The organism is Bradyrhizobium sp. SZCCHNRI3052, assembly GCF_032484895.1.
Lineage (GTDB): Bacteria > Pseudomonadota > Alphaproteobacteria > Rhizobiales > Xanthobacteraceae > Bradyrhizobium.
In genome coordinates this window covers 629,419-685,562 of the sequence record NZ_JAUETW010000003.1, presented here as the reverse complement: position 1 = coordinate 685,562, position 56,144 = coordinate 629,419, and the positions used below count along the sequence as shown (strand labels likewise).

The 56,144-nt window shown below is 65.7% G+C and carries 54 protein-coding genes and 2 tRNA genes (1 of these 56 running past the window's edge); 25 read left to right on the top strand and 31 right to left on the bottom strand.

Going from position 1 to position 56,144, the window contains the following annotated elements; translation table 11 throughout:
* From QW887_RS13605 to QW887_RS13595, 3 genes are all read right to left on the bottom strand, one after another.
* Nucleotides 1–1,939, bottom strand: partial view of a type I secretion system permease/ATPase gene (locus tag QW887_RS13605; RefSeq protein ID WP_316194611.1) — the 5' portion only. Its footprint begins 245 nt before the window's first position; only the first 1,939 of its 2,184 coding nucleotides appear in the window; its start codon is at nt 1,937–1,939; its stop codon lies beyond the left edge, outside the window.
* A gap of 252 nt (nt 1,940–2,191) precedes the next feature.
* Nucleotides 2,192–3,721: a TolC family outer membrane protein gene (locus tag QW887_RS13600; protein ID WP_315729346.1), complete on the bottom strand. Its 1,530-nt coding sequence runs from the start codon at nt 3,719–3,721 to the stop codon at nt 2,192–2,194.
* A 616-nt stretch (nt 3,722–4,337) separates the two neighbouring features.
* Nucleotides 4,338–4,423 (bottom strand) — tRNA-Tyr (locus QW887_RS13595).
* Nucleotides 4,424–4,639: 216 nt separating this feature from the next.
* Here QW887_RS13595 and rlmB point away from each other — a divergent pair.
* Complete coding sequence (gene rlmB / locus QW887_RS13590; RefSeq protein ID WP_315714637.1) at nt 4,640–5,470, top strand: 23S rRNA (guanosine(2251)-2'-O)-methyltransferase RlmB; 831 nt, start codon at nt 4,640–4,642, stop codon at nt 5,468–5,470.
* 57 nt (nt 5,471–5,527) lie between these two features.
* Here rlmB and QW887_RS13585 read toward each other — a convergent pair whose 3' ends face one another.
* Together QW887_RS13585 and QW887_RS13580 are read right to left on the bottom strand one after the other, a co-directional pair.
* Nucleotides 5,528–5,992, bottom strand: coding sequence for a hypothetical protein (locus QW887_RS13585; protein WP_315714638.1), 465 nt, complete (start codon nt 5,990–5,992; stop codon nt 5,528–5,530).
* Between the two features lie 56 nt (nt 5,993–6,048).
* Nucleotides 6,049–6,510 carry a hypothetical protein gene (locus QW887_RS13580; RefSeq protein ID WP_315714639.1) on the bottom strand — a complete coding sequence of 154 codons (462 nt, stop codon included), beginning with the start codon at nt 6,508–6,510 and terminating at the stop codon, nt 6,049–6,051.
* A 363-nt stretch (nt 6,511–6,873) separates the two neighbouring features.
* Between QW887_RS13580 and QW887_RS13575 the strand changes: the two genes are divergently transcribed.
* Both QW887_RS13575 and QW887_RS13570 read left to right on the top strand, forming a co-directional pair.
* Nucleotides 6,874–7,359 carry a hypothetical protein gene (locus QW887_RS13575; RefSeq protein WP_315714640.1) on the top strand — a complete coding sequence of 162 codons (486 nt, stop codon included), beginning with the start codon at nt 6,874–6,876 and terminating at the stop codon, nt 7,357–7,359.
* A gap of 193 nt (nt 7,360–7,552) precedes the next feature.
* Nucleotides 7,553–7,627, top strand: a tRNA-Thr gene (locus tag QW887_RS13570).
* Nucleotides 7,628–7,680: 53 nt separating this feature from the next.
* Here QW887_RS13570 and QW887_RS13565 read toward each other — a convergent pair.
* The 3 genes from QW887_RS13565 to QW887_RS13555 all read right to left on the bottom strand — a co-directional run bounded on the left by QW887_RS13565 (nt 7,681) and on the right by QW887_RS13555 (nt 10,138).
* Nucleotides 7,681–8,277 (bottom strand): DUF2147 domain-containing protein, encoded by a 597-nt coding sequence (locus QW887_RS13565; RefSeq protein WP_315714641.1) that lies wholly within the window; start codon nt 8,275–8,277, stop codon nt 7,681–7,683.
* Nucleotides 8,278–8,449: 172 nt separating this feature from the next.
* A complete protein-coding gene (locus QW887_RS13560; RefSeq protein WP_315714642.1) occupies nt 8,450–9,091 on the bottom strand; it encodes a DUF3313 domain-containing protein in 642 nt (213 codons plus the stop codon).
* 249 nt (nt 9,092–9,340) lie between these two features.
* Nucleotides 9,341–10,138 (bottom strand): TetR/AcrR family transcriptional regulator, encoded by a 798-nt coding sequence (locus QW887_RS13555; RefSeq protein ID WP_315714643.1) that lies wholly within the window; start codon nt 10,136–10,138, stop codon nt 9,341–9,343.
* A 109-nt stretch (nt 10,139–10,247) separates the two neighbouring features.
* Here QW887_RS13555 and QW887_RS13550 point away from each other — a divergent pair, with 109 nt between their 5' ends.
* Nucleotides 10,248–10,760, top strand: coding sequence for a hypothetical protein (locus QW887_RS13550; RefSeq protein ID WP_315714644.1), 513 nt, complete (start codon nt 10,248–10,250; stop codon nt 10,758–10,760).
* 64 nt (nt 10,761–10,824) lie between these two features.
* On the opposite strand, the gene QW887_RS13545 is transcribed toward QW887_RS13550, so the two are convergent.
* Nucleotides 10,825–10,932, bottom strand: a complete 108-nt coding sequence (locus QW887_RS13545; protein WP_041750859.1) for a hypothetical protein — start codon at nt 10,930–10,932, stop codon at nt 10,825–10,827.
* 180 nt (nt 10,933–11,112) lie between these two features.
* Here QW887_RS13545 and QW887_RS13540 point away from each other — a divergent pair, with 180 nt between their 5' ends.
* Complete coding sequence (locus tag QW887_RS13540) at nt 11,113–11,358, top strand: hypothetical protein (RefSeq protein WP_315714645.1); 246 nt, start codon at nt 11,113–11,115, stop codon at nt 11,356–11,358.
* 240 nt (nt 11,359–11,598) lie between these two features.
* On the opposite strand, the gene QW887_RS13535 is transcribed toward QW887_RS13540, so the two are convergent.
* The 4 genes from QW887_RS13535 to QW887_RS13520 all read right to left on the bottom strand — a co-directional run bounded on the left by QW887_RS13535 (nt 11,599) and on the right by QW887_RS13520 (nt 14,021).
* Nucleotides 11,599–11,838: a DUF6719 family protein gene (locus QW887_RS13535; protein WP_315714646.1), complete on the bottom strand. Its 240-nt coding sequence runs from the start codon at nt 11,836–11,838 to the stop codon at nt 11,599–11,601.
* A 220-nt stretch (nt 11,839–12,058) separates the two neighbouring features.
* On the bottom strand, nt 12,059–12,772 hold the full coding sequence (locus QW887_RS13530) for a porin family protein (protein ID WP_315714647.1): 714 nt from the start codon (nt 12,770–12,772) through the stop codon (nt 12,059–12,061).
* Between the two features lie 299 nt (nt 12,773–13,071).
* On the bottom strand, nt 13,072–13,518 hold the full coding sequence (locus QW887_RS13525; RefSeq protein ID WP_315776666.1) for a hypothetical protein: 447 nt from the start codon (nt 13,516–13,518) through the stop codon (nt 13,072–13,074).
* A 161-nt stretch (nt 13,519–13,679) separates the two neighbouring features.
* A complete protein-coding gene (locus tag QW887_RS13520) occupies nt 13,680–14,021 on the bottom strand; it encodes a hypothetical protein (RefSeq protein ID WP_315714648.1) in 342 nt (113 codons plus the stop codon).
* 290 nt (nt 14,022–14,311) lie between these two features.
* Between QW887_RS13520 and QW887_RS13515 the strand changes: the two genes are divergently transcribed.
* Nucleotides 14,312–14,857, top strand: coding sequence for a tetratricopeptide repeat protein (locus QW887_RS13515; protein ID WP_315714649.1), 546 nt, complete (start codon nt 14,312–14,314; stop codon nt 14,855–14,857).
* A gap of 145 nt (nt 14,858–15,002) precedes the next feature.
* Nucleotides 15,003–16,391, top strand: a complete 1,389-nt coding sequence (locus QW887_RS13510; RefSeq protein WP_315714650.1) for a serine hydrolase domain-containing protein — start codon at nt 15,003–15,005, stop codon at nt 16,389–16,391.
* A gap of 17 nt (nt 16,392–16,408) precedes the next feature.
* Here QW887_RS13510 and QW887_RS13505 read toward each other — a convergent pair whose 3' ends face one another.
* Nucleotides 16,409–18,001: a S10 family serine carboxypeptidase-like protein gene (locus QW887_RS13505; protein ID WP_315714651.1), complete on the bottom strand. Its 1,593-nt coding sequence runs from the start codon at nt 17,999–18,001 to the stop codon at nt 16,409–16,411.
* A gap of 233 nt (nt 18,002–18,234) precedes the next feature.
* On the opposite strand from QW887_RS13505, the gene QW887_RS13500 reads away from it, so the two are divergent.
* The 5 genes from QW887_RS13500 to QW887_RS13480 all read left to right on the top strand — a co-directional run bounded on the left by QW887_RS13500 (nt 18,235) and on the right by QW887_RS13480 (nt 23,403).
* Nucleotides 18,235–18,918 (top strand): hypothetical protein, encoded by a 684-nt coding sequence (locus tag QW887_RS13500; protein ID WP_315714652.1) that lies wholly within the window; start codon nt 18,235–18,237, stop codon nt 18,916–18,918.
* Nucleotides 18,919–18,929: 11 nt separating this feature from the next.
* Nucleotides 18,930–21,083: an adenylate/guanylate cyclase domain-containing protein gene (locus tag QW887_RS13495; protein ID WP_316164498.1), complete on the top strand. Its 2,154-nt coding sequence runs from the start codon at nt 18,930–18,932 to the stop codon at nt 21,081–21,083.
* Between the two features lie 161 nt (nt 21,084–21,244).
* A complete protein-coding gene (locus QW887_RS13490) occupies nt 21,245–22,024 on the top strand; it encodes an NAD kinase (RefSeq protein WP_315714654.1) in 780 nt (259 codons plus the stop codon).
* A 124-nt stretch (nt 22,025–22,148) separates the two neighbouring features.
* A complete protein-coding gene (locus QW887_RS13485) occupies nt 22,149–22,694 on the top strand; it encodes a response regulator (RefSeq protein WP_172107934.1) in 546 nt (181 codons plus the stop codon).
* Nucleotides 22,695–22,818: 124 nt separating this feature from the next.
* Entirely contained in the window at nt 22,819–23,403 is a 585-nt protein-coding gene (locus QW887_RS13480) for an Hpt domain-containing protein (RefSeq protein ID WP_315714655.1), read from the top strand.
* 270 nt (nt 23,404–23,673) lie between these two features.
* On the opposite strand, the gene QW887_RS13475 is transcribed toward QW887_RS13480, so the two are convergent.
* The 4 genes from QW887_RS13475 to folE form a co-directional block, all read right to left on the bottom strand.
* Entirely contained in the window at nt 23,674–24,849 is a 1,176-nt protein-coding gene (locus tag QW887_RS13475; protein WP_316164497.1) for a DUF2336 domain-containing protein, read from the bottom strand.
* Nucleotides 24,850–25,137: 288 nt separating this feature from the next.
* Entirely contained in the window at nt 25,138–26,163 is a 1,026-nt protein-coding gene (locus tag QW887_RS13470) for a lytic transglycosylase domain-containing protein (RefSeq protein WP_316194610.1), read from the bottom strand.
* A gap of 149 nt (nt 26,164–26,312) precedes the next feature.
* On the bottom strand, nt 26,313–26,741 hold the full coding sequence (hisI, locus tag QW887_RS13465; RefSeq protein ID WP_316194609.1) for a phosphoribosyl-AMP cyclohydrolase: 429 nt from the start codon (nt 26,739–26,741) through the stop codon (nt 26,313–26,315).
* 29 nt (nt 26,742–26,770) lie between these two features.
* Nucleotides 26,771–27,478 (bottom strand): GTP cyclohydrolase I FolE, encoded by a 708-nt coding sequence (gene folE, locus QW887_RS13460; RefSeq protein WP_315714660.1) that lies wholly within the window; start codon nt 27,476–27,478, stop codon nt 26,771–26,773.
* A gap of 227 nt (nt 27,479–27,705) precedes the next feature.
* Between folE and QW887_RS13455 the strand changes: the two genes are divergently transcribed.
* Nucleotides 27,706–28,167, top strand: a complete 462-nt coding sequence (locus QW887_RS13455) for an iron-sulfur cluster assembly scaffold protein (protein ID WP_315826211.1) — start codon at nt 27,706–27,708, stop codon at nt 28,165–28,167.
* Between the two features lie 110 nt (nt 28,168–28,277).
* Here the strand turns inward: QW887_RS13455 and QW887_RS13450 are convergent, their stop codons facing one another.
* Entirely contained in the window at nt 28,278–29,168 is an 891-nt protein-coding gene (locus QW887_RS13450) for a hypothetical protein (RefSeq protein ID WP_316194608.1), read from the bottom strand.
* A 261-nt stretch (nt 29,169–29,429) separates the two neighbouring features.
* Between QW887_RS13450 and yidD the strand changes: the two genes are divergently transcribed.
* A complete protein-coding gene (gene yidD, locus QW887_RS13445; RefSeq protein WP_315749469.1) occupies nt 29,430–29,780 on the top strand; it encodes a membrane protein insertion efficiency factor YidD in 351 nt (116 codons plus the stop codon).
* 161 nt (nt 29,781–29,941) lie between these two features.
* Entirely contained in the window at nt 29,942–30,154 is a 213-nt protein-coding gene (locus tag QW887_RS13440; RefSeq protein WP_315714664.1) for a hypothetical protein, read from the top strand.
* Nucleotides 30,155–30,163: 9 nt separating this feature from the next.
* On the opposite strand, the gene QW887_RS13435 is transcribed toward QW887_RS13440, so the two are convergent.
* Both QW887_RS13435 and QW887_RS13430 read right to left on the bottom strand, forming a co-directional pair.
* Entirely contained in the window at nt 30,164–31,402 is a 1,239-nt protein-coding gene (locus QW887_RS13435) for a hypothetical protein (protein ID WP_409998610.1), read from the bottom strand.
* Nucleotide 31,403: 1 nt separating this feature from the next.
* A complete protein-coding gene (locus tag QW887_RS13430; protein WP_315826213.1) occupies nt 31,404–32,777 on the bottom strand; it encodes an APC family permease in 1,374 nt (457 codons plus the stop codon).
* A 340-nt stretch (nt 32,778–33,117) separates the two neighbouring features.
* Between QW887_RS13430 and QW887_RS13425 the strand changes: the two genes are divergently transcribed.
* Complete coding sequence (locus QW887_RS13425; RefSeq protein WP_410051847.1) at nt 33,118–34,329, top strand: alpha/beta hydrolase; 1,212 nt, start codon at nt 33,118–33,120, stop codon at nt 34,327–34,329.
* Nucleotides 34,330–34,350: 21 nt separating this feature from the next.
* Here QW887_RS13425 and QW887_RS13420 read toward each other — a convergent pair whose 3' ends face one another.
* The 3 genes from QW887_RS13420 to QW887_RS13410 form a co-directional block, all read right to left on the bottom strand.
* A complete protein-coding gene (locus QW887_RS13420; protein WP_315714667.1) occupies nt 34,351–34,701 on the bottom strand; it encodes a hypothetical protein in 351 nt (116 codons plus the stop codon).
* A gap of 147 nt (nt 34,702–34,848) precedes the next feature.
* Nucleotides 34,849–36,024 (bottom strand): MFS transporter, encoded by a 1,176-nt coding sequence (locus QW887_RS13415; RefSeq protein WP_316164495.1) that lies wholly within the window; start codon nt 36,022–36,024, stop codon nt 34,849–34,851.
* A 102-nt stretch (nt 36,025–36,126) separates the two neighbouring features.
* Nucleotides 36,127–37,425 carry a hypothetical protein gene (locus QW887_RS13410; protein ID WP_315714974.1) on the bottom strand — a complete coding sequence of 433 codons (1,299 nt, stop codon included), beginning with the start codon at nt 37,423–37,425 and terminating at the stop codon, nt 36,127–36,129.
* A 315-nt stretch (nt 37,426–37,740) separates the two neighbouring features.
* On the opposite strand from QW887_RS13410, the gene thrS reads away from it, so the two are divergent.
* Nucleotides 37,741–39,807 carry a threonine--tRNA ligase gene (thrS, locus tag QW887_RS13405; RefSeq protein WP_315714669.1) on the top strand — a complete coding sequence of 689 codons (2,067 nt, stop codon included), beginning with the start codon at nt 37,741–37,743 and terminating at the stop codon, nt 39,805–39,807.
* A gap of 127 nt (nt 39,808–39,934) precedes the next feature.
* Here thrS and QW887_RS13400 read toward each other — a convergent pair whose 3' ends face one another.
* The gene (locus QW887_RS13400; protein WP_409999218.1) at nt 39,935–40,837 is read right to left on the bottom strand and encodes a hypothetical protein; all 903 of its coding nucleotides are present in this window, start codon (nt 40,835–40,837) and stop codon (nt 39,935–39,937) included.
* Nucleotides 40,838–41,123: 286 nt separating this feature from the next.
* On the opposite strand from QW887_RS13400, the gene QW887_RS13395 reads away from it, so the two are divergent.
* On the top strand, nt 41,124–41,687 hold the full coding sequence (locus QW887_RS13395; RefSeq protein WP_315714671.1) for a nitroreductase: 564 nt from the start codon (nt 41,124–41,126) through the stop codon (nt 41,685–41,687).
* 239 nt (nt 41,688–41,926) lie between these two features.
* Here the strand turns inward: QW887_RS13395 and QW887_RS13390 are convergent, their stop codons facing one another.
* From QW887_RS13390 to QW887_RS13380, 3 genes are all read right to left on the bottom strand, one after another.
* On the bottom strand, nt 41,927–44,401 hold the full coding sequence (locus tag QW887_RS13390) for a putative bifunctional diguanylate cyclase/phosphodiesterase (RefSeq protein WP_316194622.1): 2,475 nt from the start codon (nt 44,399–44,401) through the stop codon (nt 41,927–41,929).
* Nucleotides 44,402–45,321: 920 nt separating this feature from the next.
* A complete protein-coding gene (locus tag QW887_RS13385) occupies nt 45,322–45,492 on the bottom strand; it encodes an RNA polymerase sigma factor region1.1 domain-containing protein (RefSeq protein ID WP_315811532.1) in 171 nt (56 codons plus the stop codon).
* A gap of 81 nt (nt 45,493–45,573) precedes the next feature.
* Entirely contained in the window at nt 45,574–46,650 is a 1,077-nt protein-coding gene (locus QW887_RS13380) for a hypothetical protein (RefSeq protein WP_315714673.1), read from the bottom strand.
* 240 nt (nt 46,651–46,890) lie between these two features.
* Between QW887_RS13380 and QW887_RS13375 the strand changes: the two genes are divergently transcribed.
* Entirely contained in the window at nt 46,891–47,910 is a 1,020-nt protein-coding gene (locus QW887_RS13375) for a patatin-like phospholipase family protein (protein WP_315714674.1), read from the top strand.
* Here QW887_RS13375 and QW887_RS13370 read toward each other — a convergent pair.
* A complete protein-coding gene (locus QW887_RS13370; RefSeq protein ID WP_315714675.1) occupies nt 47,897–48,325 on the bottom strand; it encodes a CBS domain-containing protein in 429 nt (142 codons plus the stop codon). The genes QW887_RS13375 and QW887_RS13370 overlap by 14 nt on opposite strands.
* A gap of 275 nt (nt 48,326–48,600) precedes the next feature.
* The gene (locus QW887_RS13365) at nt 48,601–49,398 is read right to left on the bottom strand and encodes a rhomboid family intramembrane serine protease (protein WP_316194621.1); all 798 of its coding nucleotides are present in this window, start codon (nt 49,396–49,398) and stop codon (nt 48,601–48,603) included.
* A 522-nt stretch (nt 49,399–49,920) separates the two neighbouring features.
* Between QW887_RS13365 and QW887_RS13360 the strand changes: the two genes are divergently transcribed.
* Nucleotides 49,921–50,478, top strand: coding sequence for a PAS domain-containing protein (locus QW887_RS13360; RefSeq protein WP_315826219.1), 558 nt, complete (start codon nt 49,921–49,923; stop codon nt 50,476–50,478).
* A 205-nt stretch (nt 50,479–50,683) separates the two neighbouring features.
* Here QW887_RS13360 and QW887_RS13355 read toward each other — a convergent pair whose 3' ends face one another.
* Entirely contained in the window at nt 50,684–51,670 is a 987-nt protein-coding gene (locus QW887_RS13355; protein WP_316194607.1) for an MBL fold metallo-hydrolase, read from the bottom strand.
* 183 nt (nt 51,671–51,853) lie between these two features.
* Here QW887_RS13355 and QW887_RS13350 point away from each other — a divergent pair, with 183 nt between their 5' ends.
* From QW887_RS13350 to QW887_RS13330, 5 genes are all read left to right on the top strand, one after another.
* A complete protein-coding gene (locus QW887_RS13350) occupies nt 51,854–52,468 on the top strand; it encodes a PilZ domain-containing protein (RefSeq protein ID WP_315714678.1) in 615 nt (204 codons plus the stop codon).
* A 332-nt stretch (nt 52,469–52,800) separates the two neighbouring features.
* Nucleotides 52,801–53,427, top strand: a complete 627-nt coding sequence (locus QW887_RS13345) for a transglutaminase-like cysteine peptidase (RefSeq protein WP_315714679.1) — start codon at nt 52,801–52,803, stop codon at nt 53,425–53,427.
* Nucleotides 53,428–53,652: 225 nt separating this feature from the next.
* Nucleotides 53,653–54,069: a hypothetical protein gene (locus QW887_RS13340; protein ID WP_315714680.1), complete on the top strand. Its 417-nt coding sequence runs from the start codon at nt 53,653–53,655 to the stop codon at nt 54,067–54,069.
* A 254-nt stretch (nt 54,070–54,323) separates the two neighbouring features.
* On the top strand, nt 54,324–54,839 hold the full coding sequence (locus QW887_RS13335; RefSeq protein ID WP_315714681.1) for a hypothetical protein: 516 nt from the start codon (nt 54,324–54,326) through the stop codon (nt 54,837–54,839).
* A gap of 395 nt (nt 54,840–55,234) precedes the next feature.
* Entirely contained in the window at nt 55,235–56,047 is an 813-nt protein-coding gene (locus QW887_RS13330; protein WP_409977902.1) for a dienelactone hydrolase family protein, read from the top strand.
* Nucleotides 56,048–56,144 lie beyond the last annotated feature (97 nt).

Here is a 56,144-nt window from a genome sequence, read left to right as displayed (position 1 = left end):
CGAAATGTGCGGTCGGCTCGTCGAGGAAAAGCACGCGCGGCTTGCGGATCAGGACGCGCGCGAGCCCGATCGCCTGCTTCTGCCCGCCCGACAGGCTGCGGCCGCCTTCGGCGATCATCATCTCGTAGCCCTGCGGATGACCGGCGATGAAGGTCTCGACGCCGGCGAGCCGCGCGGCCTCCAGCACCTCCTCATCGGTCGCCGCCGGACGGCCGAGCGTGATGTTGTCGCGCAGCTTGCCGTAGAACAGGTCGGTATCCTGCAGCACGAAGCCGATGCCGGCGCGCAGATCGGCCGGGTCGTATTGCTGGATGTCGATCCCATCGATCAGGATGCTGCCTTCGGTCGGCGGATAGAACGCAGTGGCGAGGCGGCCGACCGTGGTCTTGCCCGAGCCGACGCGACCGATGATGCCGATCTTCTCGCCGGGCTTGATGTCGAAGGAGACGTTGTCGAGCGCCTTGGTCTGGCTTCCCGGATAGGAGAAGCTGACGTTCTTGAACTGGATGCGGCCCTGGTTGATCTCGCGCGCGACGTAGATCTTCTCCGGCGGACGCTCACGGTCCAGCGACATCAGCCGGTCGATCGAGCGCAGCGCCGATGTCGTCTGGGTGAAGCGCGTCATCAGGCCGGCGATGCCTGCGATCGGACCGAGCACGCGACCCGACAGCATGTTGGCCGCCACCAGCGCGCCGACCGAGAGCTTGCCGTCGAGGATCAGGAACACGCCGACGACGACCAGCAGCAGGCTGCAGAACTGGCTCGCGACGCTCGCCGCTGTCATCGCCATCGAGGCCCAGAACTGGACGTCCTCGCTGGAGCGCGCCTGCGCCGCCACCGAACGCTCCCACACCGTCTGCACCCGGCTCTCGCCGGCCACCGCGCGGACCGTCTCCATCCCGTTGAGCGATTCCACGAGAATGCCGTGACGCGCGGCGGATTGCGCCTGCATCTGCCGCATCGCGCGTTCGAGCGGCCGCTGGATCAGCAGCCCGACGGCGATCATCACCGGCAGCATCAGCAGCGGAATCCAGGCGATGGGACCGGCGATGATGAACAGCACGATGATGAACACGACCGCGAACAGCATGTCGGTCGCCGACACCACGGTGCCGGAGGTAAAGAACTCGCGCACCGAATCGAAGTCGCGGAGCTGATTGGCGAGGATGCCGACCGATGGCGGCCGCTTGTCCATCTTCAGCGACATCACGTGCTCGAAGATGTTCGCGGCGAGCACCACGTCGATCTTCTTTCCGGTCATGTCGATGATGCGGCTGCGCACCACCTTGAGCAGGAAGTCGAATCCGATGGCCAACATGAGGCCAACGCCGAGTGCGACCAGCGAGGGGATCGCGCCGTTCGGGATCACGCGGTCGTAGACGCTCATCGTGAACAGGGGCGCGGCCAGCGCCAGGATGTTGACGATGAACGCGGCGATCGCGACATGGCCGTAATTGGCGCCGAAGCGGCTGACCACCGACCAGAACCAGTGCGTCTTCGGCACTTCACCGGCTGCCGCCACGCGCGGATCGGCAATTGTGGCGGGCCGCACCAGATAGGCGAAGCCGACATACCGCGCCGCGACCGCCTCGAAGCGCTCGATCGCCGGCTGTTCGCGGCGCGAAGGATCGACGATGGTGAGACGGCCGGCGGCCTCGTCGATCGTCAGCAGGATGCGCGTGGTGCCGTCGTGAAACATCAGCACGCAGGGCAGCACCAGCGCGGGAATATCGCTCAGCGGCCGTTCGACCAGTTGCGCCTCGAGCCCGGCCCGCTGCGCGGCGCGCTCGTAGAGCGCGATGCTGAGCACGCCGCTGTCGAGCGGCAATCCGGACAGCAGCGCGCTGCGGCTCAGGGCGCGGCCGTGATGAGCAGCGAGGTAAAGCAGACTGTCACTGAGAGGATCAGCTGCTGGTGCGGCTGCGCTCATCTGGGGCATCACGTGCGCCGTCTCTTCGAGCTCGAACCTTGTCGGACGAATGTTCAACGACGCCTCGGAAATCCATCTGGCCCACCGAGCAACGCGGACCGGCACCCATTGCTTCTTGCTAATAATTTGCCTTAGCCTAATTCTTTGGCCCGCACTTGGCTTTTCTGAGATTTTTATAGGTGTTTCGCGACAAACTCAGCGCAAAGTAAATGCGTATGGTGAAAAGCCGGCGCGACATGCACCGGCTCTTGTTAGTCTCACCTATTTCGGCGCGTGCCCGTTGGGGCTCTGAGCGTATCCGCCGTATTTTCCGGACGCGACGAACAGCGTCGTATCCTCGGGATCGCTCGAGGCCCACCGATCGCCAAAGGTAATCGGCGCGGGATGCTTCGGCGTACCGTCATGCAGGCCGAACATCGGCACCGGACCGGCGGAGCTCAGCGGCTGCGGTCCGGGCGCCGGCGCACTCAGCCGAATGGGCGCCAGGCTGTAGCCGATGAAGCCACTCGGCGTGTCCACCGGCTCGGTCTCCGGCGGATGCCCGGTCTTCAGGTAGTTCAGCATCTGGCCCATCGCGGCGAGCAGCTGATAGTCGGCAAACACCACCACACCGCGCGCCGACACCAGCGACACGTTGGCGTTGAAGTACTGGTTCTGGGAGTTCAAGAGATCGATCAGCGTGCGCTGGCCGAGCTCATACTCCTTGTTGTAGGCGACGAACGTGCGGCGGGCCGCTTCGACATCGCGGACAAGAGCTGAGACGCGATCGGCGGTGATGATCCGGGCCGCCCAGGCCTTGTCGATCGACTCCAGCGCATCGCGCTGCAGACGAGCATGCTTCTGCTGCTCCTGGATCATCCGCTGCGCGGCTTCTTCGCGGCGCCAGCTGTTCTGGCCGCCGTTGAAGATATCCCAGGATGCAACGACCTTGCCGCTGACCTCGTCGTAACGATTGTTGTAGGTGATCGATTCCTTGCCGGTCGTCGCGCGGCCTTCGAGCGAAAGCGTCGGCAGGAAGGTGCCGGTGGTGGCATCGAATCCCCGCTTGGCGGCCGTCACATCCGCCGCGGCAGCGCGCAGGGTCGGATTGAACTTGTAGGCGATGTCGAGCGATTCCGCCTTGTCCCGCGGCATGTCGGACAGCCGGCCGGGGAAACGCAGGTTATAAGGCTCGACGCCGACGACCTTGCGGTACTTCGCGCGCGCCACTTCGAGGCTGAGACGGAATTCCTCGAGCACGGCCTGCGCTGCCGCAACCCGTTCCTCGGCCTGCTGCGTGTCGCCCTCGCCGGCCCGGCCGCCCTGGAAACGGGCCAGCACGTTCTTGCGCAGTTCGAGATGAACCTTGAGGTTCTTCTCGGCCAGAGCGACCAGCCTGGAGTAGCGCACCACGTCGACATAGGCTTCGGCGGCATCGAGACCAATCAGTTCGGTTCGCTCCAGCACGCGGTACGCGGCGGCATCGACCCGCGCGGCCTGTCGCCACACTTCATTGATCGAGGAAAAGCCATCGAACAGCAATTGACGGACCACCACGCCGGCCTCGCGGCCGCGCAGGTAGCGGCCATTGTTGCTCGGCGCCGGCGAGACATACTGCTTGAGCATCTCCGGTCCGGCGCTCGCATCGAGCCGGACCTGCGGCAGCAGCGTCCCCTGGGACTGGCGAAGCTCGGCTTCGGTGGCCCGCCGATTGGCGGCGGCCTCTCCGACACCGGGATTGGTCTTCACCGCCTGGTTGATGGCGTCCTGGATGGTGAACGGCTCAGCGCCCAATGCCGGGCTAAAGCTCATTCCCACAACACATATGAAAATGGGTGTATATACGATCTTCAACATAGGGAACCGATAACAAACCCGAGATCGGCTCGCAATGTGACTCGCCACATTTGCGGCGAAAAGCCGCCCGGTTGTGGCAGAATAGCTACGCTCCGCCATATTCCTCAGGGCAAAGATTTCAAAATCTGAAGCGAAATCAACGTCGTGGGGATGACGTGAGGCTGAGGCGGTGATTTAAAGTCAGCTATTTATTTCATAAAGAAAAATCTCGCGTCAGAGAATGTCGAGTTTTTCGTGTTTATCTTCAATATGGACCGCTTCCGCGGCATTAACTGAGATGTCGCAGCCGGGGCCCTCAACCCGAGACGGCGGAACGGCAACAGGCGATCAGTCGCCCGCCATTGCCACGTCGGCCCCGCAGATGTCGGAAGCCTGGGTTCTGGCGCGTCGTCACGACAGCCGTGAGCGATCGCCGCCCAGGGATCGCGAACAACGAAGGATCCAATGAAGATCACGACCGGCCGGCAGACCCAGATGCGACCCATATATTTCGACGCATAGTCTGCAGGGAAGCAATGGCCAATGGGGTCCATTGTCCTCGAAAAATCTCGTGGAGCTGAGAGGCAGTGAATGGTGGGGGAGGCAGGACTCGAACCTGCGAAGCCATGAGGCGGCTGATTTACAGTCAGCTCCCTTTGCCACTCGGGACACTCCCCCGTATCGATGGCAATTCGGGCCGGCCGCGGAACAGCAGCGTCGGGACCATCAGCGCCATGGAGACGGTAAGACCGCGGGGCCCGAAGGAGCGGGCGCGCGCGGCCGGGGCCCTTATGATCGAACCCGGCCCTCGAAGTCAACCAAGGGACGACGAATTTTCCCGTCTCAGCGGTGCCAAATTGCCAGAATCCGCAGGCCGTGACAGAAGCTCGGGCCATGAGCGAACGCGATCGAAAGCCCCCTTTTCGCCGTCCGGGCGGTAAATTCTCCGGCAAACCGCGCGGATTCGAGCGCCCCCAGCCGTGGCGGGAGCGCGACCAGGACTCGGATGCCCCCGTCATTCTCTATGGCTGGCACACCGTGACCCTGGCGCTCGCCAATCCGAAGCGGCGGATTCGCAAGCTTTACCTGACCGAGAACGCCGCCAGGCGGCTTGCCGACGAGCGGATCGAGACGCGGGTGACGCCCGAGATCGTGCGCCCCAGCCAGATCGACCAGCGGCTCGGTCCGGACGCCGTGCACCAGGGCCTGTTGGCGGAGGCCGAGCCCCTGCCCTCGCCGGACATCGACACGCTCGCGGCCGAGGGACTGATCCTGGTGCTCGACCAGATCACCGACCCGCACAATGTCGGCGCAATCTTGCGCTCGGCAGCGGCGTTCGGCGTAAAGGCAATCGTGACCACCGCCCGCCACAGTCCGGAGGCCACCGGTGTACTGGCCAAGTCCGCATCGGGCGCCCTGGAGCTGGTGCCGATCATCACGGTGCAGAACCTCGCACGCGCGCTGACGCGGCTGAACGAGCGCGGCTTTCAGACGGTGGGGCTGGACAGCGCGGGCGAGGAGGACATCGCGGCGGTCGCCTTGCGCGAGCCGCTCGCACTGGTGCTGGGCGCCGAGGGCAAGGGCCTGCGGCAATTGACGCGCGAGACCTGCAGCGTCGTGGCGCGGCTCGACATGCCCGGCGCGATCAAGAGCCTCAACGTCTCCAATGCCGCCGTGCTCGCGCTCTATATCGGCGCGAGCCGGCTCGGCTTGATGTCAAAATGACGAAACGCCCGCGCGCATGAGGCGCACGGGCGTTGGCGCGAACGAACGTCCGTCTGATCAGTAATAGCGGCGCAGCACGCGCTGCCCGTGATAATAAGGCGAAGCGCCCCAGCGATAGGCGTGGCGGCGGTGATGATAGCTGTAGACCGGAAGCGCCTGCTCCTCATAGGCAGGATACGGCGCGAAGGCGCCAGGACCGCTGTAGGTCGGGCCCTGGTTGACATAGTAATACTGCCGGGTCGGCTCGGGCAGCCGCTCATAGCTCGCGCCGCAGGCGCCGCAGCCATGGCCGTAGGTGTAGGTGTAGCCGGGCTGATAGAAATATTGCGGCCGATACGTCACCGTGGGCTGGTACGTCACGGTCGGCTGATAGGTGACGGTCGGCTGATAGGTGACCTGCGGCGCGCACGGCGCGGCGTAGCCGCACGGGCCGCAGGCGGTGGCGCCGCAGGCCGCGGCCGGCGCGCTGCCGGCGACGGCGAGGCCGGCAATGGCGACAAGTCCTGAAACTACTCCACGCATAACTCTCTCCTGTTGATCTGTTCTTGCTTGGTCTGGCGTCGATGGTGAGTTGCTGGCTAGCGGCGGTAGGCCGGCGGCCGATTGGGATAGCCGCGAGGATCACCATCGGGCGGAGCCAGGATGACGGCAGGCGGATACATCGGCACCGCCGGCTCCGGCGGCTGCATCTGGGATTGGGCGCCCCACGAGCGGGAATAGCTCTCGGCCGGCTTCGGCAGCTTGCGATCGGCCGGCGGCTCGATCTCCATCCGGCCATAGCCGGGCCTTGCTCCGAGGGTTGGATAGTAATGGCCAACATATGGCTCGGGCTCGACCGGCCGGCCGCCATAGATCGTCGGCTGCATGTAGTTGCCCCTGCCAAGACCGTACTGGCCTTCGACGACGGCGTAGGACGCATCGATGCCGTTGATGACGACGGGCACGCCGGGCCGCTGCGGAATGACGATCTCGAAGCCTTCGCTGGCGAGCGCGGCGGAAGACGCTCCAATCAGAATCACAAGAGCCGTTGTAGTACGCATGAATTCACGCCCCGGTTGCCATCCTACCAATACCGCAACGCGCGCCCCGATGGGTTAAACGCGCACATCAATCTGCTGGTAAGACTAACGCGGGAGCCACCATTCCGGGTTAAAGCCCGGGTGGGGTTCGAGTGCGAGGGTTAATGGCTGATCATCAGCCGATGAGCGACAATATTGCCAGCATCAACCCCGCTGCCCTGTCCGCAAGACTAACAGCCTTCGGGTCGGAGCAAGCCGGACCGCAACCGCGGCTCCGGCCTCCGAAGGCACTGGGCCTCATGCCGTTCCAAAACATTCCCGTCGCGGCGGGAACGACGGGGCCGGCTTGCGCTTAGCAGGTGGGGCGCAACGATGGAGTATTCCATGACACGATTTGCTATTCTCGGGGCTGCGGTACTCGCAACGGCGCTCGCCGGCCCGGCCATGGCGCGCGACGTGCACCACCGGCATATGAACCACCAGCAGGAAGGAATGATGCAGCACCGGCACATGGCCCGCCAGGACGGGGCCATGATGCAGCAGCGCACCGATACCGGATGGAACAACAACGGCTGGGATCGCCGCAACAGCGGCTTCTGGCCGGCTGACGTCGCCGCTGGAGCGGTCGGCACCGCTGCCGGCATCGCAGGCGCAGCCATCGGAACCGCCGGCGCCATCGCGACCGCGCCGTTCCGCACCGCGGATGCCTATGCGTACAGTCCCGGCCCCTCTTACGGCCAACCGAGCTATGATCGCGGCCCGAACGGCTATTATGGCGACTGGAACAGTTACGCGACCCGCAACGGCCTGGTCTGCCGCCCCGGCACCATGTTCAAGGGCAGCGACGGGCTGATGCACATCTGCCAGTAAAGATCGAGCCGGAGCGGCTTCGACGATCGGCTCCGACAGGGGCGGCCCAACGGCCGCCCTTTTTGCTGGGCTGATGGCAGAAGCGGCGCTCACGCGGGGAGTAGCCGGACTGCATCAACTCTGGTAGGAACACCGCGCTTCGCGAGACCTCGTCGCAAACTGACGACGAGATCTCCGCCACCAATGTGCATTCGCCGGCTTAGCTCAGCGGTAGAGCAGCGGTTTTGTAAACCGAAGGTCGGGGGTTCAATCCCCTCAGCCGGCACCAGCTTCCGTGAAGTTGGGATTTGCTGCGGCAATGGCTGTCACCGGCTTTAGGCGTCAATTCGCCCTCGTCCTGACCGCGGGTTTGGCGATGCCGGTCGCCGACGGCGGCCTGGGCGCAGTCCACTCTGGATCCGGCAACGGCCCGCCGCCCTCGCCGGTCGCTCCGATGAGTTGGCCGGGCACCTGATCCGTGACCAGCACCCAGCCTTGCGTCGCGCAGAACAGCCCGAGCAGACAGCCCTTGACCGCCAGCATCTTCGGGCCCTCGCGCCAGATCGAGACGGCATAGGTCTTGCCGTCCTCGGCGTTGTAGACCTCGCCGCTGTGGCGGCCTTCGGCGTTCAGCTTCAGGCCGAGCAGCATCTGGTGGCCCAGCAGCAGACGGCCGCGCCTGGCCGGATCGGGATTCAGCCGGTCGCGGAACGGCTGCCCCTTGGCATCCGCCGTCGCCTTCATCCACACGATGTAGCCGCAGACGCGGTCGGCCATCGCGCCACAGCGCTCGACGCGGACGCGGGCGCGGCCGTCCTCGGTCAACCATGTGCCGAACGGATCGCCGACGGGAGCGGCGTGACCGCGGCCCTCCGCCATCGACAGCAGCAGGCCGACGACGATGCGTAAGCCGACGCGCAGAACGAATCTCAATGTCATGTCCAGGGACCTCACTGTCTCCATGGCCTCGAGCCACGCGCTCGTACGGCCGGGTTGACGTCACCGCTGACTGCCCGAGATCTGGCCGTGCCCTCGATGCCAAAGCGCGCACACGAAGGCGCCCCGATGCGGGGCCATCTGCCCGCGCGACGCGATCGTTCGCACGGCCCGCTCACTGGAGCTGCGCGACCAGGGCCTCGGCGCCCTTGTCGATTCCGGCCTCGGCGGCCGCGAGCGCACCAACGCTGGCCTTGATGTCGTAGGGCGAGGGATATTGCTTGCTGACGAAGGCGCTCAGCAGTCGCCCGCTCGCGGCATCGAAGATCTCGGCCGCGTAGAATACCGAGCCGGTCAGCAGTCCCTCACCGTCGCGTGCACTCTGCACGCCGTTGTAGAGGGCTCCCGCGAGATCAAAGCGCGAGGCGGTGCCGAGCACCGGCGTGTTGGCGACGGCGCCGGTCAGGGTGAGCCGCACGCGCAGCGTATTCGGCCCCCGCTGATGGACGATCTGGAAGCGCGCCGAGAGACTTTCCAGGAAACGCCGCTGCATGTAGGCGGCGAGCGCAGCCTTGTCCCGGTCGGACATGTCGCCGAACTGATGATCCGCGCCGCGATAGATCACGACCGGATCGAGCGTCACCTTGTCGTAGCTGCGCCAGTCGGTGGCAGTCCCGTAGCGGTAAGGCACCCGGCCCGATGGATCGGATGTGTTGGGCGCCAGATAGTGCGCCGACGCCACCCCGGAATAGGCCACCGGCGTCACCGTGTTGCATCCGGCACAGAGGCTCGCGGCGATCGCCGCGAAGCCAGACATCGGAAATCGACTCCTCATCCCCTCCTCCACGATTGCGGCGCCGTTGCCAGCGCGTCCACATGGCCACCTCAATAAACCGACCAGACGGTTTGTAAATACGAAATCGAATGAAATGAATTGTTCACACGTCGATGCGGTCGGCACGGGACCTCCAGGAGGCATCGGCGGACGGAAGTCGGACGGCAAGCCAGCCCGACTTCGCTCAGATCGAACCGTCCAATGATGGAGATGGCGCCGAGCTCGAGCGTGTCATCGCTCCCCGGTCGTCCCGACCTGCCGGAATGTGGTCCATTGTTGGTCGTCGAGCAGGCGGGCAAACAGACGGTCCAGATCCGGCTGCTCCAGCGGCGAGACGCGCAGCATCGTCATCAAGGCAAGCCCACGTGCCGCCGCCCATCGCAGGACCGCGAGATCAGCGTCATCGGCCTCGCCGCGGATCTCGGCTACTCTCTCGGCATCCTTGGCACGGGCATCGGCCAGCAATCCCGGCTCCTGGGCGAGCGCCCCGAGCATGGCCTGAGCCACCGAATATTGCTGGGCGATCAGCTCCCGCGAGATCGCAATCTGCGTCGCGAGTTCGGGCTGATCAGCCGCTTTGCCGGCTCCAGCCCTGTACCTGCTGGCGAATTCGTCGAAATGCAGGAATTGCTGTTCCAGCAGAGCCTTGAGCACCGCTTCCTTGTTGGGAAACTGGTGCATCAGGCCGCCCTTGCTCAGCCCGCTCTCGCGGGCGATGGCGTCGAGCGTCAGCCGCCCCGGACCATCGCGGGCGATGATGGTGAGGGCGGCGGTGAGCGCGGCCTTGCGCGACCGCTCGGAGCGTGAAGGGTTGTCCATCGAAGTCTGCGAAGTGCCCGGACGGTGCACGAAGGTTGCGAGCAGATGATGCCCCGAAGACCGGGGCGGCTCGGCCATAGGGGCGAGCCGCGCTCCTCTGTCAAGAAGAGCTCCGGAAAAACGCCGCTTAGGAACCATCTGTGCGGGATTGGATTTCCGGTATCGCCTTTCGCGGGTGGGGGACGAAACGAGTTCAGACTGTGGCAACATTGTTGTCACATCTCACCTAGAACTCCTGCTTATCCCCAGAAGTCACTGGTCTTCAACTTGATTTCGTCAGCCGCTTTTGTTGCAATTGAGGCATCGGGGGACAAGCGTCATGACGTGGAAGGAAGAGCGTGATGCGCTGATCGCGCAGACCATGGCCTTTGTGCAGTCTGTGACCGGCAAGCCGGCCGACTTCGCCCAGTTCGAGCTGCCTACCGTTCCGGTCGGCACCCCCATCACACCGCAGCAGGCCGGGGCCGGTCGCCCGACGCACGCCGCTGTCGAGCACGTGATCGCCAACACCGTTGAAACCGAGGCACGTCGCGGCGGCAACGTGCAAGTCGCAATCCCCAATGCCGTGGGGGAGCCTGCAAGGCCGAGAGCGCCCGACGCCATTGCATCCGAGGCTTCGTTCGCCGCCCCGAGCCCGGTCCCTGCGGAGCGTTTCACCAGCATCGCCTCGCAGCTCGATCTCCAGCGCGACATGCAGGCGGAGATTCGCGCCCGCGTCGCGCGCTTCCGGGCCCATCAGGAGCGCTTCAATCGGGAGCGTCAGGAATATTTCAGCGCGACACTCGCGCGCCTGAAAGCATCGGCCGGACGGAGCGCCCTCCCTGAGGACTAAAGGCGACCGCGCTGAGGATCTATGGCCGAGGGTACACAAACATATCCGCAATCGCCGCGCCGGCTCACAGCCAGGCGCACAGCAGCGCCACATTGGCGACGAAGGCGAGCAGCAGCCCAAAGGCGAGCGTCAGCTGGATCCGCCCGCAGAAGATGTGGAGATCGGTTCCCATGGGCTTAACCATCTGGCGATTCTAGCCCCGGAGTCCCACGGATTCTTTTTTCAAAAATTTAGGACTCGTTTACGACTCGGCCGCCCGAAAAGGCCCCTTTCCTGCCCCAGGCGCGCCAGTGTCTCGCTGCACGTGCCGTTCATTCTCGGTTCATCCTTCGCTTCTCTGGAGCTGTTTGGAATGCCCTACGCGCTGTTTTGCAACGACGCCAAGTTGAGCAAGGCCTATCCGACCGAGGGGGATGTCTGGCGGCTGGCGCGGCAGAGCGGGCTGGTGGTGGACGTGATGATCAATGCGCGATCGACCGCGCATCTGCAGCTCGACAATGATTACGAGATCCGGCCCTGCGCCGCCGAGCCCGAGGAAGATCCCTGGCAGAACCGTGCCGAAGCCGAGCAGGAGTTCAACATCCCGTTCGCATCCTGAGCGGCTGCGGCGGAAGCGCGCCGCGGGTGATACTTCTCGGGTGATACTTATAGTCTCTGTGCGCTGCTGTCCCCGAGCCTCGCCGTGCCTGGACGGAAGCCGCCGGCAGAAGACATTCACGTCTTCATGCCAGTCCGGTCCCGCGGACGACTTGCCTTCATCAAGGATTTTTCGACAGACAGACCCGCGATCAGCGGGCAGCCGGAGCTGCCCGCTGGAAGGTCGCCATGAAGCCCGTTCTCAGGGCGTCGCCGTCGCCAGCGATGCCGTTTCGGCCGGAAGGGCGACACAGGCACGCTTGCGGCTGACACCGCGGATCGCACCGGTCACCTTCAGCACCTTGCCCGACGGGCAGGACGCGGTTTGCACCAGCGCCACCTCGTAGGGGGCCAGCATCAACGGTTCGGTCTTCAGAACGGTCTGGGCGGAGCACGGCAAAACAGCCGCCGACAACAACAGCACGGACACCAAGATACGCATGTGGGATGATCCATCAAACCGGCGCACCGATAATATCAACTGATGGCGAAAGTTTCACGAAGGTTTGAAAATTTTTTCGCACTGCGTGAGCGATCGCGAAACCATCGCCAGCCAACCACCGGAGAGCAACACGCCCGCACCAGACGGCGCGGGCGTGTTGGAATTGAGGCGTGATCCGCTTCCAGCCGAACGCCGCCGGCCGCGGGCTCGGCGATCTCGCTTAGTACTTGCTGGCGGCTGGTCCGCCCCAGCCGAAGCGGTAATTCACGCCGACCTTGACCGTATGCTCGTCGCTGTTGAAGCGGCTGCCCACAACCGGAGCCGGCCCACCCGTGAAGGTCGTATTGCCGAAATTGTAGTACTGGTATTCAGCCTTGGCCGACCAGTTCGGCGCGAACATGTATTCGAGGCCGGCGCCGACGGTGTAGCCGTCCTTGGTATTGCCGGACGTGCTGAAGCCCGTCGGCACGCCGGCGACGCTCACCCCGAGATTGTTGCCGTCCCGCCAGGCATAACCGCCCTTGGCATAGAGCAACGCCGGTCCCCAGGTGTAGCCGAGACGGCCGGTGACCGAGCCGAGCTGGTTGGCGCCGGTCGAGGTCACGACCGCAGCCCCCGGGAAGCCGAAATTGGTCGTATTGCGATCCATCCAGCTGTACTGGGCTTCGATGCCGAGCACCCAGTTCGGGGCGAACTGGTAGTCGAAGCCGCCCTGCACGCCGCCCAGGAAGCGGCCGTTGTTGCCTTCCAGGCTGTTATTGCCCGCGAAGGCGCCGCCGAGGTGACCACCGAGATAGAAGCCGGTCCAGTTGTAGATCGCCTGAGGCGGCGTGTAGACCGGCGCCTTGGTGTAGGTGCGCGGAGGCATATCGGCGGCGAAAGCCGGGGCAGCCAATGTGGTCAAAGCCACTGCACTGAACAAAAACCGCTTCATGGGACGTCCCCGTTATTCGTTTGCGACATCTATCGAACATCATGGCCGCATTTGGGTTGCCCGGTGGCGGTGACGCAGCTGTGATTGCCGCTGCGGTGTCACCAGAGGGCAACAAAGGCCTTTTGTTCCATAGGCTTCCCGAATATTTCGTGAAGCTGACGCCTCGCCCGATATTTGGTCGCCGCGAGGCGACAAAGCGTTCGGTCCATCCCCGATTTGTGATCGGGCAAGCGGCTTGGCAAGGCGCTGCGACGACGTGGCAATCCTTCGAAAACGCCGGGACCTGAAAACGCCGCGGTCTAGCGCGTGAGGCCCGCCAGCTCCGGGAATGGCGCGTAAGTCGACCCGGCACAGAGCTCGCCGGCATCCTCGACCAGACGGTCGAACCGGCCGTCGACGAACACCGCCGCGCGCTCCTGCGCCGGACGGTAGCTGCCGTCGGACTCGCGCGCCGCATAACGGAGGCAGCTCACATAGCGCAGCCGGCCACCGACCGTCCGTTGCACCGGCTCCGCCATGACGCCGTCGCGCACCCCGACCGGATTGTTCAGGTAGGTCCTGAGATAGGACAGGATCTCGCTGCGGTGGTTGGCCGGAAACGGCTGGCTGCCGACGCCGCGATCGCCGGTGTAGGAGATGCCGCGATTGTCCTCGCTCATGAACGCGGCGGGACCTCCGCTGGCGCACCCCGCCAACAGCAGCGCCAGCGCGGTTGCCGGCCACCAGCTCGTTCTCCCCATCCCCAGGCGCCCAACTCTTGAAAGCCAATCCCGCGGCCGTTCTAGCTCAAAGCCAGAGGCCGGGAAATCCGTCCCGGCTCACGCCTTCGTCAAGCCGCTGCCGCCGGAGCGCTCTGGCGCGCTCCGGCGGTCAACGACCAGATCGGCTCTGCGCGGCCTTGGCTAGATCAGCCGCGGCGGGTCGCCGGCGTCACGCGCTTGAAGCTCACCTTGTTGTGATGGCCGAGATGCGCCACGTGGCGATGCTTGTGGCGGACAAGCGAGGCATGCGGCTTGGTCTTCGTCTTGCCGACGGTGGGCTTCATCTCGTTCGCCTTGTCGCCGGCCTGCGTCGCGCCCGGCTTGGTGGCGTTGGTCTTGGCCGCATCGGTCTTGCTCACATCGGTCTTCGCGGTGCCAGTGGTCTGGCTGGACTTCGCGGACGTATCGGTTTTTGCAGCACCAGCAGCGAATGCGGGCGCAGTCAGGATCGACGCGGCGAGCAGCGCAACAGACATTGACTTCAGCATGGTCGTCTCCGTGATGTGAAGATCTGGAGGCACCATCCAGTCTGGATGGGCTCGTGATCATGGAGACGACGATAGGGAACCGGCACTGAACCCACCCTGAAGTAAAGCGCTGTTTTCGGTTCATGGACATGAAGGGATAGTCATCGAGGTGACTGGTCTGTCATCATGTCGTCCGTATAATGCACCGATCGCGGCGCAAAATCCGCGCAAATGGCCGGGAATATTTCGCAGCTGCGGGAGTTCTTCCCCGTACGCAGTCACCTGTTGGATCGACAACTCGGGAGATACGAATGAAAAAGTCTGCGCTCAGGATTGCCACGCTGGCTCTGTTCTCGATGGCCGTGGCCTCCGGGCCGCTGCTTCTGTCGAAGGCCTATGCCGCGGGCAGCGATACCCCGTCGTCGCCGCCGGCGTCGGATTCGGGCAAGAAGAAGAAGGACAAGAGCTCGAGCATCGAAGATCCGAAGTTCCTGGCGGCCTATCGCACGGCCTATACCTCGATCTATGATCGCGGCGACTACGCCACCGCGATCCAGCAGCTCAAGGCGCTGAACCGCGAGGACGTCGCCGACGTTGCCAATCTGATCGGCTACTCCTATCGCAAGCTCGGCAACTACCAGGCCTCCAAGCAGTACTACGAGCAGGCCCTGGCGGATGATCCGAACCACGTGCGCACCTGGCAGTACTACGGCCTGTGGCAGCTCGAACAGGGCAACCGCGAGCAGGCCAAGTACCACCTCGACAAGGTCGCGCAGCTCGCCGGCACCAACAGCCCCGAATATCGCTCGCTGGCCGACGCGCTCGAGAAGCAGCCGGGCACCGGCCTCGTCTACTGACGACGCGATCGGACCAGCTCCGATCTCGAAAGTGGCGCAACCCGAAAGGGTTGCGCCATTTTCGTTTGTCCGCTGTCGTTGATCCGTTATGGATGAAACCTCGTGCAGACCATTTTCATCAGATTTTTGAATGGGAGATTGCCTCGTGGAGTCCTGGCTTGGCGCAGCACTCGATTACATCAGGGATTGGCTGGCCTTTCAGGTCGCGGTCTCCGAGCAACCCGGTTGCATTATTGCGATCGCCCATCGCGGTGAGATCGTCCTGGAGGCGGCCTTCGGGCACGCCAATCTCGACAGCGGCGAGAAGCTGACGCCGCGGCACCGCTTCCGCATCGCTTCGCACACCAAGGCGTTCACCGCCGCCGCCATCATGCGCCTGCGCGAGCACAAGCGGTTGAAGCTCGACGACACCGTCGGACAATACGTCAAGGATCTGCATCCGGATGTCGCCGCGGCCACACTGAACCAGCTGCTGTCGCACACGGCAGGCCTGATCCGTGACGGCAAGGATTCCGGCCAGTTCACGGATGGCCGGTCCTATCTCGACAAGGACGAACTGCTGGCCGAGCTGAAGCAGCCGCCGGCGATCGATCCCAACAGCCGGTTCAAATATTCCAACCATGGCTACGGCCTGCTCGGCATGGTCATCGAGGCGATCACCGGCGAGCCCTACCCGGCCTGGCTGCAGCGCGAGATCATGACGCCGCTGGCTTTGCGAGAAAGCGCGCCCGACATGACGCTGCTCGGCAAGAGTGTCCCATTCGCGCGCGGCCATTCACGCGTCGTCCCCGTGGGCCGCCGGGTCGTGATTCCCGGCGACAATCCGACCAACGCGATCATGCCGGCAGCGGGCATCGTCGCGACCGCGGCCGACACCGCCCGCTTCTTCGCCCAGCTTGCCCCGAACGCGAAGAAGAGCCTGCTGTCGGTCGCTAGCCGGCGCGAGATGGTGCGCCGGCAATGGCGCGTGCCCCAGGACGTCGAAGAGGCCTATTACGGCCTGGCGCTCATGAGCGGGACAACGGCCGGCTTCGACTGGTTCGGCCATGGCGGCGGCTTCCAGGGCTACATCTCGCGGACGTCGGTCATTCCCGCCCGCGACATCACGATCACCGTGCTGACCAATGCCGTCGACGGCTGGGCACCCGGCTGGGCCAATGGCGTCAAGTTCATCCTGCAGGCCTTCGCCACCCACGGCGCGCCGTCGCGCAAGACGCGCGACTGGACCGGCCGCTGGTGGACGCTGTGGGGCGCCGTCGATCTCGTCCCGTTTGGTGACAAGGTCATGGTCGCCAATCCGGTATTCATCAACCCGTTCCTCGATGCCGCCCGCATCGAGGTGACCGGACGCGACACCGGGCGCATCGTGCACGCGGCCGGCTATGCCAGCCATGGTGAGGCGGTGCGGCGCGTGCGCACCAAGTCCGGCGTCAGCGAGATCTGGCTCGCCGGCGCACGGGTGCGGCCGGAGCGCGTGGTGAAGGCCGAGATGGAGCGGAAATATCCCAAGGGCCGGCGCAAGAAAGACTCATAGCCCGGGTGTCGCTGCACTCATCGGGCCTCCTCCCTGCCCTCCTTCATCAACGCCTCGGCCTCGCCGCGGAAGGCTTTGCGCGCATCGTCGCGGGAATAGAACATGTGGCCGCCCGGATAGACCACGAGCTTGACCCGCGGCGGCCGCGCGAAGGCCGGCAATTGGTCGAGCAGGATCTTCGAGCCGTAATATGGCGTGGCGAGATCGAACAGGCCGTGGCCGACCAGGAGTTTGAGCTTGGGATCGAGCGCGAGAATCTGCCGGAGTTCGCCGGTGGACTCCGGCGGGTTGGTGCCCTTTCCGAAATCCCATGACCGGTTCACCGCCCCGCTCAACAGCTCATAGGAGCCGTCGGGGTGCCAGTTCAGCTTGCGTGTCGTCAGCTCGACCGCGGCGCTGGTCAACGGCGCGGTGAGCACGTCCCCGGATGGATCGGAGCTGCGCGAGCGGCTCGAATCCGGATAGGGATCGATGCCCAGCACCGAGCCGTCATAGCGCCCGGTGATGCGGCCGTTCTTGCGGTCGAACTCACGGCGAAACTCCGAGACGTCGAAGCGGCCGGCCAGCCTGCGGCTGACCACCTGGTCGATGCCGGTCAGGGTCGCGACCCTGTCGGCGAGCCGATTGGTGGCTTCCGTATCGGCCTCGCCTTTGACGAGATCGAGCAGGAAGTCGCCGCTGGCGTAACGCTCGACATCGGCAAGATCGGCGCGGGTCACCGGCCCCTTCATCTGCTTCGCGACGGCCGCATAGCTCGGCAGGCTCGCGACATATTGCATCAGGCTCGAGCCGGAATAGTCGCGAAAGTCCATCAGCGGCGACAGCAGGATCAGGCCGCTGATGCCGATGCCCTGGTCATGCTGCAGGTTGTTGACGATCTTCGGACCGCGAATGCCGCCATAGCTCTCGGCCGTGATGAATTTGGGCGATGCGAGACGGTCGTGCTTCTCCAGCCAGCGACGCACCACGAGCGACAGCGAACGCACGTCGCCGTCGACCGAGAAGAACCGTTTGCGCACCTCGTCGCCGGTTGCGACGAAACGGCTGTAGCCGGTCCCGACGGGATCAATGAACACCAGATCGGTAAAGTCGAGCCAGGTGTCTGCATTCGGCATCAGCTCCAGCTTCGACGACGGCGTCACGCTGGCCGCGTCGATTCCGATCCGCCACGGACCGGCATTGCCGAGCTGCAGATAGGCGGACGAGGCACCCGGCCCGCCGTTGAAGAAGAAGGTCACCGGGCGGCTGGCGCGGTCGGCGCCATCGAGCTGATACGAAGTGTAGGCGATGTCGGCCTGCGGCTCGCTCTTGTCGTCGAACAGGCGGATCGAACCGGCAGTCGCCGTGAACGACAGCGTGCGGCCGGGCAGTTCGAGCTTCTGTGTCGTGGTGGAGTCCGGCGGCAACTTGTGCTGCTCGGCGGTCGATGCTGAGCCGGGCGGGCTGGCGGCGCGATTTCCGGCCGAGCCGGTGCGATGCGAGCCCGGCGCTGCGGCGTCGTGCGCCGCCGGTGGCGCATCCTCGGCGTGCAGGGCCGGGCTGGCGAGCAGTGCCGTCACGGTCAAAGCCATCAGTCTCGGCCACGCGACGGACGATCTCATCCCTGCCATCAGCTCACTCCCCTAGGCGCTTGGCGCAACACGCCACCTCTGCAAGGGCATGAACCGCGGCTTGGGAGCAAGCTCAAGCAACTCTTCCGTGATCCAAGTCACATCCGCACCAGTGCCTGTTCCCCTCAGGTGTGTTATGGGCTCGAACCTCTCCATCGCCTCCGACGTCCCATCACTGGGACACCCAGGTTTGGGGCAAGAGGCCGCCGCCGATTGCGATCACGGAGTTCATCATGAAGTTGCCGACGCTCATCATCGCAGCCCTCTCCGGGCTCGCCGGACCGGCCGTGATCGGATCGCCGGCAGCCTGGGCCGGTCCGCCAGCGGCGCTGGTCGAGGACGTCCAGGGTGATGTGGCCGGCGCCGAGCTGATGGACTATGTCGCGCCCGGCCAGGTGATCAAGCTCGGCCCGGATGGCGCCGTGGTGATGAGCTACCTCAAATCGTGCCGGCGCGAGACGGTCAACGGCGCCGGCAGTGTCACCGTCGGCCCCGGCGAAAGCACGGTCGACGGCGCGACGCTCAAGAGCGACATCGTCAATTGCGACGCCAGCCATGCACAGGCCACCTCGCGCGAGACCAGCGAGGTCGCGGCGACGATCGTGCGCAGCGTCGGACCGGACAGCGCGCCGGTGGCGCAGGCGATCATCTACAGCGCGTCGCCCATCTTCGAGGCCAAAGGGCGCGGCACGCTGACCGTCGAACGCCTCGACCAGCCCGGCGAGCGCCAGCAGGTCGAGCTCTCGGGCCGGCAATACAAGGGACGATTCTACGATTTCGCCGGCACCAGTCACCCGCTCACGCCCGGCGGCACCTATGTCGCGAGCTTCAGCAACTTGCGCATCGTGTTCAAGGTCGATGCACAGGCCAAGGCAGGCCCCGGCCCTGCGGTCGGGCGATTGATCCGGTTCAACTGAGCCGAAAGCTCTTGTCGGTGGCGATCGGACGCCGGACGCGCGACGCGCTTGCCGTCATCGCCATCGCGCTGGCGTGCGCGGGCCTGTTCGTGTCGCCCCTCTTCGAGCGCGGCCGCGGCCTGTCGCTGGATGCACTGACATGGCTGCGCTTCGAGACCTTCGGCAACCGTCACGATGCAGCAGCGAGTCCGGCGGTGGTGATCGCGGTCGACGAGGAGAGCTACCAGGCGCCCCCCTTCAAGGGCGCGCCGCTGTTGACCTGGACCGGCGAGATCGGGCGCGTGCTGACGGCCGTCCTCGACGGCGGCGCCAAGGTGGTCGGCTTCGACATCGTGTTCCAGACTTCGATCGAGCAGTCGGAGATTCCGCTCGGCGACAGCACTCTCGGCGAGAAGACGCGCGGCTTCGATCGCGACTTCCTGCGTGCGCTCGCGGCCGCGGCCGCCGGCGGCAAGGTGGTGCTGGGCGAGATCTTTGCCGAGCCGCCGATCCTGCCCGCGCCCGGACAGCGCATCGCGGTGCGCCAGCAGCAGAACCTTCGTCCGCTCAACACCTATACCGACAGCGACGATGTCGTCCGCCGCCATCCGCTGACGCTGTCGGTCGACGGCAAGGCCGTTCCGAGCATGGCGTTGGAATTGGCGGGGCGCGCAACCGGCACCGCGCCGGTCATTGCCGCCGATGGCGTCACACTCGGTGCGTACATGGTGCCCGGCAGCGTGCCGAGCACCATGACCCTGAATTTCGCCGGCGGCGCCCAGGACATTCCGACCTATTCGTTTGCCGACTTGCGCGCCTGCGCGCTCAAGGGCGACAAGGACTATTTTCACCGCGAGTTCGCCGGCAAGGTCGTCCTGCTCGGCACCGTCGGGATCGAGGATCGGCGGCTCACCTCGAAGCGCTTCGCAACCCGCGCCGAGGGCGGGCGGCGGCCGCGCTGCGTTCTGGACGAGCGCAGGATTGCCGAGACGTTCGCCCGCAGCACCATTGCCGGCGTCTACATCCACGCCACGGCGGTGAACAATCTGGTGCGGCAGGATGCGGTCACCGAACTCGGACGCCCAGCGATCTTCGCCATCGCCGCAACCATCGCCCTGCTGGCTGCGCTGCTCGCCCGATTGCTGCGCCCCGCCTCTGCAGCGGCAATCCTGGCAGGGCTCGCGCTGCTCTACACCGCGCTTGCCACCGCCCTCTTCGACCATGCCTACGGGCTGCCCTTGACGGAGCCGCTCGCAGCCGGCGCGCTCGCGCTGGCTGCGACCACCGGCTATCGTTTCATGGTCACCGACAAGGACCGCAGGCTGCTGCAGAAGAGCTTTGCCTATTACCTCGCACCGCACGAGATCGACCGCATGCTCGCCTCGCGCCGGCTGCCGCAGCTCGGCGGCGAGACCCGCGAGGTCACCGTGTTCTTCTCCGACATCGAGGGCTTCTCGCGCCTCGCCGAGCAGATGGCGCCGGAGCAGCTCATGGCGCTCACCAACGAATATCTCTCGGCCATGACCGACGTCATCGAAAGCCACGACGGCTATGTCGACAAATACATCGGCGACTCCGTGGTCGCCGTGTTCGGCGCTCCGCTCGACGATCCCGACCATGCGCGCAGCGCGGCGCGTGCAGCGCTCGACTGCAAGGTGAGGCTCGCCGAGCTCAACCATTCGTCGACGGCGTTCCAGGGCATCAAGGTGGCACAGCGCATCGGCATCAACAGCGGCGCCGCGCTGGTCGGCAATTTCGGCTCGCAACGCCGCTTCAACTACTCCGTCATGAGCGACGCCGTGAACGTGGCCTCGCGGCTGGAGGGCGCCAACAAATTCTACGGCACCACGATCATCGCCTCCGAGAGCACGGTGGCGCTGGCCGGCACCGAGTTTGCCTGGCGCGAGCTCGACACCATCCGGGTCAAGGGCCGCGAGCAGTCACTGAAGATCTACGAGCTGCATGGCCGCGCAGCCGAGCTCACGCCGGAGGAACAGGCCCTCCTCACCAGCTATGCCACAGGCCTTGCGCACTGGCGCGCCGGCGAGCTGCCGCAAGCAGTCGACTGCTTCGCGCAAAGCGCACTGAGCGATCCGCCAAGCCACTTCTTCGCCGAACGCGTGAAAGCAAGCTTGGCGACCGGATCCCTGGCCTGGGACCCAGTGCGCAGCCTGCAGGAAAAATGACGCCACGATGACTTCCGTGCGTGCGCGCACGTCCGGGCCATATCAGCCTCATCCCGGCCCCATTGCCCCAGGATACCGGCCGCGATGGACAAGCACGGGCAAGGTCGGCTAGACGACACGGCGCCTGTCACCGGCCAACCGACCAGCGAGCCCTGCGACGCATGACCACGTCCAAGCGATATGAGCGGATCGCCTTCGTCGCGAGTCCGAGTGCCGAAGCCCAGGCCGCACTGACGCAGCTCTCCGCGCTGTACGGCAACTCCGATCCCGACCTGGCGGACGTCGTGGTCGCGCTCGGCGGCGATGGCCTGATGCTGCAGACGCTGCACGACCACATGCGGTCGGGAAAGCCGATCTACGGCATGCATCGCGGCACGGTCGGCTTCCTGATGAACGAATTCAGCACGATCGATCTGCACGGACGGCTCGAAGCGGCGCAGGAATCGGTGATCCATCCGCTGCTGATGCGGGCGACCGATGCCGCGGGCGTCGTTCACATCCACCACGCCATCAACGAGGTCTACCTGTTCCGCCAGACGGCACAGACGGCGCGGCTGCGCATCCTGATCGATGAGCGCGAGCGCATGCCGGAGCTGATCGCCGACGGCGTGCTCGTCGCCACGCCCGCAGGCTCCACCGCCTATAACCTCTCGGTGCAGGGCCCGATCCTGCCGATCAACGCCGCACTGCTGGCGCTGACGCCGATCAGCGCGTTCCGGCCGCGTCGCTGGCGCGGCGCCCTGCTGCCGAACACGGCCTATGTGATCATCGAGGTGCTCGAAGGCGACAAGCGGCCGGTCGCGGCGGTGGCCGACCATGACGAGGTCCGCAACGTCCAGCGGGTCGAGGTGCTCTCCGACAAGACGATCTCGATGCGGATGCTGTTCGACGCCGGCCACAGCCTGGAAGAGCGGATCCTGAGCGAGCAGTTCGGCTACTGACATCGGGCGGTTTTCCGCGCCTTTTTGCTCCGTGGCCGCGCTGCGCAACGCTTTGTTAACCCGCGGCTCCGTATGGTTAATGTGGGTATACCGCCATCACCGGTGATCCCTTCGGGCCGGCCAAATGTACCGCATCGACTTCAACAAGCTGCGCTTTCTCGTCTGCGACGACAACCCGCACATGCGCCGCATCCTGCGCACGCTGCTGCATTCGTTCGGCGCCCGTGAGGTCAACGAGGCCGAGGACGGCGCGACCGCGCTCGAGATGTACACTCATTTCTCGCCAGATATCGTCATCACCGACTGGGCAATGCCGATCTTTGACGGCCTCGAGCTCGCGCAGATGATCCGGCAGCCGGAAGCCAAGGGCAATCCCTACGCGCCGATCATCATGCTGACGGGACATTCGGAGAAGCGCCGCGTCACCGTCGCGCGCGACGCCGGCGTCACGGAATTCCTCGCCAAGCCGATCTCGGCCAAGGGCCTGTATCAGCGCATCCTCAACGTGGTCGCCAATCCGCGGCCCTTCATCAAGACCAAGACCTATTTCGGCCCGGACCGGCGCCGCAACACCAACACGGCCTATATCGGGCCGGAACGCCGGATCGGCGGCGAGGCGGAGATCTTCCAGCAGCCGTCACTTCTGGATAAGGCGCGCTCCGCAGTTTAGGGGCGCGGCAGTGAGCCCGCGTTAACGCAATCCGGGGATCGGCGCCCAGAGCGCCAAGGTCCTCGGCTATGAATCGGGGAAGTGGGTCGATTTGCGTTGATCGGCATCATCAGGGGATATCGAGATGGCGAAAGACAAGGCCCCGGCGGTCCAGGTCAAGACCTACGCCTCGCATCACGTCATCACCCAGCCCAATCCGCTGAAGAAGGTGCTGCGCCGCGCCGAGGAGAAGGATCTCGACGATCCGATCGCACGCGCGGAAGCCGCGCTGGCCGGGCTGTCCGGCGAGTTCAAATCGTGGATGGACACCGAGGCCGATCGTCTGACCGAGGCCTATGCAGCAGTGCTCAAGACCGGCTTCGACGACGACGCCTGCGAGGAGATGTTTCGCGCCGCCCACGACATCAAGGGCGACGCCGCGACCTTCGGCTATCCCGCCGCTGCCGAGGTTGCCGATAGCCTGTGCCGGATCATCGAGCACGCGCCCGACCTCGAAAAGGTCCCCGCCGAGCTGTTCGAGCATCACGTCAACGCCATCCAGGCGATCGTGCATGATCATACGAAGTATGACAGCGCGACGGTCGCAGGCGAATTGAGCCGCCGGCTGCGCCGCGTGGCGGACGACTATCTGATCCAGGTCAACCGCAACCGGCCTGAGCATCTCGAAGCGATCCTGGCGCCGAGCCTCGTGCCGAGCGATCAGCCATAGGCCGGCAGGCCGCTCACTATCCATGCATTCCATCGCAGGATCGTTGGCCACCATCCATCCTGGCGTCATTTCGGGGCATCGCGCAGCGATGAGCCCGGAATCCATCGCCATAGAATGGAATGTGAGGCGCGCGAGCGGTGACAGCTTGCCTCGGCACGTTGCCCTGTGGTTACGGATTCCGGGCTCGCGCTTCGCGCGCCCCGGAATGACGGGCGGAGAGAGGTCGGCCTTAATCTGCTGAGGAATCCGCGGACGAACAGGCGAGCTGCGCTAGGCCGCGATCAGTCCGAACTCCAGCCCGGCGACGAAATCCTCCGCCATCACCTCGTCGCAGAACTCGCGGGCCTCGTCGCGCGCGGATTCGGTGGCGAAGCGGCGCAGCAGGATCAAGAGCGGCGCGGCCGCGTCGCGGTCGGTGGCGCAATGGGTGAGCACGCGCTCCACCATCTTGCGACGCAGGATCGCTGCTCCGCTCAGGGTGTCGGCAAAGCCGTTCTCGCGGCAGACCTCGAGCGCGATGCTGAACGCGTCGAAGGTGGTGTCGGGAATGCCGGCCTTGCGCAGCAGCCCCTGCAGGCTGGCGCGACCGCGATCGTTGAGCAGCGCCGACACCCGCGCCCGCGGCATGTCGGCGAGCTCCGATAGCGCGATCTCGAACAATTCGACGTTGCCGGAGAGAAGCGCGCGCAGGATCAGGCCCGCGGTGAGTTGCGAGGTTGCGCGCAGATGCTGGACCAGCCCGCGCAGCTCCTCGCCGCGCGAGCGCGCCGCGATGGTGATGGTCGAGCGGTCGCGCGCCTCATTGGTGATGCGCCCTGCCCTGTCGGCGCTGAGCCAGTTCCTGGCGACGACGAACTGCGCCAGCGTCTCGGACAGCTTGTCGACCAGCGCCGCGCGCGTCGCGGCCGGCAGGTCGTCCAGCACCAGCATCGCTTCGCGGATGGCGGCGAGGTGGCCGTGGCGCTCGACGATGCGGTCCCAGGAGAACGGCGCGAGCTCGGCATAGGCATTCTCGATCAGCTCGAGCGCGGCGGCGGCGCTGCCGACCTCGGCGATCGCGGCGCACACCGGCGCGGGCAGGCCGACGCGGCGCGCGATCGCGCATTGCGTGTCGGAGTTGCCGGTCGCGACGATGTCGACGAGGTCGGCATCGATCAAGAGCGGCGAATGTTCGAGGACGATGGCGGCCACGGAAGCCTGGTCCGTGGCGAGCGCCTGGACGATGGCGGCCGGCGCCTCCTCCGAGCGGGCGAACACCTCCGCCATCGCCTGCCGCACCAGCGGCGACGGATCGTCCAGCAGCATGAGGAGCGCGCCCTCCGCGGCGCCGCGATCCTCATCGCAAAGATCCGACAACAGCCACGCCCGCGCGAGCGCCCTGGTGGCCTCTGCCCGCTCACCGGCGGGTGCGGTTCTGACCCAACTGAGAAACTGCCGAACGATCATGGTCTTTCCGGCTTACGCAACTTGCAGACAAAGGCCACGAGGGCCTCAACAGCACCGAAAATAAACCACGACGCTTAACAAAGCGTTCACCATAAGTGGCTGGTTTTGTTGATGTTTTGTTAAGGCGGCAAGTTGTTTACATACTATGGTACCACTCAACGCCGCATTTGGCCGTAATCCGACGGGGGAAATGCGGCCGCCGCCAGCGGCGCGAGCCGCGGCGGGACTTCAAAATAGTTCTTTTTGATCAATGGTTCAGCGACGAGCGCGACCGCCTTCGCCGGTGCATCAGCCCGAGAAGGTGCCGTGCGGATCGCTGAACAGGTCGAGCCTGCGCTGACTATTGCCGCTGGCATCGATACTGCCGCTCTCCGACGGGGTCGCGCTGGCAACCGATGAATGGCCCCACAACTCGCGCACGGTCGGCGAGACCGCCTGGCTCGACTGGCCGTCAACCTGGAATAGCGAACGAAACATCGGATCTGCCGGCCGGTTGACCGCCGACGCATCGGCCGTCGTCGAGGAGCCGGACCGGGATGAACCGCGCGCATCCGGAAACATCGACAGGAAGGTTGCGGTGTCGGTGGTCGGCAGCGCGCCGCCGCCGGCCGCATTGGCCGCGACATTCGTCCCACCATAGAGTGCAAGCGCGCCCCTGGTGGCCGAGGAATTGGCGGCGCCGGCATAGCGCGTGTTCAGGACCGCATAGACCTGGGACACGCTGCGGGCTTGTCCGTCGCGATCGTAGAAGATCGGCCGGTTGGCCGCGGCGGCGCTGGGAAACATCCGCGCAGCCGATGCATTCGGAGTTTCCTGGGTGCTGGTGATCAGCTTCGCGGCGCCGCCAACGCCCATGAAGTGCGCCATGTAGAGCTCGGCGTCGGTCGGCCGGCGGCCGATCTTGACGGTGAGCTGGAAGCTGTTCGATTGCGTAAGCGCCGCCGCCATTGCGGACGACGCCTGCGGGTCGTCACGCAGCTTCATGATCGCCTGCCGCATGGCGGGATCGCTGACCGTGTAGTCGCCCGACGGTGTCCGGGTGATTGCGTCGGCATATTGGCCATAGCCGAGATCGGCGCCGGCTTCCTTCACCGTGCCGAGCCAGGTCTGGTCGATGAACTGGTAGAGGCCGCGCGCTGATGACGTCGAGGCGCCGGCGGTCGGATTGAAGTCGGACTCCATCTTGGCGGTCGACAGCAGATATTCGAAGCTGGTGCCGACGCTGTCAGCGGCCTGCTTGATCGCGCCGGCGACCTTCGCCCGGACGCCATCGAGGAAACCGGTGGACGATGAGTTGGATGCGTCGACCGACATGGGAAGACCCGCTGTTTGCAGATTCGCTGGCAGACGAACGCGCCGGAAACGTCCGGCAAAATGCGGCGGGCATGGTTAATGGCGAGTTAATTCGCCGGGCCCGGCCGGGCCAATGAACGACCGGACAGACCCGGAGGCAGGTCGCTGGCCTACTTGCGATAGACCTCGGCGGGATCGAACAGCCTGTCGGCATCGACGAAGACGAGCCGCGAGCCGCTGCCGTCATCCGATCGCTCGACCTTGCGATAGAAGCAGGAATGGCGGCCGGTGTGGCACGCCGCGCCAGCCTGCTCGACGCGCAGCCAGACCGCGTCCTGGTCGCAATCGGTGCGCATCTCGACCACGCGCTGGGTCTGGCCCGAGCTCTCACCCTTGCGCCACAACGCATTGCGCGAGCGACTGAAATACCAAGCTTCGCCGGTCGCCACCGTCTTGCGCAGGGCCTCCTCGTTCATGTGGGCGACCATCAGCACGTCGCCGCTCACGGCATCGGTCGTCACACAGGTGACGAGGCCGGCCGCGTCGAACTTGGGCAGGAAGGCCAAGCCCTCCTCGCGCTCAACTGAGGATGAAGACACGAAACTCTCTGCTCAACGGGTTGGCAGGCTTACCGTTGCGGCGACCGCACCATGGACAGGAAGCGCGACTGCTCGGCCGGATTGTCCCTGAACATGCCGGTGAAGCGGCTGGTGAAGGTGATGGCGCCGTGCTTGGCGACGCCCCGCACCGACATGCAGGTGTGCTCGGCCTCGATCATGACGGCGACGCCGCGCGGCTTCAGCACCTCGTCGATCGCAGCCGCGATCTGGGCGGTGAGATGCTCCTGGGTCTGCAGGCGGCGGGCGAAGATGTCGGTCAGGCGCGCCAGCTTGGACAGGCCGACCACCCGCTCGACCGGCGTATAGGCGATATGCGCGCGGCCGTAGAAGGGCATCATGTGATGCTCGCATTGCGACGTGAACTCGATGTCGCGAATCAGCACGAAGTCGTCATAGCCGGCGGTCTCGCCGAAGGTGCGGTCGAGCACCTCGGCCGGGCACTGGTGATAGCCCTGGTACAATTCATCATAGGCCTCGACGACCCGGCGCGGCGTGTCGACCAGCCCCTCGCGGGTCGGATCCTCGCCGATGTAATTCAGGAGCGTGTAAACCGCGGCCTCGGCTTCCGCGCGCGACGGCCGTGGCCGATCCGGCCGCACGGCGGCGGCGAGAAAATCGGCAGGATCGAGCTCTGCAGCGCGGGGGTCAGTCAGCTTGGCGTCTAACGGCTTGCCCTCGGGCTTGTTCGCGCGCAACGTCTTGATCAAAGTGTCCATCTCAACTCCGTTCGACCGGTCGGCGGTCCGACCGGAGTGTCACCGGCACAGCATCACCTTGAGGGCGTCACCTGCAGAGGTGCCACACGCAGGCTGAGCGCCTCTCGCGCCGGACGCCTGTGGATGTGGCTGGAATTCCTGCCAATCGTTTCCATATACTCGCAATATAGGGCGATGAAACCCGGCCGCCAAGGCCGCCACGCCGGTAATTCCGGGACGTCAGGCACATGCTGAACGACATCTACAACAAGCGCATCATCGAGCTGGCTGGCAACATTCCGCGGCTCGGACGGCTGGACCACCCGGACGCCACCGCCACCGCCCATTCCAAGCTGTGCGGCTCGACCGTCAAGGTCGACCTCAAGATGGACGGGCCCGTGGTGACCGACTTCGCCCACGACGTGAAGGCCTGCGCCCTCGGCCAGGCCTCCTCCTCGATCATGGCCCGCCACGTCATCGGTTCCAGCGCCGCGGAGCTGCGCGAGCTGCGGGAGACGGTGAGAAGGATGCTGAAGGAGAACGGTGCGCCGCCGGAAGGCAAATGGGCCGACATCGCCCTGCTCGAGCCGGTGCGCGACTACAAGGCCCGCCACGCCTCCACGATGCTGACCTTCGATGCCGTGGTGGATGCGATCGGCCAGATCGAGGCCAAAGCCAACGGCGAGCAGCCGGCCGCGGCCCAGGGCTGAGGCGGCATCATTCCCCCGCACGTCAAAATCGCATAGCCAGCTCGCGCGAGGGTGACGGCACCTGTCGCCCCTTTCGGACGCTGGCGCCGGTTCGCCAGCGACGTCGCTGCCTATTGCGGCGGCGTCGCCGCCACCGTCGCCGCCGGAAGCGCTTCGGCGGTGCGGGAGAGTTGCTTGTCGAGCGCGGCCGGGAAGCGGTCCTGCTGCTTGTCTCTGGCCTGCGGCTTCGGCGCGAGCTCGGCGACGGGCACCGCCCCCTTTGGCGGCAGCACCTCGGCGACCAGATCCGTGGTCACGATATTGGTGAGCCGCAGCTCGGCGCGCGACAGCTCATGCAGGTCCTCCCAGGGCGGCACGTTCAGCGCCAGCGACAGCAGATCGCCCGCTCCGCCCATGTCGAAGGTGTATTTGGCGAGACGCCCGATGTCGCGCTCGACGATCATCAGGTCCTGCGCCGAATAGCTCGCCGCCTTGGCGTCGTCGGCGCGGTCTCCCATCCAGATCTGATGAACGCGGACATGGGCGGTGTCCGGAACATAACGCGTGGTTCCAGCCAACAGCAGGAACACGCACATCGACTCGCAATAGGCCTCGGGCACCACGCGCGGCCGGTCACCCGCGCGGCTCGGACGCTGGGTCATGCCGACCGTCGTGCGCATCTTCAGCCCACGGAACCGGCGACCCAGGGTGATGGCGTCGTTGACCGAACCGCCGCTGGAGTCGAGCACCAGGGTGGTGCCCGTCAGGTCGCGATCCCTCGCGAAATCCTCGAAATCCTTCGGCGTGTCGCCGGTAACGATCCCGACCGCGCTGACCCAGCCGCAATTCGGCTCGCAGGCGACCCAACCGAACCGCATCGGGAGTTTGCGCTCTTCGAGCGCGCCGCCGGCGCGCGCCGTGTTGGACATAACGGTGATCGCCCCACCGACCACCAAACCAAGCGCTGCCACACCGAGTAGCATCCAGCGCAATTCATGCGACCGCAGCAATCTCACGCGCAATCCGTCCCCCTCGTATAGCTCGGTACGCAGTTCCTCGGTTTTCTTGCGGAAAGACCTGACAAGCTGGCCTCAAATCCGTTATTAGTCTGTCACATCCTTGTCGGGAAACGTATCCGGGCAATCACCGACCGTCCAGCTGCGGCGTGCTGCGGCGCCGCTGAAAACTGGCCATTGTTGCATCACATCACCACAAATGAACGAGAGCAGGGTTCCCAGCGAAGAACCGGTCAGAAGCTCGCACATCCATCTGGCATTTCGCTCATGAAGCACTCATGCTCCGACATCGGCTGCCATTCTGCGCACATCGGGTCGCTGCTGGGGCGACTCCCGCGCCGCGCGGCTCACGCGCTGATCTGGCTTTATCGCCACACATTGTCGCCGCTGGTCGGCTACAATTGCCGGCACCTGCCGACGTGCTCGGTCTATGCTGATGAAGCCATCGAGCGCTTCGGGCTCTGGGCAGGCGGCTGGATGACGCTCGCCCGGCTGCTGCGCTGCCAGCCCTTTGGCACCTCCGGCATCGACAACGTCCCAACGACGGCTCCTGCGCGCGCCCGCTGGTACCTGCCTTGGCGCTATGCGCGATGGCGCGGCGTCAACGGGCCGAACTGAGGTGCAGCGCAACAAGCACCGAATCGATCGATCGACCTCGCAGATGGCGCTGGCGAAATCCCACGCCAGGACTATGCTTCTGCAATGCGACGGCGCTGTCAGCAGGAACCGCGCCGCTTGGACTGGCATTGATGTGACGCTTCCTTCGGGAGGAAACAACGATGCGCTGGACAATCAGCCCCAGAAGCCACCGAGCGCGCAAGAGTGTCGGTCCCGATCATGCCGGCCATCATGACGCACGCCAGGTGGACCTGCTCTGCATCATCGCTTTGTTGATCGTCATTGTCGGTGCCTGGCGCTATCTCACGGACAGCACCGCCCTGCCCCCGCCGACGACGTCCTACATCGTGCCCAGCCAGAGCGTGCACTGGTGAGATTCGCCCCTACCATCTCGGCCAGAAGATGAAATCGTCGCGCCGCGGCGGCGGATAGAGAGGAACCGGCTCCGGCGCCCGCGGCACGCGCCGGGCGCGCGGCGGCGGCTGGTAATCCGTCTCTGGAAGGACGCTCGCTTCGGCCGAGACTGTCGCGTCGGCCGGAGGCGATCTCACCGCGAGCAGGACATTCGATTCACGCGTGCGCCAGCGATAGCCGATCCCGAACTCCAGCGGCTGCGCGCGCTCGAACAGCTTCGCATAGCTCCTCTGATACATGTCCGGAAACTTGTCGATCGGCCCGGCGTAGCGTCCGAACGGCAGGAAACGCCAAGCCCGCGCTTCGTAGCTTGCGAGCGGGATGCCGGAATCGTCCTGGATGATGGTGGCGCTGTTCTTCAGCAGCCAGCTACGGACCCGCCCGAAGCCGTTCTCATGCAACAGATAGGACGCGCTCTTCAGGAGACTGTCGCCCGGCCCCAGCGGCTCGCAGAACTTGAGCAACCCGCTCGCCTTCACGCCGGAATCGGAGAGATCGCTGGAGAAGTAGTAGAGCGTCTTGGCGACCCCGTCGGCGCCGGCAAACAGGATGCGCGCGCCCTTGGTCGCATTGCGCGTCGGCGCCTCGTCGTTGCCGTGCAATCCGCCGTTCTCGTCCAACCAGATCAGACTGGCCTCGCGGATCGTCTTGCCGGTGCGCGCCAGGAAGACGTAGAGGATCGGCAAGGTCCCTTCGAGCTCGCCTTCGCGCAAGTCGACCTTCATGTCCTTGGTGATGAAGAAGGAGAAGCTCAGGACCGATTGCAACGAGCGTTCGACATAGGACAGCGCCGGGCCGATGCTGCCTCGGGGCAATCTGGTCAGGTCCGGGATCGGGCCCGTCGGCTCGAGTGCCGCCAGGACATAGGTCGTTGCCTTCGGATGAAAGGCATCGGCATAGAGAAAATCCGGCCCCGAGAAGAAATAGAACATCGACGGCCGCGGCGCGGCCAGATTGGCATCCGCCCAGGCCCTGATCTTCGACAATTGTCGCTGCTCGAGCTGATTGAAGGCGTTGTCGAAGAACGCCGCGTGCCGCCGCCACGCCGGATCCTGCACGAAGGGCAGGAGCGGCGAGCCCGCTGCTGGCGGCATGCCCGCCAGCACCCGCGCCGTATCGTCCGGCGTGGTGGTCTGAGCCCGAGCCTCGAAGCTCATGGCAAGGATCAGACATGCGACGGCGAACCAGACTCTCGAGACCAACAGCATTTCAATCCGAACCCGATGCGAGCGTTGCGGCGATACGGCGCGATCGCGCGTGAGCGAACCAATAGATCACCAATCCCGACGCCATTGCGCCTGCGCCGAGCCCTGCCTGCAAGGGCCGCGTTGTGATGAGATAGTACATCATGAAGAAGGTCACGCTGAGGAAAATCAACGGCGTGACCGGATAGCCCCAGGCGCGGTAGGGTCGCGTGAGTTCGGGCTGCGCGATGCGCAGCTTGATCAGTCCGAGCACAGCGAGAAGCGAGCAGGACAACAGCGAGAACTGGACGACGTCCAGCACCGCCTCGAAGCTTTCCGTGAACAGCATCAGGGTGGCGACCGTGAGCTGGAACAGCACGGCATAGGCCGGCGCCCCATTACGCGAGCGCCGCGCAAACACCGACAGCGCCGGAATGTCCTCGCCCATCGTCATCAGCACGCGCGGGCCGATCCACATCATCGCGGCAATGGAAGGAACCAGTCCGACGCAGATCATCGCGGCCACGAAGCGCCCGCCGGTCTCGCCGAAGATATGACTGCCCGCGATGCTCGCGACCTGGAGCTGGCCTGCGAGAGCGTCCATCGGTGCAGCCCGCAGGAAAACAGCGTTGAGCGCGATGTAGAGTACCAGAACGATCACCGTGCCCAGCAGCAGCGCGCGCGGCAAGGTCCGCTCCGGCGCATGCAGTTCGCCGATGATGTAGGTCGCCGCGTTCCAGCCGGAAAACGCGTACATCACGAACACCAGTCCGGTTGCGAACGCCGCACTCGTCACGTGGCCGATATCGGCCGCGGTCGGCAGGAAAGTGACCGACTGCGGGGCGGCAATGGTGTAGCCTGCGATGAGAAAGGCGGTGATGAGCGCGAGCTTCAGCATGGTCGACAACAGCTGGAAGCGGCTCGACTGCCTGATGCCGCCGAGCTGCACCGCTGTCACGAGCCAGACTGCACCCGTGGCGAGCAGCATCGGCGGAGCACTGGTGATGACGGCGCGACCATATTCGCCGAACGCCATGGCCGCGAGCGCCACCGGCGCCGCGAAGCCCACCGTCGCCGAGACCCACCCGGCCATGAAGCCGATCGCCGGATGGAACGCCCGTGTGAGGAAATTGTATTCGCCGCTCGAGCGCGGAAACATCGTGCCGAGTTCGGCATAGGACAGCGCCCCGCAGATCGACACCAGTCCCCCGACCGCCCACAGCGCCAGAATGGAGAAGCCGGACGGGATGTCCCGGACCTGGAAGCCGAGGCTGGTGAAGACGCCGACTCCGATCATGTCGGCGATGACGATCGCGGTCGCGACCGGCAAGGACACGGATGGAACCCGGTCGCCGTCTGTCCGGCCCCGGCCGGGATCGTCCGCCTCGGATGCAGCCATCTCGTCGAGGGACGCCCGGCGCCCCTTCCTCTGCCTCAGCCCAGGTTCCCGCCGAAGCATTCAAACATCGTTAACGGGCGTTAAATATGACCTTCTTCAAGGGTATTTTTGAACCGATTTCGGCCGGGCTGGGCTGCGGCATTGCATCGGGCCTCCGGCCGTCCCACAATCGCGACACGTTCGCGTGGTGTGTCCCGGTACGCCCGGGGTCGACCGGACACGGTCCTTAACGCGACCTCAATTTCGGCGGCGCAGGTTGAACGAAATCCGCTGGTTGAAGAGCCGTGTTGCGGCTCGAACGCGTCTTTGGGGACGGATGATCGGGGAAGACGAGAAAGTGGTGACGTCTGTGCGCAGGGGCTCGTGCCTCTGGTGGCGCGCGGCATCGGCGCTGGCAATCTGCCTTTCCTTCACGCATTGCGGCAAGGCGCCTAATCCCGAGGCGTTGGCCGCCAACGCATCGACGGCCCAGGGGCTGACCTTCGACGATCGTTTTCCGGTACCTGAATTCAGCGACCGCTTCCCGTCCGCGCAGGAGAGCTTCCGGCTTCACACGCCCTCCGACTTCGCTCCGAAGCCGGCGCCCTCACAGATCGCATCGCTGGAGCCGCAACGGTCGGAACGGCGGCAGCGTGAGGATCTGACGACCCTCGTCAGCATGCAGTCGTCGGCCTTTCCCTATTTCGGTAACAATCCGGCATCCGACGCGCCATTCCTGAACGTCAGCAACGGTGAGCGCCGCGGCCACCGCAGCTTGTCCGGCCGCGTCTACTGGCAGGACCAGACCTACAACGACAGCCGTGTGCTGGTGCACGTCCCCGAACAATTCGATGTGCGCAAGCCGGGCGTGATCGTCGTGTTCTTCCACGGCAACGGCGCCACGCTGGAGCGCGACGTGCGCGACCGCCAGTTGGTGCCGCAGCAGATCACCGCGGCGGGCGTCAACGCGGTACTGCTCGCGCCGCAGATGGCCGTCGACGCCGCCGATTCGAGCGCCGGCAAGTTCTGGCAGCCCGGCGGCTTCAAGCGCTTCATGGACGAGGCCGCGGCCAGCCTCGCCCGCCTGACCGGCAATCCGGCCACCGCGAAGACGTTCGCCGGCATGCCCATCGTGATCGTCGGCTACAGCGGTGGCTTTCTCCCCACGGCCTGGAGCCTTGAGGTCGGCGGCATCGGCGATCGCGTGCGCGGCGTCGTGCTGCTCGATGCGGTCTACGGCCAGCTCGACAAGTTCGCCAACTGGGTCGAGCGCAACCGCTCCGGCTTTTTCATCAGCTCCTACACGCGCTATACGGCGCGGCATGATCAGGAACTGATGACGATGCTGCGCAATCGCGGCATCGAGGTCTCCGAGGACATGGAACGGCCGCTGCGCCCGGGCAGCGTCGTCTTCGTCGAGACCGACGAGGGCATCACCCATCGCGACTACGTCACGCAGGCATGGACCCGCAACCCGATCAAGGATGTGCTGGTCAAGATGGCGGCCGCCCAGCCGCCGATCCGGATCGCGGCCGGAGCCCAGGACATGTCGAACCGCGTGTCGAGCCGCTGAGACAGAGGCCGCCGCAATGCCTCAGGACTTCGGAAGCTTCTCGACGAAGCCGTTGAAGCAGGCGAGCCGCTCATCCTCTTCCTTGGTGAACTTGCAGTCGCCGACCACCTTGGCCTTCATCGCCTTCGGCTTGGCTGCCGGCGGAATGACGGCGTCGTAGCAGTTCAGGCGCTCCTTGGTTCCGTCGTCGATCTCCAGGCAGGCCTGGAGCTTGGCGGCCGCCGATTGCGGCTTGGCCGGCGCGGCGGCGGCGGTCTTCGTCCCCTTCGGCTTGACCTGCACCAGCGGACGGTCACCGACCATCGGCGCGCTCTGGGCCAGCGCAGGGGTGCACAGCAGCACTGCGGCCAGGCTCAACATCATCTTCTTCATGCCATATCTCTCTCATCCGACCCGTGGGCACGCGAGGACGTCCGTCGATGCTACTCGCCGGCCGTGGCAGAATCCACGCCCCAGCAACCCCCACGACATCGGCCTTTAATCCGGTCGGGCCGGCTTTGCCAAGCGCCAACCCGCTGCTCAGGCCGGAACCGCGGTCCGCGCGCGCTGGCGGCTGGCCAGAATTGCCAGCAACGCCAGAGTTAGGAACATCAGTGCGACGTAGCCGGTGGCTCCGAGCAGGTCGCGTGCAAACAGGCTGCCGCCGATCGCGGAGCCGATGGCCTGGCCGATATAGAGCACGGAGGTGTTGAGCGACACCGAGGCCGAGGCAAGCGGCGGCGCGGCTGCCACCAGCCGAACCTGCTGCATCGAATTGGTGGACGCAAACCCCAACCCCCAGATGGCGACCGCCACCGCCATGAGGCCGTAGGTGCCCGCCGCCAGCGTCCAGGCCGACACACCGGCGAACATCAGGCAGGTGAACAAGAGCGATGTCCGGTAGGCCCCCCAGCCATCGACGATCCGGGTTGCGATGACGACGCCGAGAAAGCCGCAGGCGCCGTAGATCGCGAACACGAGCCCGATCTGGTTGGAGTCCGCGCCAGTCAGGCGCTTCAACAGCGGTCCCATGAAGGTGAAGATCACGAACTGCCCCGACATCTGCAGGGTCGTGACCAGGAGCAGCAGAACCACCAGACGGTTACGGCCGAGCTCGGTCCAGGTCTTCAACGCAACCGGCGCGCCCTTCAGGCCGGATGGCAGGCGCCATGTCAGCAGAACAAAGCTGACCGCGCCGGCCGCACCGACGGCGAGATAGGCAGCCCGCCAACCGGAATGACTGCCGATGAAGGTGATCATGGGCAGCCCCACGGCGGCCGCCAGCGACCAGCCCAGGAAGACATAGGCGATGGTGCTGCCGCGTCTCTCGAGCGGGCTGATCAGCGCCGCCGTCCCGGCGGCCTGCGGTGTATAGAGCGCGCCGACCGCGAGCATCACCAGGCGCAGCACCAGCAGGCTCGCATAATCGGGCGCAAACGCCGAGGCGAGATTGCCGAGCGTGAGCACCATGAGCGTCGCTGCGAGCAGACGGCGGCGATCGAAGCGGCTCGTCAGCCAAGCGGTCAAGGGCGAGCAGATGCAGAGCACCACCGCGCCGAAGGTGATCAGGAGCCCCGCCGTCTGAACGCCGACAGCGAGATCCGAGGCGAGCTCGGACAGCAGGCCGGCGGGCGCGAGCACCGAGCAGCCGGTGACGAGATTGCCGAGCATGAGCGCGGTCGGCGCAAAGCGCCCGGAAGCGGAAGTGGATGTCATCGCGCCTCAATAGCAGAGAATTTCATGCATTTGCATGAAAATGTCTCATGCCGCCCATGACTTTCTTTCGTCCTCCCTCCTTCGTCCTGGCCGCCATTCTCGTCAGGGCGCGGGGGCGGACTGCGCCGCCGAGGCCTGCGGCGAGGGAATCTGCGTCCACGGAACCGGCGTACTCGTCGGACGGGCGACGGCCTTGGACGGCGGGCAGCTCTCGATCAGCATCTTCAGAGCAGATTGCAGGCCTTCGCTGCTCACCGGAAATGTCGAGACATTGCGACGCGCGACATTCAACAGGGAATCGCTCAGCTCGGCCGACGGCATCAACGACAGCGTTTTCACCTGGCTTGCATTCAGGAACACGCCCCAGGTCTCGCGGTCGCCCGACCGCCGCGGCGGCGAGAGGAAATTGAGCCGCATATCTCCGCTCGCCATTGCCAGCGGACCCGGCGGCGAGCCGGCCGGCGCGATGCGCTCGACGTCGAGCTCGAAGCGGTCCTGATCGAAGCAGACCATCTGCAAGCGCGTGGTCTGGAACGTGCTCTCACCGTCCTTGCGTGCGAGAATGGTCTTGTAGGCAATCCCACGGCTGGCGGTCTCGAACATCCAGGGGCTTTCGACCCGCTGCCGCCTGTCGAGCGCAAACCGCGCGATCTCCTCCCGCGTCAGGATGCGCATGCTCTCGAACGGAACGGACCGCGCCACCGTGAGCAGAGCGGGATCCGCGCCGAGCTTGGTGATGTAGTCGAGCACCATCTTGTCGGCCCGCGCCATCGCCTGCTGCATCGCCTGCGCCCGCATCTCGCGGGTCGGCACGCCGCCGGTGAAGTTCAGGATGACGCGCGGCGAATGCACCGCGAGCGTCGCATCCGCTGCGATGTCACGCGTGGGCGCGCCGAGCAGCATGTAGGGACAGGCCGAATTGCACATCGCCCCCCGCGTCCAGACCTCGCCATGCAGCTCGCGCCCGGACAGCTTCAGCTTGGTACAAGCTTCGCCCTCCTGAGGCTCGAAGCCACACTCGCGCAAGGTGGTGCGTCCCACCCGCACGGCGGCCTTGCGCTCGCGCAGCATGTCGCCGATGGCGAGCGCCTGCTGCAGATTGCCGCCTGGAGAATTGAAGTAGATCGGCAGTCTGCGCTCCCCGATCTGCTTCATGAACTTGCGAAAGCGCGCCGCGGCGCCGCCGTCGATCTTGCCTTCGGCGGCGATCCAGCTGTCACAGCCATGTCCACAGGCGTCCGAGGAGCCCTTGACGAGAGCGAACGCAATCGGCGTCGAGCCGTCGGCGACCCGCGGCGGCGCGGCGCGGCGCGCGGCCGGCCTGGACTCCGTTGCAGGCCTGGCCGGGGCACCCGGCCTCGCATGTGCCGCGGGCTTTGGCTGGGTCGCCGGCTTTGGCATCGCCGGAACGGCCGCGAGCGACGACAGGCTCGACAACACGAACACGATCAGCGCGGCCCCAACATGAATGCCGCCGCGCCGACACACAGACAGCGGCGCCTCTCCTGCAGACTCCATCGCCAAACGCGTCCCCACGCCCCGAACACTTGAAGTTGTATCATACCGGCCCGCGGCGGCAATCTCCGCATCGCCGCACCAGCCGCAATTGGGCGGTTTTCCCGTCCCTCTCCCGGTTGCAGCCTGAAAATCCCCTGCTATACCCCTTGCTCCCGCTTACCTGCGCTCGTTCGCAGGAGTGAGCTCAAGGAGTGACCCATGTCCGATCCGAAATCGCCTGATTCCAAGTCCGACCAGCAAAAGTCCAATTTCCAATACAGCCTCAGCAACCTGAAGCCCGCCGCTCCGGTCGAGAAGATCACCATCAGCTTCCCCGACGGCGCCCGGCGTGAATATCCCCGGGGCACCACCGGCTTCGACATCGCCAAGGGCATCTCGCCCTCGCTCGCCAAGCGCACCGTCGCCATGGCGCTGAACGGCGATCTCGTCGACCTCAACGATCCGATCAATGAGGACGCCAGGCTCGAGCTCGTCGACCGCGACGATCCGCGCGCGCTGGAATTGATCCGGCACGATTGCGCGCATGTGCTGGCCGAGGCCGTGCAGGCGCTGTGGCCGGGCACCCAGGTCACCATCGGCCCTGTCATCGAGAACGGCTTCTACTACGACTTCTTCCGCAACGAGCCGTTCACGCCCGAAGACTTCGCCGCGATCGAGAAGAAGATGCGCGAGATCATCGGCCGCGACAAACCCTTCACCAAGGAGGTGTGGGACCGCGCGAAGACCAAGCAGGTGTTCCGCGACAAGGGCGAGGCCTTCAAGGTCGAGCTGGTCGACGCCATTCCCGGCGAGGAGCCGATCAAGATCTACTACCAGGGCGACTGGTTCGATCTCTGCCGCGGTCCGCACATGACCTCGACCGGCAAGATCGGCAACGCCTTCAAGCTGATGAAGGTGGCGGGCGCGTATTGGCGCGGTGACTCCAACAATCCGATGCTGACCCGCATCTACGGCACGGCGTTCGCCAAGCAGGAGCAGCTCGACGCCTACCTCAAGCAGATCGAGGAGGCCGAAAAGCGCGACCACCGCAAGCTCGGCCGCGAGCTGGACCTGTTCCACTTCCAGGAGGAAGGCCCGGGCGTCGTGTTCTGGCATCCGAAAGGCTGGAGCATCTTCCAGGCGCTGATCGCCTATATGCGCCGGCGCCTCGCCGGCGACTATGACGAGGTGAACGCGCCGCAGATCCTCGACAAGTCGCTGTGGGAGACCTCCGGCCACTGGAACTGGTATCGCGAGAACATGTTCGCGGCGCAGTCCGCCGGCGACGAGGCCGAGGACAAGCGCTGGTTCGCGCTGAAGCCGATGAACTGTCCGGGTCACGTGCAGATCTTCAAGCATGGCCTGAAGAGTTACCGCGACCTGCCGCTGCGGCTCGCCGAATTCGGCGTCGTGCACCGCTACGAGGCCTCCGGCGCCATGCACGGCCTGATGCGCGTGCGCGGCTTCACCCAGGACGACGCGCATGTGTTCTGCACCGAGGACCAGCTCGCCGACGAGTGCCTGAAGATCAACGACCTGATTCTGTCGACCTACTCGGATTTCGGCTTCGAGGGTGAACTGACGGTGAAGCTCTCGACCCGCCCGGAGAAGCGCGTCGGCACCGACGAGATGTGGGATCACGCCGAGCGCGTGATGGCGACCGTGCTGAACGAGATCAAGGCGCAGAGCAACCACATCCGCACCGAGATCAATCCGGGCGAAGGCGCGTTCTACGGGCCGAAGTTCGAATATGTGTTGCGCGATGCCATCGGCCGCGACTGGCAGTGCGGCACCACGCAGGTCGACTTCAACCTGCCGGAGCGGTTCGGTGCGTTCTACATCGACGCCGACGGCGCCAAGAAGGCGCCGGTGATGGTCCATCGCGCGATCTGCGGCTCGATGGAGCGCTTCATCGGCATCCTGATCGAGCACTATGCCGGCAGCTTCCCGCTGTGGCTGGCGCCGACCCAGGTCGTCGTCACCACCATCACCTCGGAAGGCGACGAATACGCCAAGCAGGTGCTGGCTGCGCTGCGCCGCGCCGGGCTCAGATGCGAGATCGACCTGCGCAACGAGAAGATCAACTACAAGGTCCGCGAGCACTCGCTGCAGAAGATCCCGGCCCTGCTCGTCGTCGGCAAGAAGGAGGCCGAGACGCATTCAGTCTCCGTCCGCCGGCTCGGCCGCGACGGCCAGACCGTGATGCCGACCGCGGAGGCCATCGCCGCCCTGGTCGACGAGGCGACGCCGCCGGACGTGCGGCGCCGTCAGCGCGAGGCGGCGTGACGTCGTAGCGCGTAGCCCGCACGAGCGCAGCGACATGCGGTGTCGCCGCGACAGCGCGTGAGATCCCGGATGTCGCTCCCGCCGTCGCCCTGACGGGCTCCGGCGCGCGCTCATCCGGGCTACGCGGCTACGCCGACAGACTGGCGACAGCATCCGCCGAACCTCTGTCTCGACCCGCGGCCTGCAGCGCCACGTCGGCGCATTCGGCCATGTAGAGAAACATCGTCGCGAGCATCCGCTCGATCGCCTCGCGCCCCAGCGGCAGAATGGTGATGGCGTCGGTGCTGCGGATGAGCAGGCGCTTCTCCTCTGCGTCTCGCAGCAGCGTCAGCACGTGCTTGCGCGACACCGAAAAGCGGGTCGCCAGACCGTTGATTGAGAACGGCACGGGGCCGTCGGGCGGGAATGGCTGGTCCGGCCCGGCGCCTTGGGCCAGGCTGAACAGGATCACCATGCCCGCGGTCCGTTCGGCAAACGGCTCAAGCTCCGGCGCTCCGTCGAGGATCCGGACGCCGGCGATGAAGCGACGGCCGAGCTCGAGCACGAAGCTCTTCACGAAGGCCGGATCGTTCAACGCAGCCCGGTAACCCACGGCGGCCGGCAGCACCGCGCTCATGGCGTCGAACTGTACGCCCCAGCGCTCGCGATGCAGCGCGATCAGCTTGTCGGTCGGGACCAGCGGCCGCCGCCGGCGGTCCAGATTCGAGGCCGACGCCACCAGCCCGGTCGCCCGCATCAGCGCCAGCATGGCCTCGCAGCGGCCGCCGCTGCACAGGTCGAGCCTGGCACACATCTCCTTCATGGCGCCGACGGTGAGACCGAGCTCGCCGTCGCGCTGCTCGGCAAAATGCAGATACAGCGCGACGTGCGGAAACAGCGCCCGCGCCCGGTCGCTCAGCAGCGCATTGAGGATGCGATCGCCCCGATACAGCCTGATCGCCGATGCCGTCGACGCCCGCATCGCCCGTGCGAAACCAGCCGTCCCGCGCAGCCGCGCGACGGCGTCAGGTGACGGAATCAGTGCGGTCATCGGCACGTCAGATCTTGCACTCGAGGCAACTCCCGGCGGATCTCTTAGCACTATGTTTTTACCGGCCCGCCCAAGGTTCGACAATTCGCTGGGAATATCGTGCTTAGGACAGATGGCCGCATCGGATATGCCCCGATCCGCGTCATCCCGCGCGAAGTCTTCGCCGAAACCCGCAAAGGCTGCAGCACCGGGTGCAGTAGAACCGATCAAAACGCCGTGCCGTGGTCTCGTTGCAGGCGGAGGCCCATGCTATCTGTCGCGCGTGCAACGAACGAGACCCACCGACGTGACCGACGCGATTGAACTGCTGAAGACCCGCCGCTCCGTGAAGCCGCGCGAGATGAGCGGCCCCGGCCCCTCGCCCGCCGAGCTCGACACCATCCTGACCATCGGCGCCCGCGTGCCGGACCACGGCAAGCTCGCGCCATGGCGCTTCATCGTGTTCGAGGGCGAGGGCCGCCGCCGCGCCGGCGAGGTCATCGCGACCGTGTTCGCCAGGAAGAACCCGCAGGCGAGCGCCGCCGAGCTGGAGGTCGAGAAGAATCGCCTCATGGAGGCGCCGCTGGTGATCGGCCTCGTCAGCTTCACCCGGCCGCATCCCAAGGTGCCGGCCTATGAGCAGGAGCTCTCCGCCGGCGCGAGCGCGATGAACATCCTGACCGCGGCCACCGCACTCGGCTATGGCGGCTGCTGGCTGTCCGGCTGGTTCATGTTCGACCGCGACGTGATGGACGGTCTCGGCCTCAAGACGGAGGAGAAGCTCGCCGGGCTCATTCACATCGGCAAGCCGGCCAAGCCGAGCGAGGACCGGCCGCGTCCGGCGCTCGCGGACATCGTGACGCGGTTCTGACGAAGGCACGCGCGGGACCGGCGCGACCTTGAGGACCAGACGCCCGGCGATCGCTCGGCTCATTGCCGCGCCACGCTCCATCCGCCCAACCTTGCGAGCGCAAACAATCCAGGATTCCTCCGCGGAGGCCGTCTGGATTGCTTCGCCGCGCCGCGCAATGACGTGCGGAGACGCCTCAGCCCCCAACTAATTGGCACTCCGAAGCCGCGTGCAACATTCCGTACGCTTCCCTCTAATCCTCACGCCGCCTTCGATGGTCTCGTGCCGAACTGCGCCAGCAGGCCCGCGATCTCAGAGGCCGGCTTGGCCGCGCTGAACAGAAAGCCCTGGACCTGGTTGCAGCCCTCGGCGCGCAGCCACTCGAGCTGATCCGATGTCTCGACACCCTCGGCGGTGGTGATGATGTTGAGGCTCTTGCCGAGGCCGGAGATGGCGCGGACGATGGCGAGGCAGTCGGAGCGCTGCGCGAGGTCCTTCACGAAGGAGCGGTCGATCTTGATCTTGTCGAACGGGAAGCTGCGCAGATAGCTGAGGCTGGAATAGCCGGTGCCGAAATCGTCCATCGAGATGCGGATGCCAAGCTGGCGAAGCTGATGCAGCGTCGCCAGATTGGCCTCGGTCTCGGCCAGCAGGATAGACTCGGTGATCTCCAGCTCGAGCCGCTCCGGCGCCAGCGCCGACTGCGCCAGCGCCTGGACCACGACCTGCACGAGGTTGCGGCTGCGGAACTGCACCGCAGAGAGATTCACCGCGACCTTGATGCCGTCGGGCCATCGCGCCGCCTCGTGACAGGCCTCGCGCAGCACCCACTCGCCGAGCGGCACGATCAGGCCGATGTCCTCGGCCACGGGAATGAAATCGGCGGGCGAGATCATGCCCTTGTCGGGATGACGCCAGCGCAGCAGGCATTCGAATGCGGAGATCGCGCCGGTCGCGACGTCGACCAACGGCTGGTAGTGCAGTTCGAACTCGCCCTGGGCGAAGGCACGGCGCAGATCGTGCTCCATGTCGCGGCGCTTCTGCGCCTGGCGGTCCATCTCCTTTTCGAAGAACCGATGCACGCGGCCGCCGTCCTGTTTGGCGCGGTACAGCGCCATGTCGGCGTTCTTCATCAGCTCCTCGCAGCTCGCGCCGTCGCCCGGCGACAGCGCGATGCCGATGGAGGCACCGATCACGAGCTCGTTGCCGTCGATGTCATAGGGCGCGCTGAGCGCCGCGATCAGGCGGGCGGCACACTCACTGGCGTCGCTGGCGCCGCAGCTCTGACTGATGATCACCGCGAACTCGTCGCCGCCCAGCCGCGCCGCCAGCTTGCCGCCATGCATCTGCTGTGTCAGGCGGCCCGCGACCGCCTGCAGCAGCCGGTCGCCCATCGGATGACCGAAGGAGTCGTTGACGGTCTTGAACAGATCGAGGTCGATGCACATCACCGCGATGCGGCGGTCGGCCGCCCCGGCGCCGTCGAGCTCCTGCGCGAGGCGCTGCTGGAAGAATTCGCGGTTCGGCAGGCCGGTCAGCCCGTCGTGGTGCGCCATGTAGGCGATGCGCGCCTCGGCGCGACGACGCTCGGTGATGTCGACGATCGCGACCAGCACGCCGTCGCGGCCATCGAAGGTGATCTCGCGGCCGTAGGTCAGCACCTCGATCTCGCTGCCATCGGCCTTGCGATGGCGCCAGTCGCGGTGAAACAGATCACCGTCGGCCAGCCGCAGCAGCGCGTCATCGAGGCTTTCCCATTCGCCCGGCGGCCAGAGATCCCAGACATTCATGCACAGCAGATCCGCCCGGCCGTAGCCATAGTGCCCGACCATCGCATCGTTGACATTGAGGATCTGCGCGGTCTTCGCATCGAGGATGCACATCGGCACCGGGTTGGCGTCGAACAGCAGCCGGAACGAGGCCTCGCGCCGCTTCAGCGCGGTCACGTCGGCAATGGTCAATGAAATGATGTCGCCAAAGGCGTGGGCGCCGAGCCTGAGACTGCGCGCCTCGCTGTCGAGCTCGAACTGGTCGCTCCGCCCGTGCGTGACGACGTCGAACAGCCGCGCCATCACCTCGGGCGTGCACAGCATGTTGCCGCCCTGCTTCAGCCGATGCCATTGCAGCGTCGCCGACGGCAGCCTGAGCAGGTCGGCCGCCGCGCGATTGTGATGAACCACCTGGAAATCGCAGGGCATGCCGACGCTGTCGCGGATGGTCGCGAGCGAGACCACGCCGTCGTCCGTCGTCGAGAAGATCGCATCGAGCAGATTATATTGCGCGTCGCGCTCGTTGACGTAGGTCCCGACCAGCGTACTGCCCCACCGCGAGTTGGTCGGCAGCGCCAGCACGTCATAACTGCGGACCATGCCGTCGCGGACGCAATGCGCATGAGCGAGATAGGGCTGGCCGCTAACGAGCGCGCAATTGGCCGCCTCCACCAGCACGGTGGCGCAATCCGGCGACACGGCTTCGACCGCGACGTCCCAGCGCTCGTCCTGCAGCCATTGCTGGACGTAGCGGCCGCTGCGCGAAATCTGGAGGCCACCGTCCTCGTTGTTGAGCACCGCGATATGATCGGCGAGACGGCCGAGGCTGCCCAGCATGACGTCCTCGTAGCGCGGCAGGCGCTGGCCCGGCTTCAATGCCGCCTGCCATTTGCGCCTGAGCACCGGCATGTCGTCAAACAGATCGCTGCTGATCGTCGTCAACGCCTTGGTCGTCGCGGCACGCATCATTCCCACTCAATCGCCACCCTGTCGGTCCCGACGGTATCTGAAGCAGACACGGCTTTAACGAGCTGTAAATGCATTGGCTTCGCGCCTCGCGCGCAGCGATTGTGACAGTTTTAAGTGGTTCCATGGTTATCGCGCATTAGCGACTATGACAGCATCGCTTCACGTTCGTCGCCGATGTCGCAACGGCGAGGTCGATACGGATACGGCATAGATGCGGACGTGAACCTGCGATCTCGCGACAATATCTGCCCGAGTTTTGCTAATCGAACCGCCCCCTTCGAACAGAGGGCGCAGGGAGAGCCGGACCTCGACTGAGGCCCGTGGCCCGCCTGCGAAAAAAAGCAGGCGGCAGGTACCACAGGTCAGCCGGAAACCCGGCCCTCCCTGCGCGATGGCTGAACGGCTGCTTCGCGTTCTCCCTGGTGCGCCGGGCTTTCTGGCCACCATCCCCACGCGAAGCGAAGCCTCAACGTGAGTTGACATCAGCATCGGGATATCAGGACCGCGCGACTTGACCGTGCGTGGCGAATTGTTCGTCGGCGCGAGCAACCCGCGCTGCAATCCACCACGCCCACCGCTCCCCGCCTCGCGTCTCGTGACGACCGCGATACGCCCCTCATCTCGAGGCGGGATGCGCGGAAAGATCCGCCTGATTTGCCCGACGGCGCAAGAACTAATAAGTGCGACAAATTAACCCGACGGGCAGATGTGCACGACTTGGCGAGTCGTGTCGCGCACCACTGCTTCGACAATCGCCGCTGTCGTCCCGGCCTTGAGCCTGGACCCATAGCCACCGGCCGCGGTGATGCGGGCCACTGACAGCTAGGTCTCCCGATAGCATCCGCGGTATGGGTCCCGCGTTCGCCGGGACGACACCCGTGGTCAGGCGCGCTCCTGCCAAAAACGCTGTTCTTGCATCAGTCCTCCTCCAGACGGATGCCTGCGTCGCTGAGCGCCCGCATGATCCGCTCGATGTCCTCGGGGTCGACTGTGTTAGCCGGGCAAAGTGCGTTCAGCTCGTCGAACGTGATCCAGCCCTTGCGCTCGCCGATCTCGATGGCCTGGCGGATGATGTGGGATATCTGCATGCGGCTCTCCCGGAGACTGGCTCTCATAGATAGCGGGGAGAGTCGGTGTCCTTCTGCGGGGCCATTTCGCGCGCGAGCCGCTTACCGCGCGAGCACCTCGACCTCGCCGTCAACGCCGTTGACGACGCTGAAGGAGCGTTCGAACACCTTGCCTTCGTTCTTGGCGATCGCGCGGTAGTCGCCTTCGGACAGCACGACCTTGGGGAAGGCGCCGATCGATTCCTTGATCACGTCGCCGCCGGGGTTGATGACCGACCAGGCGGTGTTGGCGAGCGCCTCGCCGCCCTTGTCGGAGACGAGCTTCAACGTGATGACCGCGGCGCGGTGCGTCACCGTGACGTCGGTGAGCTTGCCAGCCTGGACGCGGATGTCGGAGCGCACCACCGAGTTGGCGTCGCCATAGTTGGAGACGATGTAATAGGTCCCCTCCGGCAGCATCAGCATGTCGCCGGCGGCGACGTTCGGCACCAGCGGCGCCCGCTCGCGGCCGTCGAACTGGCTGCCCTTGTAGATGGCAAACGAGATCTGGTTCTGCGGGATCTTGCTGGTGCCGACCCTGCCCTCGAGGCGCAGGCCCCCGGCCGGCAGCACGAAGGATTCGCGATCGGTCTCCGTCTTCAGGTTCACCGACCTGACCGCGCTGACGAGGCCGAGCGCGACATGCACGACATAGGTGCCGGGCGGCAGCACGATGTTCGGCGTCGGGCCGCGATCCTCGCGCAGCATCTTGAAGGCGCCGGATTCGTCCGGTCGGTCGGCGAACACGCGCCAGACCAGACCGCCATTGATGTTCGGCAGGTCCTTTCCGAACCGCGCCGACAGCGACAGCACGCCCTGATTGGGAGCCGCGGCGGGTGGAGCAGCAACCGGCGGGATCGCAGCCGGCGCGCCGGGTGGGATCGCGGCGACGGGCGGTCCCGGCAGCACCTGCGGGGCCGGTGGCGGAATGGGACCGGCGGCGGGGCCGGAGGGTGGCGCCAGGCTCACCGCCGCCCCGGGATCGGGCACCGAAGCCGGCGGAATCGGCGGTGGCCGGTCGCTGAACAGTTGCGCCGCGGCCGGCGGCGTCACGAGCCCGGTCAGCGGCCACGACAAGGCGAGCACAAGCCATAGCCGCCCGCTGCGCCGGAATCTGGTGAACCCGCGACCTGTCGTCATCGTCTTGCTTTTGAACAAAAACGCGGCAAATTCAAGCCTCTACTCAACTGTCCCGGAGGAACCCCGTAAGCAGCGCGCGACTTGGTCGCATTCTCCGGCGGAGAGTTCAAATCAGCGGCATCCGGCGCTCCCGTCGACCCGGCATAAAGGATGCTTCTGGTAGGCTGGTGCTAGGCTGTCATGCGTCATGAGTCCGTTGCCGACTCGTTGCACACAGTTTGCGTAGGCGTGGAGATCTCGGTGCTGGACATTCTGAAAGGACGCCGTGCGAACGGAACCGAAGGTTCCGATGTCGGTCTCGGCACGATCCGCAAGCCGGTCATCGGCCTTGCGCTTGGCGGCGGCGCGGCGCGCGGTTTTGCCCATATCGGCGTGATCCGGACCCTGATGGCGCACGGCATCGTGCCCGATGTCGTGGTCGGCACCTCGATCGGCGCCGTGGTCGGCGGCGCCTATGCGGCCGGCCAGCTCGATACGCTGGAGGAATGGGCGCGCAGCCTGCAGATGCGCAACATCCTCGGCTATCTCGACATCCGCCTCAACGGCTCCGGCCTGATCGGCGGCGAGAAGCTCGCCGCCCAACTCGAAGCCTCGCTCGGCCGCGTCACCATCGAGGAGCTGCCGATGAAGGTGGCGACGGTGGCGACCGAGATCCGCACCGGGCACGAGATCTGGCTGACCCATGGCAGCCTCGTCGACGCGATGCGCGCCTCCTACGCCCTGCCCGGCATCTTCGCGCCGGTCCTGATCGGCGACCGCTGGCTGGTCGACGGCGCCATGGTCAATCCGGTGCCGGTGTCGGCGGCGCGCGCGCTCGGCGCCGAGATCGTGATCGCCGCCAACCTGTCGAGCGACGTGTTCACGCATTCGACGACGATCTACTCGCATGGCCAGCCGGTCGAGGTGCCGGAGACAGTGATGGAGAGCGCGCCGCCGAAGCGGCGCTTCCGCAGGCTGTTCTCGCCGGAGCGCGCGGTGAAGCGGCAGTTCTTCGGCGAGGGTGGCCGGCCGGGCATCTCGTCGGTGATGGTCGACGCCTTCAACATCATGCAGGACCGCATCACCCGCGCGCGCCTCGCGGGCGATCCGCCGGACCTTCTGATCTCGCCGCGCGTCGGCCAGATCGGCTGGTTCGACTTTCATCGCGCGGCCGACCTCATCGCGTTCGGCACGAGGGCGGCCGAACGTGCGCTGGATTCCATCCAGGAAGCGATCGGCGCGGTGACGCCGACCGGCGGCGGAGCGACTACGCCGTCTTGATGTACTGGCGCAGTGCTTCCTGCTCGGCCTCGTATTCCTGGACGCGCCACTTCACGACGTCGCCGATCGAGATCAGGCCGGCCACGACGCCGCCCTCGATCACCGGCAGATGGCGGAACTTGCCGTTGGTCATCATTTCCATGATCGAGGCGACGGTATCCGCAGGCTTGCAGCTCACCACCCGCCGCGTCATCACGTTCGACACCGGCTCGGTCAGCGCGGCGGCGCCGCGCTCGCCGAGCGCGCGGACAATGTCGCGCTCCGAGAGGATGCCCTCCATCCGGGAGCCCGACATCACCAGCACCGCGCCGATCTTGCGGTCGGCGAGCCGCTTGGCGGCTTCGGCGAGTGTGGTCTGGGACTCGACGCTCTCGACCTGATGGCCCTTGGTGTCGAGGATCGCACGTACTGTCATTGCTCGTCTCCTTGAGGGGCCGGTGTGCCTTCTTGAGCGAGGCGTCGTTGCGGCCGATGCTTCCAGCGATCGTCAGTCAAGCGAGTCTTCAATCAACAGTCTGGCAATGCAACGGATCCAATCCTTCTGATCGCGCTTTGGTTGCATTGCACTCCGCAAGCTGGCCTGCGCGGCACAAATCGCCTGCTTTCGTTCATCCGGAATCGTGCCCCGGTTGCAGTGGACGCAAATGATGAATGAAATCACCTGCGCTCGCAAGCGCAGGATCGCGGCACCTAACGGTCGACCACGTCGGACGGCAACGCAGGCGCAGCATCGTCACGCACATGCGGGGTGGGATCGAACAGCGCAAACAGGATCAGTCCGGCGATGAATCCGCCGATATGAGCCTGCCAGGCGACGTCGGCGCCCTCGGCGCCGAGCGTGATGCCGCCAATGCCGAACACGATGTTGACGCCGAACCACACTGCCAGAAAGCCGAGCACCCGCGGATTGCGCAGCGCACGCGTCAGCGACAGCGCCGGAACCCTGGCCGCCGCCTCGGCATCGCCGCGGGTGAACGACAGGAAGCTGCCGCTCACGAAGGCAAAGCGCATCGCCGCCGCCATGGTGCCGGACACCGAGGCCGAGGCGCCGATCATCGGCGCCAGCGCGTGCTCGTGCGTGAGCAGATGCGCCAGCGCACCGGCCGCCGCCGTCACCGCCATGAACAGATAGAACCGGACCGCCCCGAAGCGGCGCGCGAGCGCGCTGCCGAACGGCAGCAGCCAAAGCACGTTGAAACCGATATGCGCCAGATTGGCGTGCAGCAGCGAGTAGCTGAAAAAGGTCCAGATCTTGGCCGGCGTGCCGCCGGGAAACGCCCCGTCCATCAGGGTCTGGTCGTATCGTTTCGGGACGAAGGCGAACAGGTCGATGATCCAGCCGTTCCACTCGTCCGGCAGCAGCACACGCAGATGGATCACCGCGATCAGCAGGATGTAGGCGGTCAGTGCGCCCGGCAGATTGAGGATCGGCTCCCGCGCCTGCTGGAGCGGCGGATCCTGCGTGAGGTCTGACGAGGGGGAATCCAACGGAACGCACGCCTTCGACGAGAGGAACAGATCCGTCAGATAGGCGGCTTTGGCCGGCCTGTGCAAGCGCATGGCGGCAGAGTTGATGTGCAGCCCCGGGCTGCGGAGGCGAAAGGACAGCCGATCCGCCAAAAGAAAGAGGGAGGGTTCTGAGAAAACCCTCCCTCCGAGACCTGCCGGCCTTTGCCGCGTCCGGAGCGCCCGGGGTCGTTTTCCCCACCCCGCCCCGTCGCGACGACCAGACTTGTTTGACGCCGCCTGCGTGTAACTCACCGTATCGCGGCGGACCTTCCACCTTCCGGCCGCGATCTGATGAACGCATTGTTAACGATCGCTCGGCGGCCGCCAAGCTCATCGTTAATTTAACCTTAACGCGCGGAAGGCCGGGGGAAAGCCGGCACGATCGCACCATCGGCATGGACGCTGCACCACCCCTCCTGCGAAAACAAACCAGGGAGGCGCCTGGACGAAAGCGGGACAGCAATGTCCTCCGTGACGTCGAGGGCGCGAGGGATCACCGAGATGAAACATCCGTCCAATCGCGAGCTCTTCGCCTATTGGAACGACAGGCGCGGCCATGCCAAGGCGCCGGAGCGCTGCGACTTCGAGCCGTCGGCCGTGCGCGAGCTGCTCGGCGACATCTTCGTCTTGTCCTGCGATGCCGACAGCGGCTTTCCGTTCCGCATGGCGGGCACGCGGCTGTGCGCCCTGCTCGGCGGCGACGTCAAGGACAGGAGCTTTCCGGCGCAGTTCGCGCCCGCCAGCCGCCGCGAGATCGAGGAGATCACCGCGGTGGTCTGCGAAGAGACGCTGCCGGCGATCGCCGGCGTGACGGCGCAGGCGCCGGATCGCACGACCGCGCATTTCGAACTGCTGCTGCTGCCGTTCGCCGCCCGCGCGCATGAGCCGATCAGCCTGACCGGCCTGCTCGCCCCGTTCGAGACGCCGCAAGGCGCGCTCGGTCCGCTGGAGATGGTGTCATGGCGCTACATCCATCCGCCCGCCGGACCGATCGTGCCGCGCGCGTTGCGCAAGCTTGCGCTCGCCCGCGGCCTGATGGTGTATGAGGGACTGCGCTGAGTGCAGCGCCGATCTCGTGGCCCGGATGAGCGCCAGCCGGAGCCCGAAGGGCGCAGGCGAAAGCGACATCCGGGACAGACCATCCTTACATCGCGTGCCCGCGTCGAAGCTGTCGCACGCCGACGGTGAATCGCCGGCGGACAGACGTCCCCGCATGTCGCTGCGCTCATGCGGGCTACGGGATCTGGGCTGCCGTCCCGCCTCCTCAATGTGAGCCGGTCAGCGGCGTGATCGGACTGCCGTCGGGAGCAAACGCGGCGACCTGATCCGAGATGACGAACGACGAGAGATCGCGCCCGACCACGAGCGGGCCCTGATAGCTCGTCCGCGTGCGCGCGATCAGCGCCTCTTCGGGCACGTCCTGGACCGGCTTCACGGTGGCGAACACGATGTGCGAGTAGACCGCCAGCTTCGGCTTCGCCTCGGTGAAGATCCTGCCGGCCTCCTCCGGCGAGGTGTGATGGTCCTCGATCGCACGATAGTTCGGATAGGTCTTGATCAGTTCGGGATCGATCACCGCCACCTCGTGGATCAGAAGATCGGCGCCCTCCGCCGCCTTCTCCACCCGTGGATCGGGCTTGGTGTCGCCGGACAGCACGACCTTCTTGCCGTCGAATTCGACGACATAGCCGAGCGCCGGCTTGATCTTCTCGCCGTGATTGACCTCGATGGCGCTCACCCTGACGCCGTTGCGCTCGTAGACGACGCCGGGCCCAATGTCGGCCGCGGCGAAGGCGACGCCTTCCGGCGGATAGTGCTCGTCATCGATGCGGATGCGGATGTCCTCGGAGAAGGCCTTGGTGAGATTCTCCGTCATCGCCACTGTCCCCTGCGGTCCGAACACGACCATCGGCCCCTTGCGCGAGGCCCAGGGCGTGCCGATCCAGCCGCTCAGCCACATGTCGGGCAGTCCCACCACGTGATCGGAATGCAGATGGGTGAGGAAATGCGCGGTGATGCTGCCGAGCGGGATGCTCTTCTGGAACAGGCGGATCGTGGAGCCGCGTCCGAGGTCGAACAGCAGCCGCTCAGGCCCGGCCTCGATCAGGGTCGAGGCGCTGAAGCTCGACAGCCGCGGCGTCGGCGTGCCTGTCCCGAGCAGGGTCACCTTCATCTCGGCTGCCGCGGCCGGCGGCGATCCAGCCACCACGCAGACCACGACCGCCACGACGGCTCCCAACAAGCTCCGCATGAACGTCTCTCCCATCTCCGTTGGCGTCATTGGCGCGATGTCGCGCCTGCCCATTCTATCAGCTCGTCATGGCCCGCGGCAGAGTGCTGCAGGAGCACAACGTAACGCTGAATTAACCGTGAAGGACTTAGTTTCAACACTGGATCATCCGGCACGCTAAGAGCCGGCTTTGAGTGGCGAAACATGGCGTTGCCGAACAAAAAACTCTCTCTTCCGGCCGCCGAGGAGCGCCGCCGTTTCCAGCGGGTCAAGGTCCACCTGCTCGGCCGCTACATGCTGCCCGACCGGCGCGAGTTTCCCTGCCAGGTGATCAACATGTCGCCGGGCGGGCTGGCGCTGCTCGCGCCCGGCATCGGCAATGTCGGCGACCGCGTGATCGCCTATCTCGACCATATCGGCCGCGTCGAGGGCAAGATCACCCGCATCATCGACAACGGCTTCGCCATGACGATCGGCGCCACCGCGCGCAAGCGCGACAAGCTCGCCGCGCAGCTGACCTGGCTCGCCAACCGCGACATCCTCAATCTGCCGGAGGATCGCCGCCACGACCGTATCATTCCGCGCAACCCGATCGCGGTGCTGACGCTCGAGGACGGCACCAAGATGACCTGCCGCATCATCGACATGTCGCTGTCGGGCGCGGCGATTGCGGCCGAGACCAGGCCGCCGCTGAAATCGCAGGTCATGCTCGGCCGCGTCCAGGCGCGCGTGGTGCGAAATCTCGAAGGCGGCTTCGCGATCGAGTTCACGCACGCCCAGCTCGCCGAAACGCTCGAAGACAGCGTTACCGCGCGGTAAAGCCGCAAGCCTCTGAAATCCCGCAACTTCACGGAGCACACGGCGTCCGCCACCACGGGCGCCGTGTGGCGTTCGGCCAGCGCACAGGTGATCCGGCGCAGTTAATAGTTGACGGGAAAAGCGCAGGGGACCCTGCAACGGCAGTGGTTCCCGGCTTAATGCAGCGCATTCGATTCAACCGCGAATGATTCAAATTTTAGCTAGATTCGATTCAAGTGAAAGTCGAATAAGCCCTTTGTTTTACTTGGATTTGCGTCAAATCCATCGTGGCGATTTAGCGGCAGCGAAAAATCTTTGTGAGACACATGGTCCCAACGAAAACGGGGGCCAAAATGGTCAAGCGGACGGGACAGGCAACGGGGTGGGCGGTCGCAGCCTTCCTGATGGCGATGGGCGGGATGGCGCATGCCGGTGATGACCGGGTGCTCTATGCGAGCCTGGGCGACACCGCACGGGCGCCGATCGGCTGGGTCGAGTTCTGCACCGAGGCGCCCGAGGAATGCCGCGGCGGCGCGTCGCAGCCCCGCGACATCGTGCTGTCCCAGACCGCCTGGCGCGATCTGCTAAAGGTCAATCGCTGGGTCAACGAGAACGTCAAGCCCATCACCGACATGGACCATTGGGGCGTGGTCGAGAAATGGTCGCTGCCGACGGACGGCTACGGCGACTGCGAGGATTACGTGCTGCTGAAGCGCAAGCTGCTGATCGATGCCGGCTGGCCCCGCGAGGCGCTGCTGATCACGGTGGTGCGCGACAAGAAGGGTGAAGGACACGCCGTCCTCACCGTGAAGACCGACAAGGGCGAGTACGTGCTCGACAATCAGAACGAGAGCGTCGTCGCCTGGACCGAGACCGGCTACCGCTTCGTCAAGCGGCAGTCGCAGAGCGACCCCAACGTCTGGGTCTCGCTCGGCGACGGTCGCCCGGCAGTGGCCACCGCCAGCGCCAGAGAACGCTAAGGCGTCCGCAAGCGCTGATCAGAGAGGCGAGACACGAATTCGAGTTACGCGACCCGGTCACATCCCCACCCCTCCCCGTCCCAGACCGGTTCGCGCGCGGCCAGGCCTCCCCCAAGGCCTGGCCGCAACTTTTTTTGGCCTTGCTTTGACGATATGTCGCAGGCGGGGCGCGGCAACGGCCGGCCAACCTTGTTTTCCCTCGACCGTCGGGTTTAGGTTGTCGGCATGATGATGATCCTGCGAAGCGCGACCTTGCTGGCCGCGGCCCTGACCCTGGCGAACTGCTGCATGTCCGGCGCCGGCTGCTCGGGACCGCTGGCCGCGGCGGGCCCAGCCGCGCCGGCGATGGCCGCTACGCCCGCGGTGATTACCGCGCAGCCGACGAGCGCTGCGGCCGACTGGGACGGCCGTGTCGCCACCTCCGACGCCGACACCGAGATGGTGACGGAGCCGGACATCGGCACGTCGCGCAAAGGCGCGAAGCGCCGTGGCGACTCGCGGGTCGACGTGATGTCCGCGCAGTCGAGCTCCGGCTATCGCGGCCGGATGAGCTGGGAGGAGGAACAGGCGGCCGACCTCGCCGACGAGGCCCGCCTCAAGCAGAAGCTCACGATCTGCCGGAACTGCAGCGCAACGCAGTAAGCATTTGTCCGGCCGCAGTTTTCGGCTGGTCGCGACCGCGCCCCGGAACCGGCGTGGTGCATGCGGCGGGCGCGCCATTTCGGGCTTGCAGGCCTCGCTTTTGTCGGATTTCCTAATCAAAACCTGACGACTTGGTTCGTTCGCCAGATGCACGATTTGCGGGCTGGGCGGACAGCGTTCTCTGCTCGAGTTTTTCGCCTCTCCCAGTTTTCGGGAGGAGCATCCGAAGCTTTTTCAATTTGGGTGGTTTCGTGATGAATCCGGTGACGCGCGACACCAGACGCTACCCCGAGAAGCTCAGCCCGGCCCCCGTCAAGGGCGCCCAGCCGATCGCGCTCGCAGCCGCGACGCTCGTGGTGCTGATCGCGGGCATCGGCGGCATCATGTTGTGGCGTGCCTATGGCGGCGCGCCGGAAGCCGAGCGCGGCGCGGTGACGCGGCAGTTGCAGGCGCGCACGGTGCAGGCGTCCGAGCAGTTGGTGGAGAAGACCAAGGGCCTGGAGGCCACCCAGCAGGAATCGATCGACCAGTTGCAGATGATGCAGGAGCAGTTGCAGAGCATGCGCCGCCTGCTCGCGGCCCAGCAGGCCGACACCAAGCGCCTGTCGGACCAGGTCTCGACCCTGAAGGACTCCATCGATGGCCTGCGCCAGTCGTTCGCCAGCACGCAGAGCTCGGAGCAGGCCGCGCCTGCTCCACGCAACCGCAGCATCCGCGCCCGCGCCCATGCCAGCCGCGGCGGCCATCGGCATCGTCGTAACCGATCCTGAGACGGCCGGTCCCGACGCCTGCTCGTAGAAAGCCCGCCGAATATTCCCAGGATCCTGTGAAGTGCTTCACAGATTGAAACCGGGAGTCACGCCATCCTGCCTTCACCGGATGGCGAGCCAATTTCAGGATGGCACAGGGCCAATTTCAATATCCGGGGCTGGCAAGGTCGTTGGCGCCATACTGCGCCGACGGCCTTGTTTTTTGTGGCGGCGCGTTCGACCGCCCGGAACGGATCCGACGCCGCGGCTCTCCGGCTGGTGACTTGCTTTTCCCCGTCAATTCTCGGCTCAATGCGCCCGTAAGACGCAGAGGAGCCCCCATGTCCGCCGATCCAGCACTGACGTCCGATGTCATCGGGCTGACAAAAGTCGCCCCCTTCTCACGCCGCGGCTTCATGACCGCGTCCGCTGCCGTGACGGCCGGCTACACGCTGGCTGCCGGCCCGGTGCGGGCCGAGGTCATTACCACCGACACCAGCGGCCTGAATGCCGGAGATGCGAAGATCAAGGTCGGCGACCGCGACATGCCGGCCTATTTCGCGCGCCCCGCCAGCGCCAGCAATCCGCCCGTCGTGCTGGTCGCGATGGAGATCTTCGGCCTGCATCAGTACATCAAGGACGTGACGCGCCGTCTCGCCAAGCTCGGCGCGCTCGCCGTGGCGCCGGACTACTACTTCCGCAGCGGGACCGACCTCACCAAGATCACCGAGATCAAGGACCTGCTGCCGATCGTGAATGCCAAGCCCGACGCGGAGCTGCTGTCGGACCTCGACGCGACGGTGGCCTGGGCCAAGTCGCAGGGCGGCGACACCTCGCGTCTCGGCATCGTCGGCTTCTGCCGCGGCGGCCGCACCGTGTGGGAATATGCGGCGCATAGTTCGGCGCTGAAGGCGGGCGTTGCGTTCTACGGCCCGCTGATCGATCCGCCCAATCCCGCCTGGCCGAAGAGCCCGACGCAGCTCGCACCCGAGATGAAGGCGCCCGTGCTCGGCCTCTACGGCGAAGCCGACACCGGCATTCCCGTCGCCAGCGTCGAAGCCATGAAGACCGCGCTCGCCGACAACAAGAAGACCGCTGAGTTCAAGATCTATCCCGGCGCGCCGCATGGCTTCCACGCCGATTATCGCCCCAGCTATCGCAAGGACGCCGCCGAGGACGGCTGGGCGCAGATGCAGGCGTGGTTCAAGAAATATGGCGTGCTGAGCTGACAGCCGCGGCCCGGGCGAGCGAACCCGTCAGACTGCGCCCGCGAGGCTTCCCGCATGTCGCTTGCCGCATGTCGCTTGCGTTCATGCGGGCGCCGGA

Coding starts and splice junctions, on each gene's coding strand:
- QW887_RS13400 (WP_409999218.1), bottom strand. CDS start 40,837: ATGACCGCACTGATTCCGTCACCTGACGCCGTCGCGCGGCTGCGCGGG.
- QW887_RS13550 (WP_315714644.1), top strand. CDS start 10,248: ATGACGTGGAAGGAAGAGCGTGATGCGCTGATCGCGCAGACCATGGCC.
- yidD (WP_315749469.1), top strand. CDS start 29,430: ATGAAGCACTCATGCTCCGACATCGGCTGCCATTCTGCGCACATCGGG.
- QW887_RS13555 (WP_315714643.1), bottom strand. CDS start 10,138: ATGTTGCCACAGTCTGAACTCGTTTCGTCCCCCACCCGCGAAAGGCGA.
- QW887_RS13515 (WP_315714649.1), top strand. CDS start 14,312: ATGAAAAAGTCTGCGCTCAGGATTGCCACGCTGGCTCTGTTCTCGATG.
- QW887_RS13560 (WP_315714642.1), bottom strand. CDS start 9,091: ATGTCTGGCTTCGCGGCGATCGCCGCGAGCCTCTGTGCCGGATGCAAC.
- QW887_RS13435 (WP_409998610.1), bottom strand. CDS start 31,402: ATGCTGTTGGTCTCGAGAGTCTGGTTCGCCGTCGCATGTCTGATCCTT.
- QW887_RS13545 (WP_041750859.1), bottom strand. CDS start 10,932: ATGGGAACCGATCTCCACATCTTCTGCGGGCGGATCCAGCTGACGCTC.
- QW887_RS13585 (WP_315714638.1), bottom strand. CDS start 5,992: ATGCGTGGAGTAGTTTCAGGACTTGTCGCCATTGCCGGCCTCGCCGTC.
- QW887_RS13355 (WP_316194607.1), bottom strand. CDS start 51,670: ATGCGGAGCTTGTTGGGAGCCGTCGTGGCGGTCGTGGTCTGCGTGGTG.
- QW887_RS13415 (WP_316164495.1), bottom strand. CDS start 36,024: ATGACATCCACTTCCGCTTCCGGGCGCTTTGCGCCGACCGCGCTCATG.
- QW887_RS13420 (WP_315714667.1), bottom strand. CDS start 34,701: ATGAAGAAGATGATGTTGAGCCTGGCCGCAGTGCTGCTGTGCACCCCT.
- QW887_RS13490 (WP_315714654.1), top strand. CDS start 21,245: ATGACCACGTCCAAGCGATATGAGCGGATCGCCTTCGTCGCGAGTCCG.
- QW887_RS13520 (WP_315714648.1), bottom strand. CDS start 14,021: ATGCTGAAGTCAATGTCTGTTGCGCTGCTCGCCGCGTCGATCCTGACT.
- QW887_RS13360 (WP_315826219.1), top strand. CDS start 49,921: ATGAAACATCCGTCCAATCGCGAGCTCTTCGCCTATTGGAACGACAGG.
- QW887_RS13440 (WP_315714664.1), top strand. CDS start 29,942: ATGCGCTGGACAATCAGCCCCAGAAGCCACCGAGCGCGCAAGAGTGTC.
- QW887_RS13535 (WP_315714646.1), bottom strand. CDS start 11,838: ATGCGTATCTTGGTGTCCGTGCTGTTGTTGTCGGCGGCTGTTTTGCCG.
- QW887_RS13410 (WP_315714974.1), bottom strand. CDS start 37,425: ATGCCAAAGCCGGCGACCCAGCCAAAGCCCGCGGCACATGCGAGGCCG.
- QW887_RS13390 (WP_316194622.1), bottom strand. CDS start 44,401: ATGCGTGCCGCGACGACCAAGGCGTTGACGACGATCAGCAGCGATCTG.
- QW887_RS13485 (WP_172107934.1), top strand. CDS start 22,149: ATGTACCGCATCGACTTCAACAAGCTGCGCTTTCTCGTCTGCGACGAC.
- QW887_RS13455 (WP_315826211.1), top strand. CDS start 27,706: ATGCTGAACGACATCTACAACAAGCGCATCATCGAGCTGGCTGGCAAC.
- QW887_RS13500 (WP_315714652.1), top strand. CDS start 18,235: ATGAAGTTGCCGACGCTCATCATCGCAGCCCTCTCCGGGCTCGCCGGA.
- QW887_RS13370 (WP_315714675.1), bottom strand. CDS start 48,325: ATGACAGTACGTGCGATCCTCGACACCAAGGGCCATCAGGTCGAGAGC.
- folE (WP_315714660.1), bottom strand. CDS start 27,478: ATGGACACTTTGATCAAGACGTTGCGCGCGAACAAGCCCGAGGGCAAG.
- QW887_RS13530 (WP_315714647.1), bottom strand. CDS start 12,772: ATGAAGCGGTTTTTGTTCAGTGCAGTGGCTTTGACCACATTGGCTGCC.
- QW887_RS13470 (WP_316194610.1), bottom strand. CDS start 26,163: ATGTCGGTCGACGCATCCAACTCATCGTCCACCGGTTTCCTCGATGGC.
- QW887_RS13345 (WP_315714679.1), top strand. CDS start 52,801: ATGGTCAAGCGGACGGGACAGGCAACGGGGTGGGCGGTCGCAGCCTTC.
- QW887_RS13340 (WP_315714680.1), top strand. CDS start 53,653: ATGATGATGATCCTGCGAAGCGCGACCTTGCTGGCCGCGGCCCTGACC.
- rlmB (WP_315714637.1), top strand. CDS start 4,640: ATGAGCGAACGCGATCGAAAGCCCCCTTTTCGCCGTCCGGGCGGTAAA.
- QW887_RS13430 (WP_315826213.1), bottom strand. CDS start 32,777: ATGGCTGCATCCGAGGCGGACGATCCCGGCCGGGGCCGGACAGACGGC.
- QW887_RS13505 (WP_315714651.1), bottom strand. CDS start 18,001: ATGGCAGGGATGAGATCGTCCGTCGCGTGGCCGAGACTGATGGCTTTG.
- QW887_RS13480 (WP_315714655.1), top strand. CDS start 22,819: ATGGCGAAAGACAAGGCCCCGGCGGTCCAGGTCAAGACCTACGCCTCG.
- QW887_RS13380 (WP_315714673.1), bottom strand. CDS start 46,650: ATGACGACAGGTCGCGGGTTCACCAGATTCCGGCGCAGCGGGCGGCTA.
- QW887_RS13580 (WP_315714639.1), bottom strand. CDS start 6,510: ATGCGTACTACAACGGCTCTTGTGATTCTGATTGGAGCGTCTTCCGCC.
- QW887_RS13350 (WP_315714678.1), top strand. CDS start 51,854: ATGGCGTTGCCGAACAAAAAACTCTCTCTTCCGGCCGCCGAGGAGCGC.
- QW887_RS13600 (WP_315729346.1), bottom strand. CDS start 3,721: ATGAGCTTTAGCCCGGCATTGGGCGCTGAGCCGTTCACCATCCAGGAC.
- QW887_RS13565 (WP_315714641.1), bottom strand. CDS start 8,277: ATGACATTGAGATTCGTTCTGCGCGTCGGCTTACGCATCGTCGTCGGC.
- thrS (WP_315714669.1), top strand. CDS start 37,741: ATGTCCGATCCGAAATCGCCTGATTCCAAGTCCGACCAGCAAAAGTCC.
- QW887_RS13385 (WP_315811532.1), bottom strand. CDS start 45,492: ATGCAGATATCCCACATCATCCGCCAGGCCATCGAGATCGGCGAGCGC.
- QW887_RS13330 (WP_409977902.1), top strand. CDS start 55,235: ATGACCGCGTCCGCTGCCGTGACGGCCGGCTACACGCTGGCTGCCGGC.
- QW887_RS13475 (WP_316164497.1), bottom strand. CDS start 24,849: ATGATCGTTCGGCAGTTTCTCAGTTGGGTCAGAACCGCACCCGCCGGT.
- QW887_RS13335 (WP_315714681.1), top strand. CDS start 54,324: ATGAATCCGGTGACGCGCGACACCAGACGCTACCCCGAGAAGCTCAGC.
- QW887_RS13575 (WP_315714640.1), top strand. CDS start 6,874: ATGACACGATTTGCTATTCTCGGGGCTGCGGTACTCGCAACGGCGCTC.
- QW887_RS13540 (WP_315714645.1), top strand. CDS start 11,113: ATGCCCTACGCGCTGTTTTGCAACGACGCCAAGTTGAGCAAGGCCTAT.